General features: G+C 39.2%; 52 protein-coding genes, 1 pseudogene and 1 other annotated feature. Of the genes and pseudogenes, 11 read left to right on the top strand and 42 right to left on the bottom strand.

Annotation, left to right across the window (positions count from 1 at the left end; all coding sequences use genetic code 11):
- Positions 1 to 168 precede the first annotated feature (168 nt).
- The 4 genes from M5A78_RS17745 to M5A78_RS17730 all read right to left on the bottom strand — a co-directional run bounded on the left by M5A78_RS17745 (position 169) and on the right by M5A78_RS17730 (position 5,135).
- Positions 169 to 1,980: an ATP-binding protein gene (locus M5A78_RS17745; protein WP_248736615.1), complete on the bottom strand. Its 1,812-nt coding sequence runs from the start codon at positions 1,978 to 1,980 to the stop codon at positions 169 to 171.
- Positions 1,919 to 3,088 (bottom strand): beta-ketoacyl synthase N-terminal-like domain-containing protein, encoded by a 1,170-nt coding sequence (locus M5A78_RS17740; RefSeq protein WP_248736614.1) that lies wholly within the window; start codon positions 3,086 to 3,088, stop codon positions 1,919 to 1,921. Before M5A78_RS17740 ends, M5A78_RS17745 begins: the two co-directional genes overlap by 62 nt.
- A 253-nt stretch (positions 3,089 to 3,341) precedes the next feature.
- Positions 3,342 to 4,139 (bottom strand): SDR family NAD(P)-dependent oxidoreductase, encoded by a 798-nt coding sequence (locus M5A78_RS17735; protein ID WP_248736613.1) that lies wholly within the window; start codon positions 4,137 to 4,139, stop codon positions 3,342 to 3,344.
- 33 nt (positions 4,140 to 4,172) lie between these two features.
- A complete protein-coding gene (locus tag M5A78_RS17730) occupies positions 4,173 to 5,135 on the bottom strand; it encodes an MBL fold metallo-hydrolase (RefSeq protein ID WP_248736612.1) in 963 nt (320 codons plus the stop codon).
- A gap of 211 nt (positions 5,136 to 5,346) precedes the next feature.
- Positions 5,347 to 5,571, top strand: a binding site (T-box leader).
- A 100-nt stretch (positions 5,572 to 5,671) separates the two neighbouring features.
- Here M5A78_RS17730 and proC point away from each other — a divergent pair.
- The 3 genes from proC (at position 5,672) to namA (ending at position 8,810) form a co-directional block, all read left to right on the top strand.
- The gene (gene proC, locus M5A78_RS17725) at positions 5,672 to 6,517 is read left to right on the top strand and encodes a pyrroline-5-carboxylate reductase (RefSeq protein WP_248736611.1); all 846 of its coding nucleotides are present in this window, start codon (positions 5,672 to 5,674) and stop codon (positions 6,515 to 6,517) included.
- 59 nt (positions 6,518 to 6,576) lie between these two features.
- Complete coding sequence (locus M5A78_RS17720) at positions 6,577 to 7,716, top strand: glycosyltransferase (RefSeq protein WP_248736610.1); 1,140 nt, start codon at positions 6,577 to 6,579, stop codon at positions 7,714 to 7,716.
- 74 nt (positions 7,717 to 7,790) lie between these two features.
- The gene (gene namA, locus M5A78_RS17715; RefSeq protein WP_248736609.1) at positions 7,791 to 8,810 is read left to right on the top strand and encodes an NADPH dehydrogenase NamA; all 1,020 of its coding nucleotides are present in this window, start codon (positions 7,791 to 7,793) and stop codon (positions 8,808 to 8,810) included.
- A 180-nt stretch (positions 8,811 to 8,990) separates the two neighbouring features.
- Here the strand turns inward: namA and rnz are convergent, their stop codons facing one another.
- Complete coding sequence (gene rnz, locus M5A78_RS17710) at positions 8,991 to 9,914, bottom strand: ribonuclease Z (protein ID WP_248736608.1); 924 nt, start codon at positions 9,912 to 9,914, stop codon at positions 8,991 to 8,993.
- 335 nt (positions 9,915 to 10,249) lie between these two features.
- Between rnz and zwf the strand changes: the two genes are divergently transcribed.
- Positions 10,250 to 11,716 (top strand): glucose-6-phosphate dehydrogenase, encoded by a 1,467-nt coding sequence (gene zwf / locus M5A78_RS17705; RefSeq protein WP_406603721.1) that lies wholly within the window; start codon positions 10,250 to 10,252, stop codon positions 11,714 to 11,716.
- Positions 11,717 to 11,762: 46 nt separating this feature from the next.
- On the opposite strand, the gene M5A78_RS17700 is transcribed toward zwf, so the two are convergent.
- The 4 genes from M5A78_RS17700 to mce form a co-directional block, all read right to left on the bottom strand.
- Entirely contained in the window at positions 11,763 to 13,040 is a 1,278-nt protein-coding gene (locus M5A78_RS17700; protein ID WP_248736606.1) for a DNA polymerase IV, read from the bottom strand.
- A gap of 139 nt (positions 13,041 to 13,179) precedes the next feature.
- A complete protein-coding gene (locus M5A78_RS17695; protein WP_248736605.1) occupies positions 13,180 to 14,301 on the bottom strand; it encodes a tripeptidase T in 1,122 nt (373 codons plus the stop codon).
- Positions 14,302 to 14,434: 133 nt separating this feature from the next.
- On the bottom strand, positions 14,435 to 15,985 hold the full coding sequence (locus tag M5A78_RS17690; RefSeq protein ID WP_248736604.1) for an acyl-CoA carboxylase subunit beta: 1,551 nt from the start codon (positions 15,983 to 15,985) through the stop codon (positions 14,435 to 14,437).
- Positions 15,986 to 16,399: a methylmalonyl-CoA epimerase gene (gene mce, locus M5A78_RS17685; protein WP_248736603.1), complete on the bottom strand. Its 414-nt coding sequence runs from the start codon at positions 16,397 to 16,399 to the stop codon at positions 15,986 to 15,988.
- A gap of 160 nt (positions 16,400 to 16,559) precedes the next feature.
- On the opposite strand from mce, the gene prli42 reads away from it, so the two are divergent.
- Entirely contained in the window at positions 16,560 to 16,658 is a 99-nt protein-coding gene (prli42, locus tag M5A78_RS17680; RefSeq protein WP_223591515.1) for a stressosome-associated protein Prli42, read from the top strand.
- 43 nt (positions 16,659 to 16,701) lie between these two features.
- Here prli42 and M5A78_RS17675 read toward each other — a convergent pair whose 3' ends face one another.
- The 17 genes from M5A78_RS17675 to M5A78_RS17595 all read right to left on the bottom strand — a co-directional run bounded on the left by M5A78_RS17675 (position 16,702) and on the right by M5A78_RS17595 (position 37,109).
- Positions 16,702 to 17,214 carry a L,D-transpeptidase gene (locus M5A78_RS17675; protein WP_248736602.1) on the bottom strand — a complete coding sequence of 171 codons (513 nt, stop codon included), beginning with the start codon at positions 17,212 to 17,214 and terminating at the stop codon, positions 16,702 to 16,704.
- Between the two features lie 23 nt (positions 17,215 to 17,237).
- Entirely contained in the window at positions 17,238 to 18,227 is a 990-nt protein-coding gene (locus M5A78_RS17670) for an aromatic acid exporter family protein (protein ID WP_248736601.1), read from the bottom strand.
- Between the two features lie 59 nt (positions 18,228 to 18,286).
- On the bottom strand, positions 18,287 to 19,009 hold the full coding sequence (locus M5A78_RS17665; RefSeq protein ID WP_248736600.1) for an amino acid ABC transporter ATP-binding protein: 723 nt from the start codon (positions 19,007 to 19,009) through the stop codon (positions 18,287 to 18,289).
- Entirely contained in the window at positions 19,002 to 19,661 is a 660-nt protein-coding gene (locus tag M5A78_RS17660) for an amino acid ABC transporter permease (protein WP_248736599.1), read from the bottom strand. Before M5A78_RS17660 ends, M5A78_RS17665 begins: the two co-directional genes overlap by 8 nt.
- 86 nt (positions 19,662 to 19,747) lie before the next feature.
- Positions 19,748 to 20,530 carry a transporter substrate-binding domain-containing protein gene (locus M5A78_RS17655; protein ID WP_248736598.1) on the bottom strand — a complete coding sequence of 261 codons (783 nt, stop codon included), beginning with the start codon at positions 20,528 to 20,530 and terminating at the stop codon, positions 19,748 to 19,750.
- Positions 20,531 to 20,782: 252 nt separating this feature from the next.
- Positions 20,783 to 21,220 (bottom strand): BrxA/BrxB family bacilliredoxin, encoded by a 438-nt coding sequence (locus M5A78_RS17650; protein ID WP_248736597.1) that lies wholly within the window; start codon positions 21,218 to 21,220, stop codon positions 20,783 to 20,785.
- A 112-nt stretch (positions 21,221 to 21,332) separates the two neighbouring features.
- Positions 21,333 to 22,457 (bottom strand): methylmalonyl Co-A mutase-associated GTPase MeaB, encoded by a 1,125-nt coding sequence (gene meaB, locus M5A78_RS17645; protein WP_248736596.1) that lies wholly within the window; start codon positions 22,455 to 22,457, stop codon positions 21,333 to 21,335.
- Positions 22,457 to 24,655, bottom strand: coding sequence for a methylmalonyl-CoA mutase (gene scpA, locus M5A78_RS17640; RefSeq protein WP_264760469.1), 2,199 nt, complete (start codon positions 24,653 to 24,655; stop codon positions 22,457 to 22,459). The genes meaB and scpA overlap by 1 nt, the downstream gene beginning before the upstream one ends.
- Positions 24,636 to 26,528 carry a methylmalonyl-CoA mutase subunit beta gene (locus M5A78_RS17635; RefSeq protein WP_248736595.1) on the bottom strand — a complete coding sequence of 631 codons (1,893 nt, stop codon included), beginning with the start codon at positions 26,526 to 26,528 and terminating at the stop codon, positions 24,636 to 24,638. The genes scpA and M5A78_RS17635 overlap by 20 nt, the downstream gene beginning before the upstream one ends.
- A gap of 136 nt (positions 26,529 to 26,664) precedes the next feature.
- Positions 26,665 to 27,966, bottom strand: coding sequence for a dihydrolipoamide acetyltransferase family protein (locus tag M5A78_RS17630; RefSeq protein WP_248736594.1), 1,302 nt, complete (start codon positions 27,964 to 27,966; stop codon positions 26,665 to 26,667).
- 139 nt (positions 27,967 to 28,105) lie between these two features.
- The gene (locus M5A78_RS17625) at positions 28,106 to 29,089 is read right to left on the bottom strand and encodes an alpha-ketoacid dehydrogenase subunit beta (protein ID WP_248736593.1); all 984 of its coding nucleotides are present in this window, start codon (positions 29,087 to 29,089) and stop codon (positions 28,106 to 28,108) included.
- A gap of 12 nt (positions 29,090 to 29,101) precedes the next feature.
- A complete protein-coding gene (locus tag M5A78_RS17620) occupies positions 29,102 to 30,103 on the bottom strand; it encodes a thiamine pyrophosphate-dependent dehydrogenase E1 component subunit alpha (protein WP_248736592.1) in 1,002 nt (333 codons plus the stop codon).
- Positions 30,104 to 30,142: 39 nt separating this feature from the next.
- Positions 30,143 to 31,564, bottom strand: coding sequence for a dihydrolipoyl dehydrogenase (lpdA, locus tag M5A78_RS17615; RefSeq protein WP_248736591.1), 1,422 nt, complete (start codon positions 31,562 to 31,564; stop codon positions 30,143 to 30,145).
- A gap of 22 nt (positions 31,565 to 31,586) precedes the next feature.
- On the bottom strand, positions 31,587 to 32,705 hold the full coding sequence (gene buk / locus M5A78_RS17610) for a butyrate kinase (protein WP_406603720.1): 1,119 nt from the start codon (positions 32,703 to 32,705) through the stop codon (positions 31,587 to 31,589).
- A 157-nt stretch (positions 32,706 to 32,862) separates the two neighbouring features.
- A complete protein-coding gene (gene bcd, locus M5A78_RS17605) occupies positions 32,863 to 33,966 on the bottom strand; it encodes a branched-chain amino acid dehydrogenase (protein ID WP_248736589.1) in 1,104 nt (367 codons plus the stop codon).
- A gap of 29 nt (positions 33,967 to 33,995) precedes the next feature.
- Entirely contained in the window at positions 33,996 to 34,901 is a 906-nt protein-coding gene (yqiS, locus tag M5A78_RS17600; RefSeq protein WP_248736588.1) for a phosphate butyryltransferase, read from the bottom strand.
- Positions 34,902 to 35,033: 132 nt separating this feature from the next.
- Positions 35,034 to 37,109, bottom strand: a complete 2,076-nt coding sequence (locus tag M5A78_RS17595) for a sigma-54 interaction domain-containing protein (protein ID WP_248736587.1) — start codon at positions 37,107 to 37,109, stop codon at positions 35,034 to 35,036.
- Between the two features lie 186 nt (positions 37,110 to 37,295).
- On the opposite strand from M5A78_RS17595, the gene M5A78_RS17590 reads away from it, so the two are divergent.
- On the top strand, positions 37,296 to 37,529 hold the full coding sequence (locus M5A78_RS17590; RefSeq protein ID WP_248736586.1) for a DUF2627 domain-containing protein: 234 nt from the start codon (positions 37,296 to 37,298) through the stop codon (positions 37,527 to 37,529).
- A 10-nt stretch (positions 37,530 to 37,539) separates the two neighbouring features.
- On the opposite strand, the gene M5A78_RS17585 is transcribed toward M5A78_RS17590, so the two are convergent.
- Positions 37,540 to 38,268 carry a glycerophosphodiester phosphodiesterase gene (locus tag M5A78_RS17585; RefSeq protein ID WP_248736585.1) on the bottom strand — a complete coding sequence of 243 codons (729 nt, stop codon included), beginning with the start codon at positions 38,266 to 38,268 and terminating at the stop codon, positions 37,540 to 37,542.
- A gap of 35 nt (positions 38,269 to 38,303) precedes the next feature.
- Between M5A78_RS17585 and M5A78_RS24820 the strand changes: the two genes are divergently transcribed.
- Entirely contained in the window at positions 38,304 to 38,531 is a 228-nt protein-coding gene (locus M5A78_RS24820; RefSeq protein ID WP_319942315.1) for a YycC family protein, read from the top strand.
- Here M5A78_RS24820 and spo0A read toward each other — a convergent pair.
- Positions 38,482 to 39,273: a sporulation transcription factor Spo0A gene (gene spo0A, locus M5A78_RS17575; protein ID WP_248736584.1), complete on the bottom strand. Its 792-nt coding sequence runs from the start codon at positions 39,271 to 39,273 to the stop codon at positions 38,482 to 38,484. The genes M5A78_RS24820 and spo0A overlap by 50 nt on opposite strands.
- A gap of 291 nt (positions 39,274 to 39,564) precedes the next feature.
- Positions 39,565 to 40,863, bottom strand: coding sequence for a SpoIVB peptidase (gene spoIVB / locus M5A78_RS17570; RefSeq protein WP_406603719.1), 1,299 nt, complete (start codon positions 40,861 to 40,863; stop codon positions 39,565 to 39,567).
- 547 nt (positions 40,864 to 41,410) lie between these two features.
- On the opposite strand from spoIVB, the gene M5A78_RS17565 reads away from it, so the two are divergent.
- From M5A78_RS17565 to M5A78_RS17550, 4 genes are all read left to right on the top strand, one after another.
- Positions 41,411 to 41,650 (top strand): hypothetical protein, encoded by a 240-nt coding sequence (locus tag M5A78_RS17565; RefSeq protein ID WP_248736582.1) that lies wholly within the window; start codon positions 41,411 to 41,413, stop codon positions 41,648 to 41,650.
- Positions 41,651 to 41,975: 325 nt separating this feature from the next.
- Positions 41,976 to 42,827, top strand: coding sequence for a CPBP family intramembrane glutamic endopeptidase (locus M5A78_RS17560; RefSeq protein ID WP_248736581.1), 852 nt, complete (start codon positions 41,976 to 41,978; stop codon positions 42,825 to 42,827).
- Positions 42,828 to 43,153: 326 nt separating this feature from the next.
- Positions 43,154 to 43,318: a hypothetical protein gene (locus M5A78_RS17555; protein ID WP_248736651.1), complete on the top strand. Its 165-nt coding sequence runs from the start codon at positions 43,154 to 43,156 to the stop codon at positions 43,316 to 43,318.
- A 759-nt stretch (positions 43,319 to 44,077) separates the two neighbouring features.
- Positions 44,078 to 44,539, top strand: coding sequence for a hypothetical protein (locus M5A78_RS17550; RefSeq protein WP_248736580.1), 462 nt, complete (start codon positions 44,078 to 44,080; stop codon positions 44,537 to 44,539).
- A 347-nt stretch (positions 44,540 to 44,886) separates the two neighbouring features.
- Here M5A78_RS17550 and M5A78_RS24995 read toward each other — a convergent pair.
- From M5A78_RS24995 to accB, 13 genes and pseudogenes are all read right to left on the bottom strand, one after another.
- Positions 44,887 to 45,099, bottom strand: a pseudogene (locus tag M5A78_RS24995) (zinc ribbon domain-containing protein); the annotation flags it as partial.
- A gap of 393 nt (positions 45,100 to 45,492) precedes the next feature.
- Positions 45,493 to 47,181, bottom strand: coding sequence for a DNA repair protein RecN (gene recN, locus M5A78_RS17545; protein WP_248736579.1), 1,689 nt, complete (start codon positions 47,179 to 47,181; stop codon positions 45,493 to 45,495).
- Between the two features lie 16 nt (positions 47,182 to 47,197).
- Positions 47,198 to 47,647, bottom strand: coding sequence for a transcriptional regulator AhrC/ArgR (gene ahrC / locus M5A78_RS17540; RefSeq protein ID WP_248736578.1), 450 nt, complete (start codon positions 47,645 to 47,647; stop codon positions 47,198 to 47,200).
- A gap of 154 nt (positions 47,648 to 47,801) precedes the next feature.
- The gene (locus tag M5A78_RS17535) at positions 47,802 to 48,632 is read right to left on the bottom strand and encodes a TlyA family RNA methyltransferase (protein WP_248736577.1); all 831 of its coding nucleotides are present in this window, start codon (positions 48,630 to 48,632) and stop codon (positions 47,802 to 47,804) included.
- 3 nt (positions 48,633 to 48,635) lie between these two features.
- Positions 48,636 to 50,531 carry a 1-deoxy-D-xylulose-5-phosphate synthase gene (gene dxs, locus M5A78_RS17530; protein WP_248736649.1) on the bottom strand — a complete coding sequence of 632 codons (1,896 nt, stop codon included), beginning with the start codon at positions 50,529 to 50,531 and terminating at the stop codon, positions 48,636 to 48,638.
- Between the two features lie 197 nt (positions 50,532 to 50,728).
- On the bottom strand, positions 50,729 to 51,622 hold the full coding sequence (locus M5A78_RS17525) for a polyprenyl synthetase family protein (RefSeq protein WP_248736576.1): 894 nt from the start codon (positions 51,620 to 51,622) through the stop codon (positions 50,729 to 50,731).
- A gap of 3 nt (positions 51,623 to 51,625) precedes the next feature.
- Positions 51,626 to 51,859: an exodeoxyribonuclease VII small subunit gene (locus M5A78_RS17520; protein WP_264760468.1), complete on the bottom strand. Its 234-nt coding sequence runs from the start codon at positions 51,857 to 51,859 to the stop codon at positions 51,626 to 51,628.
- Positions 51,849 to 53,207, bottom strand: coding sequence for an exodeoxyribonuclease VII large subunit (xseA, locus tag M5A78_RS17515; RefSeq protein ID WP_248736575.1), 1,359 nt, complete (start codon positions 53,205 to 53,207; stop codon positions 51,849 to 51,851). Before xseA ends, M5A78_RS17520 begins: the two co-directional genes overlap by 11 nt.
- Positions 53,208 to 53,342: 135 nt before the next feature.
- The gene (gene folD / locus M5A78_RS17510; protein ID WP_248736574.1) at positions 53,343 to 54,200 is read right to left on the bottom strand and encodes a bifunctional methylenetetrahydrofolate dehydrogenase/methenyltetrahydrofolate cyclohydrolase FolD; all 858 of its coding nucleotides are present in this window, start codon (positions 54,198 to 54,200) and stop codon (positions 53,343 to 53,345) included.
- A 37-nt stretch (positions 54,201 to 54,237) separates the two neighbouring features.
- Positions 54,238 to 54,636, bottom strand: coding sequence for a transcription antitermination factor NusB (nusB, locus tag M5A78_RS17505; RefSeq protein WP_248736573.1), 399 nt, complete (start codon positions 54,634 to 54,636; stop codon positions 54,238 to 54,240).
- 381 nt (positions 54,637 to 55,017) lie between these two features.
- Positions 55,018 to 55,425 (bottom strand): Asp23/Gls24 family envelope stress response protein, encoded by a 408-nt coding sequence (locus tag M5A78_RS17500; RefSeq protein ID WP_248736572.1) that lies wholly within the window; start codon positions 55,423 to 55,425, stop codon positions 55,018 to 55,020.
- Between the two features lie 19 nt (positions 55,426 to 55,444).
- A complete protein-coding gene (accC, locus tag M5A78_RS17495) occupies positions 55,445 to 56,800 on the bottom strand; it encodes an acetyl-CoA carboxylase biotin carboxylase subunit (protein WP_248736571.1) in 1,356 nt (451 codons plus the stop codon).
- An 18-nt stretch (positions 56,801 to 56,818) separates the two neighbouring features.
- On the bottom strand, positions 56,819 to 57,325 hold the full coding sequence (gene accB, locus M5A78_RS17490) for an acetyl-CoA carboxylase biotin carboxyl carrier protein (RefSeq protein ID WP_248736570.1): 507 nt from the start codon (positions 57,323 to 57,325) through the stop codon (positions 56,819 to 56,821).
- Positions 57,326 to 57,671 lie beyond the last annotated feature (346 nt).

The following is a 57,671-nucleotide window of genomic DNA, read 5'->3' as shown; positions in this document are numbered from 1 at the left end:
AGACGTAGTTGAATTTATGCGAAATAGGAAATGAACTAACCACAAGTGTTTTGTGTAAATTTATCCTTTCCTATTAGCCAAAAAACCGCACTAATGAAAAATTCACTGTGCGGCTGTATTATGGACCCAGAAATCTTAATAAATTGTAAGTAACCGCAATATTCAAAACTATTTCGGCAAAATAATATCAACGATCGTTCCGATTCCTTCTTTGCTTCGAATGACAATGTTCCCATTATTTTCTCTTAGGATTTTAAAACATACCGTAAGACCTAAACCTGTCCCCCGTTCTTTTGTCGTATAAAAAGGTTCACCTAACTTTTGTAACTTAAACTTCGCAATGCCGTCGCCGTTATCAATCACTCGAATTCTCATTCTGTTTTCTTGAATTTCTTCCGATTTAATTCTAATCCTCCCGTTCTTTGACACAGCCTCTAAAGAATTTTTGAGAATATTAATTAATACTTGCTTTACCTGCTTTTCTTCTATGGCGGAAGTTTTTAAAATTCCTTTTGTTTGAATCTCGATAGACGCTTGGATAAGCAGTGCTGTAGAATCCAGTAAAATTTTCACATCGTGAATCACTTTATCGATATTTACTATTTTACTTGTTTGGCCTGAAGCCTGAGGCTTAGCGATAAATAGCAATTCTCCAACCACATCATTAATCCGGTCAATTTCATCTGAAATTATGGACAAATAATACTTCTCATTGGAATCGAAAACGCTTTGATCCAATAGTTTAATGAAACCTTTGATCGACGTAAGAGGATTTCTTATTTCGTGGGCAATTCCCGCTGCCATTTCACCGAGTACTCTTAAATTCTCGGACTTCACCAGCATCTCTTCTTCTTTTTTCCTTTTCGTGATATCGGTGCCAAGACAAAGAGTATGGTCATGATTACCTTTGAAATAAATGGGTAAAAATTGCCACTCAACGATTCGCATTCCCCCATTGCAGTGGATAACTGTTTCATTAGAGTCCTTCTCTTCCTCAATAAAAAGAACTTCCTGATTGAATTTGTTTTCTTTTACACCGATCATCTCGTCTGAACTCTTATTACAAAGTTCGGCAAGGGCTGCATTTATGATAACGAGCTGATCATTACTGTCTTTAACATAAATAAAATTAGGATTGATATTTAAGATAATTTCTAAAAATCTTCTTTCCTCTTTTAATTCCTGATTCATTTTTTCGATCGTTGCATTTTGAAGAACAAAGTAGGCTGCGAATAGAATGATCGCCGCACAAATCGTATTTAAGATCGAAAAGAATAACGGTAAGACCAAAAATCCACTTAAAATCCCGTTAACAAAGATAAATAACGAAGCAAAAACGAGTGATCGTAAAAATTCCTTTATTTTCCCATCTGAGATTTTTTGGCAAATAAACAGCAGTAAGAATGAATGAACAAAGACGAGAATAATATTTAAATCAAATGTAATGTTTAAAGTACTGTAGATTGGAATATAGTGGGCTGGAAATGATGGATACTCATGAATCAAATTTAACTCGGAAACTCCGTAGGAAGTAAAGTTCACAGCGTAAACAACCGAACTAAACAACAGGACGAAATAGAATATCCACTTATTAAATAATAGTTTATGATGCTTCTTAATGTTTTTGTTAGCAAGTCCGGTTTTGAATATGCAAAAAGCTATATAGTATAACAAAGGCATGATCATAATAGGACCAAAGCGGAAAAGTCTGAAAAGAAAATCAATGGTCGGTTTTGATAAATAATCCTGCGCATATAAAAACGCTATATCAATCTGCCAAATGGATAAGAAAAATAAAAAATAAGCTATCGACTTAGCTAAAGCAATTTTGTTTCCCCAAAAAATGATGATCCCACAGAAAAGCGGGATTAATGATATTGAAAACAATAGGATAAATTCCAATGGATAAACAGCCCTTCTACATTTTTGAAAGTAATAAACACGAGTTGTTGCCGCCATACCCGTGGGAGGTGATAGCAACCTTATTAACCTCTCCATAAATTATTTCGGTCACAATGGGCACATCCGAATATTGTTCAGGATTGGATTTAATTGTTGCAGGAATAAAATTATTTTCTAAGCTGATTAAGCTGGCAATCGCCTGAATAGCTCCGGTTGCACCTAGAAAATGTCCAGTCATTCCTTTGATGGAAGTAATGGGAACAGAGTTTCCAAACATCGTTTTGTGTACGAGAGCCTCAATCCGGTCATTTTCCTTTATGCCGAGAGCCTGGCTGTTCACATAGGTGGGAATCTGTCCATTTAAACATTGCTTTATTGCTTCAAGCATCTTGGATCCAGATGAGTCAGAGTGGTAGATAGAGATGCCATCCTGGTTCATATAGGCCCCCTCTACCCAACCTTTAATGTTCACATTTCTGCTTTTTGCAGATTGTTCACTTTCGAGTACAAGAATGCCAGCTCCTTCAGATAAGACAAAACCTTTGTCATCTGAAAAAGGTCCGCCTGCCACGGATTCATCTAACTCCCTCGCCGTGAGCCGGAGTTTAGAAAAACCATGCACCACAACATCCGTTAACGTACTTTCTACTCCACCGACAATACAAATATCGAGTGAACCCGCTTCAATTAATGTTTTACCTAAGTTAATCGCGTCAGTACTTGCTGTACAGCTATTGCTTAAAGTTAATGACATCCCATTCAACTCGAAAAAGGAACTCACAGATGTAGACAGGCTGTTTGTGTTCATTTTTCCTATTCCAAAGGGAGAAATTTGATTGGATTGATTGAGTCTCAGGCTGAACTTTTCCACTTCAGCAATATTTCCTCCCGAGGTACCAATAATAACGCCAACTTTTTTATCCTTGATATTGTTTGTAAGAGTAGCCATCTCGATTGCTTCGTAGGAAGCTGAAATAGCCAACTGTGAGGTCCTTGGATATCTTTTCAACACTCTTGGTTCAAGTACTGATAAGTCTTCATCAATAACCCCGCACACCAATTGCAAGCCATTCATAAATTGCACTTTTTTTGAAATAACTTTTCCACTTTCCAAAACAAATTTAAAATCTGTAGCAGATTGAATTTTCGGAGCTTTAATGCCATAACCAGTTATCAATACCTTCAATTTTAAGCTGCCCCTTTAAAGTTTATTAATCTACCAAAATTATAACTCATTTCATAGATTTTGGAATTGATAATTTTTTTTTCCAAAAGCGACTAGTCATTCATCGGAATAATAGTAAGGGCCTTTCCGTATTTCGGAGAGGCCCTTTTTTGAATATTTCAGATGGTTAAAGCAAAGTAAAAAAATTAAAGAATTATTTTAAAGACAGCAAAATTTTAAAAGTTCTTACGAAGTATAAGATTATAAAAATCCCCTATTTTCGGTTAAGCACCTTCTTACCAATTCGCTCAAACAATCGTGGAAAGAGAACATACACCGCGCTTCCCATGTTCATCCAACGCGGTAGATTGATTTCCCTTGTTTTCGTCAGCATGCTATCAACGATCTTCCGAGCGACATATTCAGGCTGGAGTATGAACCGCTGTACATTTTTTACATAAGTACCTTTTTCATCGGCAATATTAAAAAAGTTGGTGGCAATTGGACCTGGATTTACCGATGTAACCATGACATTATAATCGGCAAGCTCCATCCTCAGTGAATTCGTATAGCCAAGTACGGCGTGCTTCGTCGCTGAATAGACACTCGATTTTGGGGTAGCAATTTTACCAGCCTGGGAAGCTATATTAATAATATGGCCAAAACGACGTGCACGCATCTTTGGCAAGACCATGCTTGTGCATGCCATTAGCCCAACCACATTTACGTCAAACATCCCTTTGATCTCATCCATGGTTGCTTCATGGGCTTCACGGAATACCCCAAAGCCGGCATTATTTACAAGGATATCTATTTGATCAACTTTCTCAAAAATTTGTTCAAAAACTGCTTGCACTTTTTCTGTATCAGACACATCAAGCTGGAAAACATCCACTTTCACTTGATGCTTTTGCTGCAGTTCGGACTGCAGCTGCTGCAGCTTATCAATACTCCGCGCCAGCAAGACGAGACTCGCCCCGCTTGCCGCACATAGCTTGGCGATTTCCGCACCGATTCCTCCGGATGCACCGGTAATGACAATATTTTTCCCTTTTAATTGCTCCCTTACCATTTTAACACCTCATCTGAGTTGGCCCCGTTCGTCTTAAGACTTCGCTTGATATAGCATGGGCTGACTATCCTTACTAATAATTTCCCCGATGGATGATAAATAGTCAAGCTGGGCCACTGTTTCTGACATCGTTAACATCGGTTCGCGTTGATAGACAGACGGAAATAGGCGTTTGCAGATTTCAAAAACGGTGAGTTGCTCTTCTTTCAGCCAGTTGTTGACCGTCATCGCCCGCTCATGCTGTCGCGAAAGTCTTTTTTCAATCAGATCTGCTAACCTGTAAACCTCTTTGCCATGCCCCGTATAGACACATTGAATCGGGTAAGACAATAGCTTCTTCATTGAAGCATTATGTTGCAACTGTGGCTTTGGTCTTTCTTTTCCACCAGGCACAGGAGGCTCGAGCAATGGATTCGGTGAGATATGTGCTAAGATCAGATCACCGCCAATCAATATTCCATCCTGTTCCCGAAAAAGAGCAATTTGACTTTGGGCATGACCAGGTGTTTCAATAACCTGCCACTCACTAAGCCCAAGAGGGATCATCCCTTCAACGAGATGTCCAGTCAGTGAACGATTACAGGAATACTTCAATGTTTTTCTTAACTTAGAAAGCAAGGGAAAATATTCCTTAGGCAGCCCAAACTCGTGAAAAAGAACTCCAAAAAAATCCTCTTGTTCTTGAAAAAAGGCTTCAGTTGGATGGATCCATCTTTCATTCAGCGGATGACCATAAATCTCTAATGAATCAGGGAAAAAGTCGAGCATCCCCACGTGGTCAGGATGATGATGAGTAAGAACCACTTGCTCAATATCCTTAGGGCTTAAATGTAAATCAGCCATTTGCTCTGTAAGTGAATTCCATGACTCTTCCGTTTTCACCCCTGTGTCAACAAGCGTTAACCGCTCTCCTTGAACCAAATAAACATTTACATCCCCGACCGGAAAAGGAGTTGGTAAGGTAATCTTGGCTATTCCGTCTTTCCATTCTGTCATTCAAAAAACTCCTAACCTTATTGTTGGATAAAGAAATCATGTGAACATTTTTTGACAATTACTATATAAAATAAAGTGTAGCGATTTTTTCACCCATTGTCATTATTTCTGCATAGTTTATTTTTAAAAAACAAAAAATTCTGTAAATATTCCTCTTGACAGACTGGCTGTTCATCTTGCATAATCACAATTAAAATTTGATTTGATTTGATTGAAAGCGATGAATAAGGCCAGTAAATGAGAAATGGCGATAGAGAGTGAAGTTCAAAAGGCTGAGAGACTTCACCGCCCTCTTAATCATTGAACCTACCTTAGGAGCATTTAGGAAAACCTAACGCACATCCGGCGTTATCGGAGTCGAGTGAGCCTTGGTAATTTTTTAAAAATCAAGGTAAATGAAGGTGGTACCGCGGAATCTAAACCTTTCGTCCTTTATGGATGAAGGGTCTTTTTGTTTTTTTAAGAAAAGCGGAGGCGCGAAGTACACTAGCCACTGGGTGCTGGAACTAGACATTAGAAAAAAAGGAGGAACATTTATGAAAAAAATGGTGATTGTTGGCGCAGGGTCAATGGCTGAAGCATTTATTTCTGGAATTCTAGAAAACGATGTAATTGATAGAAAAAATATCTGGGTGACAAACAATTCAAATGAAAAAAGACTGGTTAATCTTAGCGAACGATATGGTGTCCAAAGTACGTATGATTTAAATGCTCTTTTCGACGGCGCGGACCTTGTAATGTTGGCGATGAAGCCAAAGGATGCAGCAACTGCCATTCAATCAATTCGAGCATACTTATCTGAGCGAATGCTGGTGGTTTCTGTTTTAGCTGGTGTATCCATGAGCACGATTGAAGCTTTAGCAAGAATACCGCTTGCGATTGTAAGGTCAATGCCAAACACGTCAGCCGCTGTTGGCAAATCAGCAACTGCTGTTGCGGTAAATAATCGTGTTACCGATCAGCAAATAGAAACAACAAAAATCCTCTTTGGAACAGTTGGCTTAACTTCTTTTGTTGAAGAAGAGCAGTTGGATGCCGTAACAGGGCTATCCGGAAGCGGACCTGCCTATATCTATTATCTTATCGAAGCGATGGAAAAAAGTGCCGTTGAGGTCGGCCTTGATCAGCAAATGGCCAGTGAATTAATTGTGCAAACACTACTGGGAGCAGCAGAGATGGTGAAAAAATCCAGCAAATCAGCAACAGAGCTGCGTAAAGAAGTAACTAGCCCTGGAGGAACAACAGAGGCAGGAATACGGATTCTAGAGGAAAACGGAGTTCAGCAAGCGTTTATTTCTTGTATTAAAGCAGCAACTGCCCAATCTAAAAAAATGGGTGCTGCATTAAGTTCACAGCTTGAGACATCCAATTTACCGTATTAAATTGGAATTTTCCCGTATGTTCCATTAAACTAGGATTAAAAAACTGGGAAGTGTGAACCATGCTAACCGTTTTATACACATTAGGCATTCTTGTTTGGATTGTATTTATCTTTGATGCACTGTTTGGATTAAAAAATATAGATTCCCTTGAAAAAGAAGAAGGTCTTAAAAATGGATCATTGTTATCAGTGATTGTTGCCGCACGAAATGAAGAAAAGCAAATTAAGATGAGTATTCTGAGTCAACTGAAACAAACATATGAAAATGTCGAATGGATTCTGGTAAATGACCGCTCCAATGATGAAACCGGAAAAATTATCGACGAATTAGCAACCATTGACTCAAGAATAAAAGTGCTCCATATAGCTGATTTGCCTGAAGGGTGGCTTGGAAAAAATCATGCACTGTATAAAGGGACACTTCAAGCTTCAGGAAAGTGGCTATTGTTTACGGATGCCGATGTTAAATATGAAAAGGAAGCATTTGCTAAAGCACTGCATTATTTTGAGAGGTACCAGCTCGATCATTTAACCGCAGCCCCCAACTTAAATGCAAATCGTTTTTGGCTAAAATCGTTTGTCGCTTTTTTTCTTTTCGGATTTTCCTATTTTAAGCGTCCGTGGTTAGCGAATAATCCTAAGTCAAAAACAGGAACTGGTATTGGAGCATTCAACCTTGTTTCAAAAGCCTCCTATGAAGCGTTTGGAACACATGAAAGGATTAAAATGAGGCCAGATGATGATTTGCAACTGGGAATGAAAATGAAAAAAGCTGGTTATCGGCAAAGAATTGTTACCGCACTTCAGCTTATTGAGGTCGAATGGTATGGAAGTTTGAAAGAGGCCTTGGTCGGGCTTGAAAAAAACACATTTGCTGGATTAAATTATCGAATCAGCATGGTGTTTTTTTCAGTCTTTGGTGTATTTGTCACCCATGTTCTTCCGTTTTTAACCGTTTTTTCAGCAGATAAAATGGTTGCCCTCCTAAGCTTAGGGAATATTATCGCAAGCGGAATATTGTATGTAATGATTATTAGGAGAATGACCGTTTTTTCACCTGCCTTGTTTCTTGTTTTTCCGATTACGGCTTTACTGTTTATTTATTCCATAATGCGGGCTAGCTATCTTACTTTTAGACGTGAAGGAATTGTTTGGCGAGGTACAACCTACCGCTTAAGTGAGCTTAGGGAGAAGGAATAAAAGCTAGATTTCACATTATTTTTACTCCATTTGCTATACTATTAGTGGGTAATTAATGATAGGAGGGTTTTCAAATGCCAGCAAAATTATTTTCACCCTTTACGATAAAGGGTGTCACCTTAAAAAACAGAATTGTCATGTCCCCAATGTGCGTGTATTCCAGCCATAACGAAGACGGGCATGTGCAAAACTGGCATCGCACCCACTACACAAGTAGAGCAGTTGGCCAGGTTGGCCTCATCATCGTCGAAGCAACGGCGGTAACACCTCAGGGGAGGATTTCGCCGCAAGATTTAGGCATTTGGAGCGATGACCATGTTGACGGTTTCCAAGAGCTTGTCGCACTGGGAAAAGAGCACGGAGCCAAAATGGGAATTCAACTTGCCCATGCCGGCCGAAAAGCAGTGTTAGAAGGTGAAATTTTGGCTCCTTCCGCATTACCTTTCAATGAAAAAATGAAAACACCTAAGGAAATGACAAAAACGGATATTGCCGATACGGTGGAGGCATTTAAAACAGGAGCAGAACGTGCCGCCAAAGCTGGTTTCGATGTGATTGAGATTCACGGTGCGCACGGTTATTTGATTAACGAATTCCTCTCCCCACTTTCAAATAAAAGAAGTGATGAATATGGAGGGTCCACTGATAACCGCTACCGCCTCCTCCGTGAAGTGATTGATGCCGTTAAAACGGTTTGGAACGGTCCGTTAATTGTAAGGGTCTCTGCTCATGATTATCATGAAGAAGGATTAACTGCCGAAGATTACATAACTTTTGCTGAGTGGATGAAGGAGCAAGGTGTCGATTTAATTGATGTAAGCTCAGGAGCAGTTGTTCCAGCACCTATTCATGTCTATCCAGGCTATCAGGTACCCTATTCTGAGACGATTAAGAAAGGTGCTGACATTTCAACTGGTGCAGTCGGCTTAATCACTTCAGGGATCCAGGCTGAGGAAATTTTACAAAATGATCGAGCGGATTTAGTATTCCTAGCTCGTGAATTACTGCGTGACCCCTACTGGCCGAGAACAGCCGCAAAAGAATTGGGCATTAGCATAGAAGCACCAAAACAATACGAACGCGGCTGGGTATAAGAAAAGCACGAACACTCTAGTCGCTAGGGCTCTTGCCCTGGACAATTCTAAAATTCCGATATAAATCCTAATAGTATAAAACGTAAAAAAGCACTTACCAGAAAACTGAACTGCACCCTCATTGTTAGAATTTGTCTAACAATGAGGGTGCAGTTCAAAATTGGTGAGTGCTTTTTTATTTCACTTGAGTGGTATGTTTATTTCTTTAAAATCCTCAGCAATGTCCGTATTCGGAAATATTTCCTTTGCTTCATCTACTAATTCTCGCCAGGCATTTCGATCGTAACGCGAGCTTATATGAGTCAGATACAGCTGTTTACAATCCGCCTGCTTCGCAATATCGGCAGCCTGATGGGTCGTTGAATGAAAATAATCGTAGGCCAACTTCTCCTCCCCTTTGGAGAAGGTTGCTTCATGAATCAAAAGGTCAGCATTCTTGGCTAACAAAATCGACCTTTCGCAGTACCTTGTATCCCCAAGAATCGCCACAACTCTTCCCTTTTGCTCAGGTCCAACAAACTTACTCGGCTCGATCACCCGGCCATCTTCAAGTGTGACAACCTCACCATTTTTTATTTTTCTAAAAATCGGGCCCGGTTGAACACCTGCTTCCATCAGCTTATCAGCAAGCAAGGTACCAGGCCTGTCCTTTTCTACAATCCGATAGCCAAAAGAAGGAATTCCATGATCAAGCAACCGAGCCTCCACCGTAAACTGGTCATCCTCAAAAATAACGCCCTCATCGATTTCGGTAACCTTCAACGGATATTTTAAATAAGTCTGGCTTACGGAAAGACTAACATGAAGATATTCTTTAATCCCTTTCGGACCATAAACCGTTATCTCTGATTCCCCACCTTGAAATGAACGACTAGATAACAAACCAGGCAGTCCGTAAATATGATCACCATGAAGATGGGTAATAAAAATTTTTTCTATCCGCCGTGGTTTTATCGAAGTATGTAAAATTTGATGTTGCGTGGCTTCACCGGCATCAAACAGCCAAACAGCCCCCCGCTCCTCAAGTAATTTGAATGCAATTGACGTAACATTGCGCAGCTTTGCCGGCATGCCTGCACCCGTTCCTAAGAAAAATATGTCCACAAACAAAACTCCTCTCTTCACCGTTCCTTAATCATCTATGGATAAATATAGCACAAACTCCTCTCAATTTCTCTCTGCCCTTTTCCACTATTGTGTGGAAATGGGGTGGAGAGCCACAAAAACGAATCCGTATATCCAATTGTAGTGTAAAAAACTCGTTTTTTACACGATTTAGGTGAACCTCATGTTTGTTTTTATTTGTTACATGCAAATCAATACTTTTGTGAAATCTAAAAGAAACAGATAAACTATTATTTGTATCGAAAAATACATAAGCAAAAATATGCATACGAAGAGAGGTTTCAAACGTGGAGCAAAACATGACTTCATTAATTATGATATTTGGAGCTACCGGCGATTTGGCTAAACGGAAGCTGTTCCCTTCCCTTTATCGATTATTTTCGAAGAATAAATTAGATAAATTTGCCGTGATTGGTGTTGCAAGAAGGCCCCTTTCTAATGATGAGTTTCAACAGTCTGTAAAAGACTCTGTTTTATCTGCCTTAGGGAATAAGGATAATTTGGATGAATTTGTCTCCCATTTTTACTATCAATCACATGATGTGGCGGATTCAAACTCTTATGTTTCATTAAAAAAATTTGCCGATGAAATTGATACGAATTATAAACTTGAAGGCAACCGCATCTTTTATCTTGCCATGGCACCAGAATTTTTCGGTCCAATTGCCCTCCATCTTAAATCAGACGGATTGACAGATGTAACAGGATATAAACGGCTTGTCATTGAAAAACCATTCGGACATGATTTAGCATCTGCTAAAGAGTTAAATAAACAAATTAGAACGGCATTTTCCGAGGAAGAGGTTTATCGAATCGACCACTATTTAGGAAAAGAAATGGTTCGGAATATCGAAGTGATTCGTTTTGCCAATGCCATTTTTGAACCACTTTGGAATAACCGCTACATCTCTAATATTCAAATTACCTCGAGTGAAACTCTCGGTGTTGAAGAACGGGGGCGATATTATGAGTCAAGTGGCGCCTTAAGGGATATGCTGCAAAACCATATGATGCAAATGGTCGCATTGCTTGCGATGGAACCACCCATCAAACTAACAACCGATGAAATTCGTTCTGAAAAAGTAAGAGTATTTCGGGCACTTCGAACAGTTGATGGGGAAGAAGTGAATCAATTTTTTGTTCGTGGTCAGTATGGTGAGGGAACAATAGAGGATGAACAGGTTCCAAAGTATCGTGATGAACCAATGGTCGACAAAGAGTCCAATACTGAAACCTTCGTGGCGGGGAAAATAATGATTGATAATTTCCGTTGGGCCGGTGTTCCTTTTTATATTCGAACTGGTAAAAGAATGACAACGAAATCAACCAAAATTGTGATTCAATTTAAAGATATTCCGATGAATTTATATTATCAAACGGAAAAAATGCTGAATCCCAACCTCCTTGTGATTCATATTCAGCCGGAAGAGGGCATTACCCTTCATCTGAACGCTAAGAAGGCGGGCGGTCATCTGGATGCACAAACGGTAAAACTAAGCTTTGCCAATACAGGAATTCATGCGATGAACACTCCTGAAGGCTATGAGAAGCTTCTTTTCGATTGCATGCGGGGCGATGCCACTAATTTCACACATTGGGACGAAGTCGCCTATTCCTGGGCGTTTGTTGATAAAATTTCAGAGGTATGGGAAAAAACAAAAGAAAGCTTCCCGAATTATCAATCCGGGACAATGGGTCCAAAAGAAACAGATGAACTTTTAGAAAAAGACGGCTACTTCTGGTGGCCTGTAACAGATTTAGAAGTGGATATTTGTAAATAAGTATATAACAATAGCTCCACTTTGTTTTACAGCAAAGCGGAGCTATTTACTCATCTTCTTTATTTTTTTCGGGAAAGTTTCGTAGAAAATCCTTATTAAAGCTAGTTCCGGTCCCAACATTATGAGCGGAATCAATTTTATGTGAACCGGCGTTTTCAATGATATTTTTCCCATACTTTTCACGAAGGTTGGAAAGAGTTTTAAGCAGGGGTTCTTTTTTGGCATCCTTTTCATAGGAGAACAAATCTAACTGTTTATAAGCATGATCATGGTCAACTAATTCATTACCGGTAATCCCTAACAAGCGAACGGAGTCTCCATTCCAGGATTTTAAAAACATCTGCTTGACTATTGTTGCCATGTCGTCTTTATGATTTAGTGGGTTGGAAAGTTTTTTACTTCTAGTAATTGTCTTTCGATCTTTATAACGTATCGTTATTCCTAGAGAAGAGGCTAGGACATTTTTCCGCTTCAGCCTTATCGAAACCGTTTCCGCCAACGATTCGAGCACTTGGAAGAGCTCTTGTTGATTGCTAACATCCTTCGGCAAGGTTGTGGAATTGCCAATACTTTTAAATTCCTCAATCGATTCTGGATCGACTGCCCGTTGATCGATTCCATTTGCCCTCTCTCTAATTCGAATTCCATTGATTCCAAGAAGCGTTTTAAGCTGAACTTCATTGCCTTTAGCTATATCACCTATCGTGTAAATTCCAATCGTTGTCAGCTTTTCAGCTGTCTTTTTGCCAATCCCATGCATTTCGTTCGTGTTCAATGGCCAAAGCACTATTGGGATATCACGCTTACGAAGGACGGTTATACCCATTGGTTTCTTCATATCTGACGCCATTTTCGCTAAAAATTTATTCGGGGCGATACCAATACTGCAGGGTAAATCCAGCTGTTCAAGAACTCTTTTTTGAATACTTCCGGCGATTTCAATTGGACTGCCAAACTCAAAGCTTTCAGTTATATCCATGTAGCCCTCGTCAATCGAAACTGGTTCAACAAGCTCAGTATATTTTCTTAAGATTTCAAACATACCAATTGATGCGGCACGGTAACGATCAAAATTGGGCCTCTTTACAATCAACTGTGGACAAAGTTTTTTTGCTTCCCATAGGGGCATCGTTGTTTTTACGCCAAATTTCCTTGCTTCGTAGCTGCAGGTAACAATAATTCCTCTACGCTCCTCCACGTTTCCCGCAATCGCTAAAGGTTTTCCCTTAAGTGTAGGATCATAGGCCATTTCAACCGATGCATAAAAGCTATTCATATCAACATGCAAAATGACTCGTCCATTTTTCGGATACATTTCCTTCACAGCGGACACCCCCATAAAACATTTGTCCTTTAAGTATAACAAAACATCAGATATCCGATGCACATTAATAACTTTAGCTTTTATTAAACAAGGACACCAAAAAGGAGAACCTTAAGTCAGGTTCTCCTTCCTATCATCGTTATTGATTTGTGACTTCATCGATAATCGCTAATGTCATTTCTGCTAACTTATACAACTCTTCTATCGGCATGCGTTCGTTTGTTGTATGAATTTCTTCATAACCAACAGCAAGGTTCACCGTTGGAATGTTGAAACCAGCAAATACGTTAGCGTCACTGCCGCCCCCACTATGCTGTAGTTCACAGCTACGACCGATTTTTGCAGCAGCCTTGCGAGCAATTTCAACCACGAGGTCCCCTTCGCCGAATTTAAAACCAGGATACATGATTTCGACGTCGACTTCGGCTCTACCTCCCATTTCGGCAGCAACCGTTTCAAACGCATCTTTCATTTTGCTGACCTGAGCCTGCATTTTTTCAGGGATCAGAGAACGTGCTTCTGCTAAAATATCGACGCGGTCGCAAACAATATTGGTTGCCTGCCCCCCTTCAAAACGGCCAATATTGGCAGTCGTTTCATGATCGATTCTTCCTAACGGCATTCTCGCAATTGATTTTGCTGCAATCGTAATCGCGGAAACCCCTTTTTCAGGTGCCACACCAGCATGAGCTGTTTTTCCGTAAATAACCGTTTTTACTTTTGCTTGGGTAGGAGCAGCGACGATAACATTTCCAACCAAACCATCGCTATCAAGCGCATAGCCATATTTCGCTTTCATCAATGAAGAATCAAGCGCTTTTGCACCAACTAAGCCGGACTCTTCTCCGACAGTGATTACAAATTGAATCAAACCATGCGGAAGATTTTGTTCTTTTAAAATACGAATGGTTTCAAGCATAACAGAAATACCTGTTTTATCATCAGCACCTAAGATTGTTGTGCCATCGGTAACGATATAGCCGTCTTTAATCGATGGTTTCACACCTTTGGCTGGAGTAACGGTATCCATATGACAGGTAAAATAAATCGGGTCAACACCCTCTTTAGTTGCTGCAAGTGAGCAAACTAAGTTCCCGGCACCATGTCCCGTTACAGCAGTAGTATCGTCTTCAAAAACTTCGAGACCTAAATCGGTAAATTTTTGCTTTAATACCTTTGCAATTTCAGTCTCAAATTTTGTTTCTGAGTCAATTTGCACAAGTTCTAAAAATTCATTCAAAAGACGTTCTTGATTGACCATTTTATTGACCCTCCATGTTTATGTACTCACTATTGTCCAGCTTCAGCTCCTAAGCAAGGAACTTTCACTTTTCTTATTTCAGTATACCTCTTTCTTATTCCAATCATCAAATGAAAGAGCAGGCAAACCCAGATTAAAGTGGTATATTTCCATGTTTTTTATATGGCCGCGACTCTTTTTTATTCTTTAACATTTCCAAGGCTTGAATAATTTTTATTCTTGTTTCCCGAGGGTCGATAACATCATCGACCATTCCTCTGCTGGCAGCCACATATGGATTTGCAAACTTCTCCCGATATTCATCAATTTTTTGTTGTCTTGTTAACTCAGGGTCTTCGCTATTATTTATTTCCTTAGCAAAAATAATATTGGCTGCTCCTTGAGGACCCATAACGGCAATTTCCGCATTTGGCCAAGCAAATACTAAGTCGGCACCAATAGACTTACTGTTTAACGCAACATAGGCACCACCATAGGCCTTTCTTAAAATAACCGTCAGCTTCGGCACTGTTGCTTCAGAATAAGCGAATAAAATCTTCGCTCCGTGGCGGATAATTCCCCCATGCTCCTGCTTAACTCCTGGGAAAAAGCCTGTTACATCTTCAAATGTGAGGATAGGGATATTAAATGAATCGCAGGTGCGGATAAATCGAGCTGCTTTATCTGATGAATCAATATCTAAGCCACCCGCCATTACCTTTGGCTGATTGCAGACTAGACCTACCGTCTCTCCCTTGATACGTGCAAATCCAATAACGATATTTTTTGCAAAATTCTTTTGAATTTCCATAAACGAATCCGCATCTGTGACTTGTTCAATGACTTTACGGACATCATATGGGCGAACGGCATCAAATGGAATCACATCCGTTAAATCCGGTCGGTAATCATTTTCATCCTCTATTTCAAGCCTCGGCGGCTTTTCTTCATTATTTTGTGGAAGGTAACTCAGCAACTTGCGGACATTTTGCAAAACCTCCGCTTCTGATTCCGATTGAAAATGGGCGTTTCCACTAATGGAGTTATGGACATTTGCCCCACCAAGGTCTTCTGCAGAAATTTTCTCACCTGTTACCGTTTCAATCACTTTTGGACCTGTTATAAACATCTGACTTGTTTTTTCGACCATAAACACAAAATCGGTAATCGCAGGTGAATAAACAGCCCCGCCGGCACACGGCCCCATAATCACTGAGATTTGTGGAATCACACCAGAATAAATGGCATTCCGGTAAAAAATATGCCCGTATCCATCAAGAGAAACAACACCTTCTTGAATCCGAGCTCCACCAGAATCATTAAGGCCGACAAAAGGTGTACCATTTTTAGCAGCCAAATCCATAACATTGGCAATTTTTTTCGCATGCATTTCCCCTAATGCACCACCAAAAACCGTAAAGTCCTGTGAAAACAAATAAATGGAACGGCCGTTTACTTTTCCAAAACCGGTCACGACTCCGTCTCCTGGTCCTTTTTGCTCATCAAGTCCAAAATCATTGGTTCGGTGCTCAATGAACGGATTTAGCTCGACAAACGTTCCTTTGTCTACTAAAAGTTCAATTCTTTCTCTAGCAGTTAATTTCCCCTTTTCGTGCTGTTTCTCAATTCGCGCATCGCCGCCGCCGAGCTCAACCTCTCTGCGCTTATCATACAAATCATTGATCTTTTCATAAATGTCTATCATTTACCCCTTCATCCCTTTCTTCTCGCATAGTTCGTATAAAACACCTGATGCCGATTTTGGATGCATGAAGGCAATATGGGCTCCTCCTGCCCCAAGCCGTGACTGTTCATCAATCATACGGATGCCTTTTTCCTTCATTTCAGTAATTCTTTCTTCAATTGAATCCACACCAAGGGCCACATGGTGAATACCTTCACCTCGTTTTTCGATAAATTTGGCAATCGTACTTTCCTCCGATGTCGGCTCAAGAAGTTCTATTTTTGTTTGACCTGCTTGCAAAAAGGCAACCTTGACCTTTTGGCTGTCAACCACTTCTATAGCTAACAATGGAAGATTCAATACATCCGTGTAAAAAGGAAGTGTATTTTCAAGAGATTTCACGGCAATTCCAATATGGTCGACTTTCTTAATCATGTTTACCCCTCTGTTCTAATATTAAAATTAATTCGACAATTATTGTATTCGGTAAAAAGTTCATAAATCCTTCCCAAAATTGCTAAGTAGTTCCGTTGTCCATTTGAGCTTTTCCCTGTACAATATATATAAATTACTTGATAAAAGGGAGGTACTCCTTATGTCTAAAAAGAAAAATCGTAAAATCGTTGTTTATTTAATGCTTTTTGCTATGCTTGCCTCAACCCTCCTAATAGGAATTGGACAATTCATTCGATAAACATAAAAAAGGGACTGTTCGAAATTGAACAGTCCCTTTTCCTTTATTCAATTGCTCCTTTTTCATGTGCCAACTTCTCAAATGATTTTTTTGAAGAGATGACTAATATTTTTGTTCCTAATGGAATTAATGGAAATAGCGAGGAAACAACCTCATTCTGGGCACGGATACAGCCCTGTGAGACATATTTTCCAATTGAAGCAGGCTGATTCGTTCCATGAATACCGTAGATTCTGCCGTCAGTTCCCATAGCATCAAAGCCAATCCATCTAGCCCCGAGTGGATTCTTTGGGTCTCCACCTGGAATATTTGCTCTTCGAAAATAAGGATTCTTTGCCTTTACGGTAATCGTAAAAAGACCTTCCGGCGTTAATTCCTGTGTTATACCGGTACCTACGCTTACAACCGTTTGGACTTTATTTTCACTAATAAGAGCCATTTCATTGCTACTTTTGTTGACAATAACAAACGGGTCACCAGGAACAGGATTCGGCCCAAGCGGCCAAAGGGGGGAGAGGAAAAAAGTCATCAGGATCGGCGATAAGATTTTTATCAAAACATCCACCTGCCTTTTTTTTCCTAGTTTCCCTCAAATTGCTTCCTTTCATTCACTTTCATTTTTTTCGTTTTTAAGGAACTTTTTATGATAAGATAGTCATTCATTTCATTTACTAATTGCAGTAGTGCTGCCCGAGTTTCGAATTCTTCTCTTGTTTTTGGCAACTCCATTTCTTCAAATTCCTTTTTCATTTCACTTAATTTATCAATATAAATATACGCTGTATTTCCAGGATGTATATTCTCAGAAAGTTCCTCAAGAAAGTCAGCGACCATTTTCCCTTGCTTTACCGTATTGGTAATGGAGGTCACAATTGGTAAAACCCGCTCGATAATTTCAAATTGTTTTTCTCTCATTTTAAAATAATGAAAATAAATATTCTCTTCCCTTAAAAAATGATTTTCGACATCTATTAATGCCAACATTTTTGCCTCATCGAGCAAACGGGCACTTTCGGTAATCTCTTTCCCGTCCCAATTGCTATCACCAGTTCTTAAGTAACGAACTAGCTCAGCAAAAATGATCTTGAAATTCCCCTCGATTTTTCTCTGATAGTCCTTTAGTTTGTAATCAACGCTCGGCATATAAAGATTAATGAGAAGAGCTACACCAATTCCCACTGTAATAACCCCAAGCTCATTTGAAAAGTTTGCCCATGATATTTTGTGGGCCATATAGATGTGCAAAATGATAACGCTGCTTGTCACAACACCGTCTTTTGCCTTAAGCATAACAAGCGTCGGAATAAAGAATAGCAGCATCAACCCAATCACAATTGGATGGTAGGCGATTCCCTCAAAAAAAATGGCAGAAAAGGGCATAGCTAAAACGCAGGCTAAAAATCGATCCCATGCCGTACGAAGCGATCTCCTTTTTGTCACCTGAATACATAAAATTGTTAAAATACCTGCCGAAGCAAAGTTGTCAAGCCCGAGCTGCTGCGCGATAAAGATGGAAGCAGCTGTGCCTGCGGCGGTTTTGATTGTCCGGTATCCAATCGAAAATTTCATAAAATTTCTCCCTAAAAAGTAAAAAGATGATCAGCAAGACCATCTTTAGCATATCCTTATTATAGCATTTTTTGCAAGAAATCCTGTGCCCTTTGGCTTTTTGGATTAGTAAAAAATTCCTTTGGCGAGGCATCCTCCACTAACACTCCACCATCGAGAAATAGCACCCGGTCAGCTACTTCACGGGCAAAGCCCATTTCATGTGTGACAATCGCCATGGTCATCCCTGTATGGGCGAGTGATTTCATAACCTCTAGTACTTCTTTTACCATTTCCGGGTCGAGTGCCGATGTTGGTTCATCGAAAAGCATAACCTCTGGCTCCATTGCTAATGCACGAGCAATCGCTACCCTTTGCTTTTGTCCCCCAGATAATCTTGTTGGAAATTCGTTTGCCTTTTCCGATAAGCCTACTTGCTCTAATAGACCAAAGGCGATTTTTTCCGCTTTGTCCTTTGATAACCCTTTTACCTTCATTGGAGCATAAGTAAGATTTTGCAAAACATTTTTATGAGGAAATAAGTGAAAGTGCTGGAAGACCATGCCTACCTTTTGCCTTACCTTCATAATGTTTGTCTTTTTATCTGTGACATCTTGGTCTCCTATCCAAACACCCCCTTTGGTTGGGTTTTCGAGTAAGTTCAGACAGCGCAGGAAGGTCGATTTTCCTGAGCCTGAAGGGCCGATAATTGCTACGACTTCTCCTGCTTGTATGGTCGTCGAGATACCCTTTAACACTTCAAGCTTGCCATAATTTTTATACAGATTCTCTACCTTAATCACTGCGTCTCATTCTCCCTTCAAGCGCTTTTCCTAAGAAGGTCAAGGTCATTACCATTAGATAATAGATTAAACCGGCAATTAATAATGGTTCAAAAAACGAGTAATTTTCTGCTCCTACTTGATAGGACCGGCGCATAATATCCATAACCCCGATCGTTGTGACAATCGCAGATTCTTTTGTTAGGGTGATAAATTCATTCATTAGTGCTGGTAGGATATTTTTAAGGGCCTGAGGTAGAATGATGTCCCACATCATTTTCCCGTAGGGAACACCTAACGCTATTGCCGCTTCCTGCTGGCCTTTATCAACAGCTAGAATTCCAGCACGGATGATTTCTGAAATATAGGCACCTGAATTTAGTGCAAACGATAAAACGGCTGCTGTATATGGTTCAATTTGATAACCAATTACCTGCGGCGAACCAAAATAAATTAACATTAACTGCAAAACTAGTGGTGTACCACGGAAAATGGAGGTATAGGCATCAGCCAACCAGCCAAGAATTTTAATAGAACTAATCTTTAATAAGGATAAGATAATACCAAGAATAAACCCGATTATCCCTGCTAAAATAACTATTTTTAACGTGACCAAAATTCCTTTTAAAATATATGGCATGGATGGTATGAATTGCGTAAAATCTAAGTTCATTCAATACCCGTCCTTTCTGTTTTTTAAAAAATACTTAAGACGCCTAGAAGTTTAATTTCTTCCAAACGCCTCAAGATTATGAAAAATTATTTCTCTCCGCCGAACCATTTAACAACCAATTTTTGGAGCTCACCGTTTTCTTTCATTTTCTTTAACTCCTTGTTGAACTTGGCCGTTAATTCACTATTTTTCGGGAAGGCAATCGCTGAACCCGCTTCATTTGGATCATCACTAATCGTAAAGCCTTTAAAATCTTTTTCTTTCTCAAAGTAGCCCTTTGCGACTGTATCTTCAATGATGGCAGCATCAAAACGTCCAGATTTCATCTCTTGAATAAGGTCTGGAATACGATTCCGATTTTCAATTTTTATCGGAATTTGTTTATTGATTTCTTGAGCTTTACCTTCTTGTATCGAACCAAGTTGTACCCCGACTGTCTTTCCTTTCAAGTCCTCAAGCTTCTCAATGCCGCTATCCTTTTTCGAAATAATCAAATGATGTGCTGTATAATAAATATCACTAAAATCAACGTTTTTCTTTCTTTTTTCAGTAGGTGTCATTCCGGCAAGTACAAGATCAGCTTGTCCGGATTTAAGCGATTGTACTAACCCTCCAAAATCCATATCCTTAACATTTACTGTATATCCTAGCTTACCTGCAATTGCTTTTGCTAAATCGACATCAAAACCAATAATGTCATCACTTTTCTTTGTTTCTACATATTCAAATGGCGGATAGTCAGCAGAAGTAGCCATTACCAATACCTTCTTATCCCCGCTTTTCTTGTTGGCATTATCACTAGTACCACAGGCTGCAAGTAAACCTACAGACATCACCATCGTCAAGATTAAAATAACTGCCTTTTTCATTTGTTTTCCCCCTATAATTTATCTGAAAATTACAACTTCGAATATCCATCAAAGTTAGAGTGACTAATTCAAGATTTTCAAGATAGATAGTTTGTTTTATTAATAATTATTCAATGTATTGAATTTTAACACAAACTAATAATTATGCAAATATATTTTTAAAAATTCGTTTATGTTTTTTTAAAGTATTTTTTTCCAAACAAAAAAGGACCAAGCTCCCTTTAGGAGATTGACCCTTTTCTTGCTTCGGTATTAAAATTCTTCACAATATTCATCAAATTGCTTTTGCAATCTTGAAACCACTGTCGCAGGATCGAAGCCTTCGATTTGATGTCTTTCGACCATTGAGCAAATCTTACCATCCTTTATTAGTGCAAAGGAAGGAGAGGATGGCGGATAGCCGGTGAAATAGTTTCTTGCAGTTTCAGTTGCTTCCTTATCCTGCCCGGCAAAAACGGTAACAAGATGGTCAGGACGTTTATCATAATGAACAGCAAATGCTGCCGCAGGACGTGCAACACCACCAGCACAGCCACAAACAGAATTAATCATTACTAACGTTGTTCCTTTTTGTGTAAGGGCCTCATCCACATCCGCAGATGTTTTAAGTTCTTTATACCCAGCAGACACGATTTCTTGACGTGCCTGATTAACCACATCATTCATGAAAAGGTTAAAATCCATGCTCATAAAAAATCACTCCTTCATGTTACGTATATAACTACATCATAACAGTTAAAATGTGTTTTTTTCAAATGAAATCATTTTTAACCTATGAAAAAAACTGCCAGAAACGGCAGCTTCAATCTTTTGGGGATAAAAAGGTATTAAATAAAGTTGCAACTGCTACAGCAACAGTCGTTTCCCCGGCAATCACTTCATTTTCCAGCTTGGGCAGCGTACTTTTTACACCGCTATGATGATAAAAATAAAATTGAAGTTGGTCGGTTATCATGGAATAAAGCCATTCCCGTGCTTGGATTTTCCTTCTATTATCAAACACTCCTGAAGTTTTCCCCGTTTGTTCGAAGGATTGTATTACCCTCCAGATTTCACTGATACCCTCCTGAGTCCTAGATGAACATGTATAGGCCTTTGTTGCCCATCCTTTTGTAGCAGGCTGCAAGAAGTGGAGGATGCGGTTATATTCATTTCTTGTCTGTGCAGCTTTAGGTTTGTTTTCTCCATCTGCTTTATGAACGAGTATCGCATCTGCTAGTTCCATGATTCCTTTTTTCATTCCCTGCAGTTCATCCCCTGCTCCTGTCAGCACGAGCAGCATGAAAAAATCGACCATCTCTCGAATAATGACTTCACTTTGGCCAACTCCAACCGTTTCGATTAAAATCACATCAAAGCCAGCCGCTTCACAAATCAGCATCGATTCCCTTGTTTTTCGATGAACCCCTCCAAGCTTCCCAGCAGTAGGTGAGGGGCGGATGAAAGCTCTTGGGTTTCTCGCCAATTGCTCCATTCTCGTTTTGTCCCCCAGAATACTGCCGCCGCTTATACTTGAGCTTGGGTCAATTGCCAGGACTGCTACCCGATGCCCATGGTCACACAAATAGCTCCCGAAGGCCTCAATAAAAGTGCTTTTGCCTGCACCTGGGACACCAGTAATGCCAATACGAATGGCATTACCAGAATGAGCCAATAGTTTTTGAAGGAGCGCCTGTGCTTTTTTGAAATGCTGCTCGGCGTTACTTTCCACTAGGGTGATGGCTCTTGCAAGTAGACTCCTATCACCTTTAAGAACCCCTTCATAAAGTTCTTCAACAGTTGGTTCGCTGTTTCTACGTTTTTGAAAGTGGATGTTTTTTTGAATTGAAACTGCTTGGCCTTCTTGCATCTGTCCTTTTCTAACTATACTTGAACAATTTCCAGGGTTATTCAGATCGCTCCACTCCGGTTTTTGATCCGCAGCCATTATTGCGACACTTCCTCATACCCAAGTTGTTTATAAATCTCCTTGATTACCCTTTGAGCTGCAACCGGAATAATGGTACCAGGTCCAAAGATGGCGGCTGCACCGTGATTATATAAGAATTGATAATCCTGGGCAGGAATGACTCCGCCAGCGACAACCAGAATATCTTCACGACCAAGCTTTTTCAATTCGGCCACAAGCTGAGGCAATAATGTTTTATGACCGGCAGCAAGCGAACTCATTCCAATCACATGGACATCATTTTCAACCGCCTGCAAAGCTGTTTCTTCCGGAGTCTGGAACAATGGACCAATATCCACATCAAAACCAAGGTCTGCAAATGCGGTGGCTATTACTTTCGCACCGCGGTCATGACCGTCCTGGCCCATTTTCGCCACTAAAATTCTTGGTCTTCTTCCTTCGTTTTCCAGGAATTCATCGGACATTTTTTGAACTTCAGTGATTTCCTCTTCATTGTTAAAAGCAGTACTATAAATACCGCTTATCGAGCGGATAATTGCTTTATGTCTGCCAGCGACCATTTCAATAGCATCAGAAATTTCACCTAATGTCGCTCTTGCACGCGCTGCCTGAACCGCAAGCTCTAATAGATTTTGTTCACCTGTTGCTGCAGCATTTGTTAAGAGCGTTAAGGCTTCCTCCACTTTATGGTCATTACGACCTGCCTTTAAGGAATTTAATTTCTCATGTTGCTTTAAGCGGACCGCTGTATTATCAATGTCCAAAATATCTATCGCTTCTTCTTTCTCTAAACGGTAACGATTAACACCAATGATTGTTTCTTTTCCGGAATCAATTTGGGCTTGTCTCCTTGCTGCCGCTTCTTCAATTCTCATTTTCGGGAGGCCTGTTTCAATCGCTTTCGCCATTCCCCCGAGACCTTCGACCTCTTCGATATGTGTCCAAGCTCTTTTTACCAATTCATCAGTCAGCTTTTCAACATAATAAGAGCCAGCCCAGGGATCAATTACATTTGTTATCCCTGTTTCTTCTTGTAAAAACAACTGTGTATTACGGGCGATTCGAGCGGAGAAATCGGTTGGCAAGGCAATCGCTTCATCTAAGGCGTTAGTATGAAGCGATTGCGTATGACCCATTGCCGCCGCATGCGCTTCAATCAGTGTCCTAGTAACATTGTTAAATGGATCCTGCTCCGTCAAACTCCAGCCAGATGTTTGCGAATGGGTACGTAATACCAACGATTTTTCGTTTATTGGATGGAAGGATTTCATCATTTTTGCCCAAATCAATCGGGCTGCCCGCATTTTGGCCACTTCCATAAAGTAATTCATCCCAATTGCCCAGAAAAACGATAACCTCGGAGCAAATGAATCGATTTCGATTCCCGCTTTAAGGCCTGTCCTTACGTATTCCAGACCGTCAGCTAATGTGTAAGCCAATTCTAAATCTGCCGGTGCCCCGGCCTCTTGCATATGGTAGCCAGATATACTGATACTATTAAACTTTGGCATGTATTTGGAGGTATATTCAAAGATATCAGCAATTATTTTCATCGACATTTCTGGCGGATAAATATAGGTATTACGAACCATGTATTCCTTTAAAATGTCATTTTGGATTGTTCCGGATAGCTTTTCCTGACTGACTCCCTGTTCTTCGGCCGTTACAATAAAAAAGGCTAGAATCGGAAGCACCGCCCCATTCATTGTCATCGACACAGACATTTGATCTAGTGGAATTCCGTCAAAAAGAGTTTTCATGTCGAGAACGGAATCAATCGCTACACCCGCTTTCCCGACATCCCCAACCACGCGCGGATGATCAGAATCATAGCCGCGATGGGTGGCTAAATCAAAGGCAACCGACAATCCCTTTTGCCCCATGGCGAGATTGCGGCGATAAAAGGCATTACTTTCCTCAGCCGTTGAAAAACCTGCGTATTGTCTGACAGTCCATGGACGATTGACATACATCGTCGGATAAGGCCCTCTTGTATATGGCGGGAGCCCTGGAAGATCATCAAGATGCTCTAATTCTTCCCGGTCTTCTTTTGTATAAAGCGGTTTTAAGAAGATTTGTTCATTTGTTTCAAAAAGTAAATCGTCAATAGAGCCATCTATTTCTTTTTCTGCCTTTTTCCGCCACTCCTCTTTTGTCATGGATTGATGCTTATCAAACAATGAAATATTTTGAAAGTCAGGCTTTTGTTTCTTCAACCGAGCTCACCTCCAAATCATTAAGGATTTCTGCAAGAATTTCATAGCAGTTGCTTTTTATATGGATAAATTGCTTAATCCCTTCATCCTTCCACTGGGTCTGTTTTTCCTTTTCAGGGAGTCCCGCAAAGTAAAAAATCCGTTCAGGATATTCAGCTATTAAAATAGTTAGGATTTCATGACCCACCATTTCATACTGGTCATTTGTTCCGCAAAAGCAAAAGTATTTAAAAGGTTGTTCTGAAACAAATTGTCTAGCATTCTCTACTGTTAAGATAGGCATACTTTCTTGTGTTTTAATTCCACCTGCCGCAAGAAAACCTTTCATAAAATCAAGCCTTGCTTTATGTTGTTTTAGCTCACCAAGACAAATCATCCCAACTAATGGCAGGTGCCCTGCTGTTTTTTTCGCCAATTGGTTGGCCTTAATTCGCAATTCTTCAAATGGTTCTGCCAATCTCCGTTGTGGGATTGCCTCTATTTTTATTAATGAAGTGTCCACACCAACAAAATATGGTTTTTTCTTCAATCGTTTCTTTTCAGGGACCATTTCATTCAAGTTAGCATAGACATTTGTTCCAACAATACTATGATTTCTAGTTTGAATATCTTTGTTCTTTTTTTCATATACAGCAGCTATGTCCCGTTGCAGCCAATTAGATTTTAATACTTCAAGAATACCGCTATTAGCTTCGATTTGCTGAAAGTATCTCCAAGCCTTTTCGGCCAGCTGGTTAGTTAATTCTTCCACATACCAAGAACCACCTGCAGGATCAATAACTTTTTTCAGGTGTGCTTCTTCTTTTAAAAGTAGTTGTGTATTTCTAGCAATTCTTTCAGAAAAAAGGGTAGAGCCAGTAAGGTTATCAAATGAATTCACATGTAAATATTGCACGCCCCCAATTACAGCAGCAAATGCTTCATTTCCAGCACGAAGAAGGTTTACATAGGGGTCATTAACGGTCTTTGTAAAGGAAGAAGTTTCAGCAGCTATATGCATTCCACACGCATCACCTTTTACACCATATGCATCAGTAATACGCCTCCAAAGTACCCGTGCGGCCCGGAGTTTCGCAATCTCCATGAAAAAGTTGCCTCCAATGGCAAATTGAAAGATCATTTTCTCAAGGATTTCTTCCAATTCCATTCCGGTTCCCTGTATCTTTTCGAGATAATAAACCCCTACGGCCATGGCGATTCCGAGCTCTTGAACAGCATTCGCCCCACCATTATGATAGGGAACAGTGTCAATTAAAATCGTCTGTAAGTTTGAAAATTTTTCATTTGACTGTTGAATGTTCTTTACCCATTCATTGAAAAATTCCTCGGAAATAAACTCTTCTTCTACAAATTGGGCAATTGGATCAGAGCCTATGTATCCGCTGATTTTGTCAGCAGATCCTTCTCTATCGGCTATTTTTTTCAATAGATCCAGAAACCCAGACTGGAAATCTTTTGCGTTAATGGCAAACGGATATTGAGAAAATAATTTTGCTATTACATTTGAAAAGCTTTTATTTGTTTCAAACAAATTCTTCGAAACCTCAAATGAGATAGCAGATTGCCCTTTTTCAAATGCATGAAGAAAATTCTCTTCCAATTCTTCCGCTGTTTGATAGGTAAGATGCTGGGCTATCTTCCATTCATTTGTAATATATCCAAGTGGGTATATACCTCTTCTAAAATCTGAACCACCTGGATATACTGAAACTGGCTGCTCGTCATGTAGGGAATAAAGCGGTTTCAAAATAATATTTTCATATGTAATACTATCTAATGCTTCAATCGTTTTCCCTTTTAGTGATGTCTCTGCTATTGTTTTCCATTCGGTTATTGTTTTTGAAGGAAAAGTTTGATTCTTTATTTTTTCCAAACTCCTCAGCCCCCTTCCGCGTGCATAATTAAAATAAAATTCAATCAATTCTACTTAGTACTATTTTATGGTACAAAGGCAATTCAAGCAATAAAAACAAACAACCGCCCCCATTCTCGGTAGCGGTTGTTTTAGATTAATAAATGGAAGTTGTTGATTTCGAAATATTTTCAAGGATCTCTTTCACACGTTGTAAGAAACGGCCACAAACAAGTCCGTCTAATACTCTGTGATCAAGTGACATACATAAATTGACCATATCACGAACTGCAATCATACCATTATTCATGACAACTGGACGCTTGACAATCGACTCCACCTGTAGAATAGCCGCTTGTGGGTAATTTATGATTCCCATTGATTGAACAGAGCCAAAGGAACCCGTATTGTTTACAGTAAAGGTTCCTCCCTGCATATCTTCTGACTTCAGCTTTCCAGTTCTCACTTTCACAGCAAGTTCAGAGATTTCACGGGCAATACCCTTAATTGTTTTTTCATCCGCATTTTTGATAACAGGGACGTAAAGTGCATCATCTGTCGCAACCGCAATCGAAATATTGATGTCTTTCTTTTGGATGATCTTTTCACCAGCCCACATCGAATTGATTTGCGGGAATTCTTTTAATGCCTGTGCCACTGCCTTCACAAAGAAAGCAAAGAATGTTAAATTAAAGCCTTCTTTTTTCTTGAATTCACCTTTTAAGGAATTACGATAGTCAACAAGATTAGTTGCGTCCACTTCAATCATGGTCCATGCATGCGGTGCTTCATGCTTGCTGCGCAGCATATTAGCCGCAATTGCTTTACGAATGCCAGTTACCGGAATTTCAATGTCTCCAGCTGCCACTGGGATATTCACTGCTGGTGCAGCTGGCGCCTTTGTAGGAACTGGCTGGACCAATTCTTGTTTTGCAACCTGCTCAACTGCAGGCTGTTTTTCTGCTTCCACTGTTTGTCCTGCAACTGGAATATTTCCAGACTCAATTAATTTAAGTAGATCTTTTCTGGTAATCCGTCCACCGGCACCGGTGCCTAACACCTGAGTTAAATCAATGCCATGTTCTTGAGAAATTTTAAGAACGGCAGGTGAATAACGGGCTTTGTTTCCTTGATCTGCTTGGGAAACAGCTGCTGCAGCATTATTAGGAACTTCTGGCTGTTTTTCACCTGCTGCTGGGGTTTCCTCAACTTTGCCGCCTTCCATCTCAATCGTACAAATAATTTCGCCGACTGCTAATGTGTCACCTTCACCCGCAATTAGTTCTTTTATCACACCAGTAAAAGAGGATGGGACTTCTGCATTTACTTTATCTGTCATTACCTCTGCAAGCGGATCGTACTTATTTACTTTATCACCTACAGATACTAACCACTTACTAATTGTACCTTCGGTTACGCTTTCCCCTAACTGAGGCATTTTAATTTGTTCAAGAGTCAATGTTCATACCTCCTATTGTCCAGCTCCAGCGCCTAGCCCCTCGAGTCGCTTTGGTCCTGCCAATGAAGTCAAAGTACGACTTCACTGGCATGCCCTCCAGCGCTTGTCGGGGCTGCCCAAGGCGCCTCCGCTTTTCGTTTTAGTATTCAGCAAGCTCGCGCATTGCTTTTTCCACTTTATCAGGATTTACCATGAAGAATTTTTCCATCGTTGGTGCATACGGCATTGCCGGTACATCCGGTCCAGCTAGACGCATAATAGGAGCATCTAATTCAAATAAACAATTTTCAGCAATAATCGCTGACACTTCACCCATTATACTGCCTTCTTTTGTAGCCTCAGTAACAAGAAGGACTTTACCAGTTTTCGATGCCGCTTCAATGATTGCTTCTTTATCAAGTGGATAAACGGTTCGCAAATCGAGAATATGTGCTGAGATTCCATCACTGGCTAATTTCTCCGCCGCTTGAAGGGCAAAATGTACACATAAGCCATAGGTAATAACAGTAATGTCTTCACCTTCCCGCTTCACATCAGCTTTTCCGATTGGCAAGGTATAATCATCCGTTGGAACTTCCCCTTTAATTAACCGATAGGCCCGTTTATGCTCAAAAAATAGAACTGGGTCATTATCACGAATAGCTGCTTTTAATAAGCCCTTCGCATCATAAGGAGTCGATGGCATCACAATTTTCAAACCAGGTTGATTGGCAAATACCGCTTCAACTGATTGAGAATGATAAAGGGCACCATGTACTCCGCCTCCGTACGGGGCACGAATAACCATTGGGCAGCTCCAGTCGTTATTCGAACGATAGCGAATTTTTGCTGCTTCCGAGATAATTTGGTTGACTGCCGGCATAATAAAATCGGCAAATTGCATTTCAGCAATCGGTCGCATGCCATACATCGCTGCACCAATTCCGACTCCTGCAATCGCTGATTCCGCAAGCGGTGTATCAATGACGCGTTCTTCACCAAATTGCTCATATAAACCTTGTGTAGCCTTAAATACGCCGCCTTTTACCCCTACATCTTCTCCCAGTACAAAAACCTTTGGATCCCTTTCCATTTCCTCACGAATGGCCATAGTTATTGAATCAATATATGAAATGATCGCCATGTTACTTCCCCCTTACTCTTCCGTGTCCGCATAAACATATTTCAATGCTTCTTCTGGTGGTGCATAAGGAGCATTTTCAGCATAATCAGTCGCTTCATTCACCTGTTTCATTACACGGTCATTGATTTCCTTTTCCAACTCATCATTCATCACACCTGTTTCCTTCAAATAGGCTCCAAACGTAATGATTGGATCTTGTGTTTTTGCCTTTGCCACCTCATCTGGTGCACGGTAAGAACGATCGTCGTCATCAGATGAGTGCGGTGTCAGGCGGTAGGAAACTGTTTCAACCAATGTTGGACCTTCACCTCGGCGCCCACGATCAGCAGCGTCTTTAACTGCTTTATATACTTCCAATGGATCATTCCCATCAACAGTAATTCCAGGCATGCCATACCCGATGGCACGGTCAGAAACCTTTTCACATGCTAATTGTTTTTCAATTGGAACAGAAATTGCGTATTTATTATTTTCACACATGAAAATGACCGGGAGTTTATGGACACCGGCAAAGTTAGCACCCTCATGGAAATCACCTTGGTTGGACGATCCTTCCCCAAAGGTTACAAACGTAACAAGGTCTTTTCTTTCCATTTTTCCAGCGAGGGCAACACCTACCGCATGCGGCACCTGAGTTGTTACTGGCGATGAACCTGTGACAATCCGATTTTTCTTTTGACCAAAGTGACCTGGCATTTGTCTTCCACCAGAGTTTGGATCCTCCGCTTTAGCAAACCCAGAAAGCATGAGTTCCCTAGGAGTCATACCAAACGTTAACACGACACCCATATCACGATAATATGGAAGTACGTAATCCTTTTCACGATCAAGGGCAAAGGAAGCTCCTACTTGTGCCGCTTCCTGCCCTTGACATGAAATTACAAAGGGAATTTTCCCAGCACGGTTCAATAACCACATCCGCTCATCAATCCGGCGGGCCAAAAGCATCGTTTCATACATTTCCAATACTTTTCCGTCGCTTAAACCTAAAGCTTCATGACGATTTTCTACCATTTATTTCTTACCTCCCAATTGTTCGTTTGAAAAAATAACTTATGAATGGATCGCTTTCCCATCTACTGCAAGTGCCGCTTCCCCGATTGCCTCTGAAAGAGTTGGGTGTGGATGAATAGTATGAGCGATTTCCCATGGTGTTGCATCTAATACCATCGCAAGCCCTGCCTCGGTAATCATATCGGTAACGTGCGGACCAATCATATGCACCCCTAGAATATCATTGGTCTTCTCATCAGCGATAATTTTAACAAATCCATCTGATTCTCCAAACACAAGTGCCTTTCCGATTGCCCGGAAAGAAAACTTCCCTGTTTTTACTTTATGCCCTTTTTCTTTTGCCTGGTCTTCTGTTATTCCGACGCTTGAAACCTCTGGATTACTATAAATACATCTTGATACTAGATTATAATCAAATGGTGAAGGATCCTTCCCAGCAATATGTTCTACGGCTACGATTCCTTCATGCGAAGCAACATGGGCGAGCTGTAAGCCACCAATCACATCGCCAATTGCGTAAATATGTGATTCCTTCGTTTGGAAGAATTTATTAGTTACAATAAAGCCTTTTTCTACTTGTATCTCTGTATTATCAATGCCAATACCTTCCGTGTTCGCCTGACGTCCAACCGAAACAAGCAGCTTTTCAGCTTTAAATTCCTTTACCGTACCTTTTACCTCTGCCGAAATGGAAACTCCATTATCCCTAACAATCGTATCTGAAAGGACTTTCGCACTTGTAACAAGTTTAATACCTTTTTTCTTCATCAACCGCTGCATTTCTTTGGAGATTTCTTTATCTTCCGTCGGAATGATACGGTCAGCATATTCAATAACTGTGACTTCCACCCCGAAATCAGAAAGCATCGATGCCCATTCAATGCCAATTACACCGCCGCCTACAATAATAATTGAACTTGGCAATGCTTCAAGTTGCAGAGCTTCATCAGATGACATCACGTATTCCCCATCAATTTCTAATCCTGGAAGTGTCCTTGGTCTCGAACCTGTAGCCACAATCACATTTTTCGGAATCAACATCTCATTTTCTTCGCCATTATTCATTTCAACTGAAATTGTCCCAGGCATTGGTGAAAAAATCGACGGGCCGAGGATGCGTCCTAACCCTTCATAAACATCAATTTTCCCTTGCTTCATTAAATGCTGAACACCTTTATGTAGTTGGTCAATGATTTTATTCTTTCTTGCTTGCACCATACTGAAATCCACTGAAACATCACTTGTGATGACTCCGAAGTCCTCACTATGTTTCGTTGTAGCAAAAACTTCTGCACTTCTTAATAGTGCCTTACTTGGGATGCAGCCTTTATGTAGGCAAGTACCACCAAGTTTTCCTTTTTCTACAATTGCCGTTTTTAAGCCAAGCTGAGAGGCGCGAATGGCAGCCACATAGCCGCCTGTTCCACCGCCAAGAATGACTAAATCGTATTCTTGTGCCATTTATCTTTCCTCCCCTTTATCCTTAAATTATCGCTGTTGTAAAATGTCCGGGATACATCTTTACATCTTCTTCATTACGTAAAACGCGAAGTGCACCTTCAGCAAGTGCTTGAAGTTCATTTTCACCAGGTTGAACAATTACATCAGCGATCCAATTAATTCTATCGGTAATAGATCTCACAAATCCTTTTCCGTAAGCAAGACCACCCGTTAATATTATCGCATCTACCTTACCTGATAATACAGCACTGGCAGCTCCAATTTCTTTGGCAACTTGATAGGCCATAGCATCATAGATAAGCTTCGCCTCAACGTCGCCAGCTTCAATTCTTTTCTCGACTTTTACTGCATCATTAGTTCCAAGGTATCCTACAAGCCCTCCTTGACCAACAAGGCGCTTCATGATTTCTTCCCGGTAATGTTCCCCTGAATAACAAAGTGCGATTAAATCCCCAGCTGGCACAGTTCCTGAACGTTCTGGACTAAAAGGTCCATCACCATGTAGACCGTTGTTCACATCAATAACCTTTCCATCTTTATGGACGCCCACTGTAATCCCACCGCCCATATGGGTAACAATTAGATTCAACTCATGATATTTTTTTCCTAATTCCTTAGCCACTCTTCTAGCAACTGCTTTTTGGTTTAAGGCATGAAAGATACTTTTTCTTTCAATTAAGGAGAAGCCAGAAATTCTTGCAATAGGGTCTAGTTCATCGACAACGACTGGATCGACAATAAACGATGGAATATTAAGGCCTGAGGCAATTTCATAGGCAATAATACCACCAAGATTCGATGCATGCTGTCCTGAAAAACCGGATCGTAAATCCTTCAGCATCAAGTCATTAACTGCGTATGTGCCCCCTTGGATTGGACGAAGTAATCCTCCCCGCCCACAAACTGCAGATAATTTAGAAATATTGATTCCTTCCTTATCCAGTGTTTCCAAAATGGTCTTTTTTCTAAAATCATATTGATCATTAATATTTGTAAAAGTATTAATGATCTCCGCCTCATGACGGATGTTCTTTTCAAAAATGGAAATTTCATTATCGAAGACTCCAATCTTGGTGGATGTTGAGCCTGGGTTGATGATGAGAATTCGATATTCTTTATCTGACAACGTAGTGACCCCCATTTAACAAAAACATCATTTAAAGGCAAACGCGCTGAATTTGCCATTCAGCGCTCTGCCTTTACTATTTTTTAAAACATCAAAATTTTCATCGTAGAATTTCGAATCCTGCCTAGCTCCAATCCATCCGACGCTAAACGAGCGCTTGCGCTTTTTTCACTTACCTTGAAATTCGATGACTTAGAATGTGATGGCCATTTTGCAAGAATTGGCTTCTAGAATTACGGATTCTTGCAATTCTCTCTTCTGCCATCCGGTCAGCTGCAACGTATGTTGGAATGCCATCACGTTTTGAAATTTCGATTACTGTTTCAATCGTTGTATAAAGCTGTTCAACCTTTTTCATAGCCCGTTCTTGGTTGTATCCATAGAGTTCATCAGCAACATTGATGACACCACCAGCATTAATAACATAATCTGGTGCATAAACAATACCCATTTCATGGATGATATCCCCGTGACGGGTATCTTTTAATTGATTGTTAGCCGAACCCGCAATAACCTTTGCTTTTAGTTGAGGAATGGTTTCATCATTGATAGTTGCTCCAAGAGCACATGGGGCATAAATATCACATTCAACACCATAAATTTCATCTGGGTCTACTGCAAGTGCACCAAATGCTTCTACTGCACGATTAACTGCCTCTTTATTAATATCGGTTACAATCAGTTGTGCACCCTCTTCATGTAAATATTGGCAAAGAGTATATGCTACATTTCCAACTCCCTGAACAGCCACCACTCTTCCTTCTAGCGAATCAGACCCAAAAGCCTCTTTCGCAGCAGCCTTCATTCCACGATAAACACCAAATGCTGTTACCGGTGAGGGATTGCCTGATGAACCGAATGCTGGAGAGATTCCTGTAACGAAATCTGTCTCTTCGTGAATTAAATCCATATCAGCAACAGTTGTACCCACATCTTCTGCTGTAATATATCGGCCATTTAGCCCTTGGACATAACGGCCAAATGCACGGAACATTGCTTCATTCTTATCTTTTCGAGGGTCACCAATAATAACGGTTTTACCGCCCCCAAGATTTAAGCCTGCTGCTGCATTTTTATAAGTCATCCCTTTGGCTAGACGAAGGGCATCTTCAATTGCTGCTTCTTCTGATGCATATGTCCACATGCGGGTTCCGCCTAAAGCAGGTCCAAGTGTTGTATCATGAATCGCGATAATCGCTTTCAAACCTGATTGTTGATCCTGGCAGAATACTACTTGCTCATAATCATATTTTTCTAAGTACTTGAAGATTTCCATTGTTTTATTCCTCCTCGAATGATGAATATCTATTTTTTAATACAGCATAACGCTAACGCAAGTGAATAAAGCTTACTTTCCGCTGAATCGGCCCTAGATGTTAACACAATGGGTGCTTTAGCACCAGCAACAACGGCACCAACCCTTGCTTTCGCAAAGTAAATTAATGATTTATACAATACATTTCCAACTTCGATAGTAGGTACCAATAAAATATCGGCTTTACCAGCTACTTCACTCTGTATTCCTTTATGTTCTGCAGCGATTGCTGAAACAGCATTATCTAAGCCAAGCGGCCCATCAACGATGCAGCCAGATATTTGTCCCCGTTTATTCATCATCGTCAATGCAGCAGCATCCATGGTTGCCGACATCACTGGATTAACTACTTCAACTGCGGCAATGGGAGCTACTTTCGGAGTCTCGATTCCAATCGACTTGGCCATTGAAACAGCATTTTTTATTATTTGTGCTTTTTGTTCCAAGTCAGGTGCAATATTCAATGCAGCGTCTGTTACAATCGTAAGTTGGTCATAGCCAGGAATTTCAAAAAAAGCGACGTGCGATAAAACATTCCCTGTTCTTAGTCCATATTCCTTATTTAAGACAGCCTTTAAAAAAATATTGGTTGGAATATTACCTTTCATTAGTACATTGGCTTCTTTGTTAAAAACAGCCTTAACAGCTAACTCTGCTGCGTTGGCAGTTGAATCGGCCTGAACAATTTTTACATGATTACTGTTCATCCGTTCATCCATTTTCCTTTCAATGAGTGAAGAAATTTTATCTTTATCACCGAACAGGATGAAATGAGCAAGATTTCGATTTAATGCATCAATAACAGCTTCTATGACTTCAGAATCTTCTGCTGCAGCAACTGCAACAGTATTTATGCCTTCATGGGTTGCTTTGTCAATTAGTGAATCTAGCAACAAGTTATCATCAACCCCTTCTCCAATTACTGCTACTCCCAATTATTAATGTGCAAGATTTGTGCCAAAACACATTTGTTTGAAAACGCTTTATTGCACCAATTATACCGTGCAATATTTTTCATATCATGAAATTTATTGCATGCTATTTTTTTCAAGATTGTATTTTTCGAGCTTATAATATAAATTCCTTACAGATAACCCAAGCGTTTTGGCCGTTAATGTCTTATTACCATTTAAGCGGAAAAGTGTTTGCTGAATGATTTTTGCCTCATATCCTTCCATCATCTCCGATAAAGAATGGGCTAATGTAAAGGATTCACTCGTATTGGTAAGGGATAGCTCACTACCACTTTTTTTATTTTTTAACTCAGGTAAATGATGAACATCGATTAATGTCTCATAAAAGTTCATAAAAATAATCGCTCGGCCAAGAATATTTTCTAATTCCCTAACGTTCCCCTGCCAATCATACCCCATTAACTGAAGTAAGGCTGCTTGGGTAACTCCTTCCACGTTACGTCCATAGTCGCGATTAATTTTTTGAATAAGTCGTTCACATAATAACGGAATCTCTTCTTTTCGATTTCGAAGTGGCGGAATATGAATGGGCATGCGATTTAAACGATAATATAAGTCTTCCCTAAAGGATCCTTTGGCGATACCCTTTTCTAAATTAACATTGGTGGCAGCAATGACTCTGACATTGATGATGACAGGCTTTGTGGCACCCACACGAATGATTTCATTCTCTTGTAATACCCTTAACAGTTTCGCCTGAGTATTCGCAGAAAGCTCGCCAATCTCGTCGAGAAAGATGCTGCCATTATTCGCTTCTTCAAAAAAACCTCGTTTCCCTCCTCGGATTGCCCCGGAAAAAGCCCCTTCTTCGTAACCAAATAGTTCACTTTCTAGCAATGATTCAGAGATAGCGGCACAATTAACCCGAATAAATTTGTTATATTTCCGATCACTTGCATTATGTATGGCATGGGCAAACAACTCTTTTCCCGTTCCGGACTCACCGCGAAGAAGGACGGTTGCAGGTGTTTTCGCTCCAAGTTTTGCCTGCTCAATGGCAAGCATCATTTCATCGGATTGACCAACGATATCCTCAAAGGTATATTTGGCCTCCAGCGTACGAATGATTTGCCTGGCCCGGCTCAATTCCCTGCTAAGTGATTTCATTTCCGACATATCATGAATAACACCGACGCTCCCCTTCAATTTCCCTTTAACAATAATCGGTGCAACATTCACAATTACTTCCTTTTTATTTGGCCCCACCCTCATCGGGACACCACGGACAGCTCTTCGGGTTTGTATTACCTTCATATGCATACTCTCACCTTCAGATATATCCGCAGTAGCAGGCTGGCCAATTACTTGCTCTTGTGTGAGGCCGGTAATACGGGTATAAGCTGGATTGATGAGGATTCCCCGGCCATCCTCATCCACAACAGAAATAGCATCATCACTCGAATGGATAATCGCTTGAAGCATAGTTTGGATTTCTTTTAAATCCGTAATTTCCTCCGCTAGATTCACAACCTCTGTAATATCTTTAAAAACAGCAAAAGCCCCGATTATTGTTCCGTTTTCTTCAATGATGGGGATACGGGTTGTGATGATTTTCCGATCATTCCCCAACAACATTTCTTGGTTCGCTTCAATTCTTCTTGTTTTAAGAATTAGCGGTAGCCTGGTTGTTGGAATGACTTCAACTATAGATTTTCCGATTGCCTCATCTTTTTTTACTCCCATTATTTCTTCAGCTCGTTTGTTAAACAAGATGACGGTTCCATGATTATCAATCACCATCATCCCATCATTAGCAGCATTAAAAATTAGTTCCTGCTGATAGGATTCATTTTGGTGCTTCACAACCAATTCTTCTTTTTCTTCCAAAAGCTTTGAAAGCAGAAAGGCAACACTTCCCGGAATCAACACTGTTTTCTTCTTTTTAGCATTTCGTATTTCTTGAAAAACAGCATCATTACCCGTTACTTCAATAATGATATCGATATTTTCAGTTAGAAAAGGCTGCCAATGGGTCCCTGTTTTAATCCCCTCTTGTTGGGCCAATAAAATGCCTGGTGCATCCAAATTGCGATCAATCACCAGATGGACTTTTAACACCTCTGATTCTTTTAAAATTTTTAAGATTGCGGTACCACCCTTGCCGGCTCCAACAATCATTACGTTTTGCATGTTCTCCGGCCCCTTTAATAAAGAAATTTTTTTCATCCCATCCCAGGGAAAATATGCAATTTATTTCATTATCTATTTTATAACCAAACTCCCGCCTTGACAAATTTCTTCTATGTAATAGTATTTTCATGAGATATAATCTAGATATACCTTTACTTAAAAATATAAATTGGAAGGATATATTTAATGAAGCGTATTATTGCTCTTATCATTTTGTTGATCCCAGGGATTTTAGCCGCTTTAGGAATAAAATTAATGCGTGATATGACCTTTGGCATTCTTCAAGCACCATTCCCTTATTTATGGCTTCAATTTCTAATTGGATTGGTTTTTTTTATTGGTGGTCTCGGTTTTGTCGCTGGGTTTATATTTCACCGTGATCGAAAAAGAAACAATGTTCAAGCTAGATTCAAAAAATAAAAAAGAGGCCTTATGGTCTCTTTTCATATTGTTTCCGTATTTTAAATGCCTTAACTGGATCGTCTGTAATGATGGCCGTGCAATTTAGGTTAAAAAGGCGATGCATATCTGCATCTTTATTAACCGTATAGGGCCGGACAGCAATTCCATTTTCCATCGTATTTATGATGATATTATCAGACATAGCAGAATGTTTAGGGTGAATCCCTTTTGCTTTAATGGATTGGGAATAAATCCATGGCATATAGATTCCTTCAATGAAAAGTGGTGCTGTTTCAATTTCCGGTGCAAGCCGATAGCAGTAAACGATACTATAGTGATTAAAAGAGGAGATAATAATCCGGTCCGATAAACCATATTTTCGAACCAGTTGAATGACCTTTTCTTCCATTCCTTCATAGGTGATCAAACCATTTTTTAGTTCAATATTACATTGTAATTTATTTGTTTTCAGCCATTCAAGAACCTCGGATAAGGATGGAATCGACTCTTTCTTAACACCCTTGTTATTCGCATTAAGTTTTCTGATATCCTTATATAAAAAATCTTTAATAAACCCTTTACCACTCGTTGTTCGGTCAACCTTTTCATCATGGATGACAACAATTTCACCATCCTTTGTTAATTGAACATCAAGCTCAATCCCGTCTGCTCTTGCCTTTTCTGCCTCAACAAAGGCTCCCATTGTATTTTCAGCAAAAGAGGCAGAGTATCCGCGGTGCGCAAAAATTTGTGTCATGTTTTCACTTCCTAACTTTAAAATGAAGGGATTACTTGAAATCTTTACCATTATCACTAGAAACAACAATAAAGGTTTCCGAGAAATTAAATGTACCGATAGAACAGCTTATGCAAAGCCATTTGCAAATTCTCATTCAAAAACTAATAGAATGGGAAAAGAAAAAGCCTTCATTCACGATGATGAAGGCTTTCAAAATATTTACTGGCCCATTCAGGAAGCCTTATGTTCTAACCGTAATTTATCGGCGACCATGGCGATGAATTCCGAATTTGTCGGTTTTGCTTTTGTCATGCTGACAGTGTATCCAAACAGACTGGAAATCGAATCGATATTTCCACGGCTCCAAGCCACTTCGATGGCATGACGAATAGCTCGCTCAACTCGGCTTGCGGTTGTATTATACTTTTTTGCAATATCAGGATATAACACTTTCGTGATAGAGCCTAATAGTTCAATGTCGTTATATACCATGGAAATGGCTTCACGTAAATATAAATACCCTTTAATATGTGCTGGAACCCCAATCTCATGAATAATACTTGTAATGCTGGCATCCAAATTTTTGGGCTTATGTTCTGATTGAGAGCGATAGCTTGAGGATGGAGCCTTACGTGTGAACGAATTGGAATTCCCACTGACTTGCCGAATATGGTTACCGAGATTTTCCATATCAAAGGGTTTTAAAATAAAATAAGATGCTCCAAGGTCGACAGCCTTTTTAGTCACATCTTCCTGCCCAAACGCTGTCAGCATAATGACATTTGGAATAGCCCCTTTCTTTACCTCCCGCAGCCGCTCAAGTACTGCCAAACCATCTAGATGCGGCATGATAATATCTAAAACAAGTACATCAGGGTCTGTTGTAGATAACATATCTAAACACTCTTGACCATTATGAGCAATCCCAACCACTTCCATATCCTCTTGGGATGATATATAATCCTCTAATAAACCAACCAATTCCCTATTGTCGTCAACGATACAAACTTTTATTTTCTTCACTTCCGGTTCCTCCTCAATTCAACTCAACTCTATTTCATCATAAACCGCTATTCAATTCTTAATTCTATTCTAATTTACAAATTCGACAATGCAACAAAAATTCCTCTCATTTTTTTAATATTTCTTAAAATAGTGATAATATCTTATCTTTTCTTTGTTTTTCTTTCTTTTTCGACTAATTTCGCATTATATCCACTTTGGCCTTATTGTTTTCCAAGCATTTATAAAAAAAAAAGCAAAATAGGATAATCCACCTATTTTGCTCAAAAAAGCGTTCAAGATCATCCTTTTTTAACTTGCTTTGTTTTTTGGTGTTTCGTATATGTTAATTCCAGCTTCGTTTAGCATCCATTCAATATGCACCCCATAACCTGAGGTTGGATCATTGACAAAGACATGTGTGACGGCTCCGACAAGCTTTCCATCTTGAATAATCGGACTTCCACTCATCCCTTGAACAATTCCTCCTGTTTTTGCAAGGAGCTTAGGATCGGTTACTTTTATGACCATTCCTTTTGTAGCTGGAAACTTTTGCGGGATTGTGCTTACAATTTCAATATTAAATTCTTCGACGCGATCATCATTAACCACGGTTAAAATCTTTGCAGGTCCTTCTTTTACCTGATGGGATAACGCTATTGGCAGAGCTTTATCCATCACTCCATTTTTAAATTCTTTATTTAATTCTCCAAAAATCCCAAACGGACTATTCTTTTGGATATTCCCAACAATCTCACGGTCAGAAGAAAAGCGTGCAAGCTTTTCACCAGGGTCACCATTACTTCCCTTTTCAATTGAAGTTACTGTAGAACGGACTATTTGGCCATCTTCGACCACAATTGGTTTTTTTGTATCCATATCAGAAATAACATGACCAAGTGCACCATATTTTTTAGATTGAGGGTGGACAAAGGTCATTGTTCCAATTCCTGCAGCTGAATCTCGAATATATAAACCAAGCTTATAGGTATTTTCCCCTTTATCTTTTAATGGAGTAAGTTTGGTCGTGATTTTTCCGCTTTCACGGCTAATGACCATATCAAGAGCTTTACCATTTTGTCCTGCTGTTTGCACAAACGGTGCTACATCAGTCATTTTCTCTATTTTATTACCATTAATTTCGGTAATCATATCTCCGATTTTAATTCCTGCCATTTCACCAGGAGATTTTTTTCCATTCGTTGTATTGATTAAATGGTGCCCCACTACCAAAACACCAACCGTATTTAATTTTACACCGATGGATTGTCCACCTGGGATAACTCGAAAATCTTTTAAGACATGTACATCGACCTTTTTAATTGGGATCCCCGCATATTCTAGAAGCATTTCATTTTTGCCTTTTTCAGATGCTTTAACCGAAACCGAATGCTCTTCTTGATCCAATGTGTTTTTCGAATTATGAGAAACAAAAGCGGCTGATACCGGGCCAGCCTTTTTGAAAGTGTAATCCTGTCCTTCAAAAACAGTAATTGTCTTTGGTATATTAATGTACTGCTGGAACGGCTGAAAAAAGATAAGGCTAATTAATGAAACAAGGAGAATTCCACCAATAATCTTTCTAATTATTTCTAACTTCAAATTTTTCACTCTCCTCGCTTCTTTTCACAACATTGAAATGACTAATGGCTACATCTTTAATTTTGCCTCCTTGACAATCATTTATAACTTGGTTCTACATAAAAAAGCTACCCATAATGGATAGGAATAGCAATTTGAACGGGTATAAAGGTTTTATGTAAATTCTGATACATCAAGGGTTGAGCATGACGGCAATAGGTTCTATTTAGGTCATTTATGGAGGTTGTTGACAAATTTGGTCAACTTTCCATCAACAAATCATTTTTTCTTAGTATAAATTATTTACATTTAATAAATGCTTAATCATGAATACATTATTATTTTTTCTATTATATAGAAGGGAAATTTGGCGAACAGGGAATTCTTCCTATTTTTTGAAATAACTTTAAAATCAAATCAATTGAGGAGATTTGGGTAATGATAAAGGAAGAATATATAGGAGAAGATTTAACGAAAGTGATTTACCTTTTTAAGGAAAATATTCACAAATATGTAACAAGGTTTTTTTAAAATTTTGTCTAATACACCATGTATCAACCAATAAGGCGTGTGATACGTGATGTTACTTTTTAAAGCTGGAAAGTTTATTAAAGTAAGAGTGTTTGTTTACGGAGATCATTACTTGAGCACAGCAAGCACAAGGGGTTGTTCGGTGTGGAACTGCTTAGGGACCACCAGGAAAAAAGCTAAAGAAATGGCATTGCTTAGGTTAGATCAGGCCTTAAACGAAGTTAAAAAAGAAATGGATCGAGTCATTGAAAGAGAGGACTATTCCGTTTACCATGAAAAAAAATAAATTAATGAGCCCCCTCTCGAGCGAGAAGGGGCTTTATTCATACCTAATAACATAATAATAAAGGGATTAGCCAATAATAGTCGAATATTTGCAGTGCATCCAATTATTTTTATGTGAATGTCAAAATAAGATTGTGAAGGAATCTGCTTAAAGTAACGGTTCGTTGAAATTTTGGTTTTGAACCCTGCTGTTTATCGATGTCATATTAATTTTGGAAACCATCGAATGAAAAGAGCCGATGTGTTAATGGAGTGGTGAAGAATGCCTATTTGAGATTGTGAAAAAGAGCACTTAATCAAATGAGGCAGGAAAGGTGGGATTTGATGTGGGCAAACTAGTAAGTAAAATTATAGTACCTATTAATAACTTAAAAGAAACATCTTGGTTAACCATTCTATTGTTCTCTATACTGTATTGTGTATATGTAACACTTATTAATCTTGTTGTATTTAAATCTAACATTATACAACCAATTTCTGAATTAACATTAGGACTGGTGAACCAAACCCTTATAGTTAATGTTGTTAGTTTAATACTATTTGTCTTTATTTTGATTATAAAGTATGGAAGGCTAACTTTCTTTGATATAGGCTTAAAGGGAAATAGATTACTTAGTGCAGTAACTGCAGTAAGCATTATTTGGATTGCCATGCAATTAATCAATATTGTTATTGGGATAATTATATTAGGGAAGCCAATTATATATGAAGGTTGGAATCAATATGGAGCATCAAAAATGTTTGGTAGTTTTATTGGTCAATTGTTTGGAAATAGTTTGTTTGAAGAAATAGTTTTCAGAGGTTTTTTGTTAGTGCAAATTTGTAAAAAGCTAAAAAGCAAAAAAGGACAGCTCTTAAGTGGAATATGTGTATCACAGTTTCTATTTGCACTAATACATATTCCAAATAGAATATTGGGTGGAATGAACATTTTCGAAATAGTAACCTCTCTTATCATACTATTTATGATAGGTATTTTCTTTGCAATCGTTTACTTGTTAACAGACAACCTATTTTTTGTGATAGGTATACATACCATCTGGAATACACCATTACTTGTTTTTAATGGGCTTCCTAGTATTTTGGTTATTTTTGTCGCTACAATTTTCCTTTTACTCATTTGGGGAAGTACTTTTGGAAGTCTCAGCTTAAAGGCTACCAACCAGTCAATTAGATGATGTGATTTAGCAGAGGATATTTCACCCCCATAATAATAAAACAATGCGCCATCAATTGCCAGATTGTTGAACAGCTTCTTAGAAATTGTGATTGCTTTCACTTAATGCAAATAACAATAATGAATTTCACTTATCCAACGGATGCAAGAGCTTCACTAAGAGTTGCTGTGGTAGCTCTTTTCTTATTCCACTCCCTCAGTTTAAGAAGGAAAAATTTTCAATTAACGCGGCAGTAGTTGAAGAAAAATTCATTATATTTTCATTTTATAGGAGGGTTTAGTATTTAATAAATGGGAAAATTAAGGAAAAATAGTTAGGGGACTTTTATGATTAGTATTATGGGTTATGGGTCTTTGCTAATTACAATTGGGACACCTTTGGCAGTGGTTTTTCTTTTATTATGGACTTATAAGATAAAAAGAAATAGTGACATTCAAGTTGAGCAAAACCATAAGATTATCCAATTGTTAGAAAAAGGAAAAGTCGAATAAAATGAAGTAAACGCTTATTGCTAACGGATGCTTTACTTCAATTAAGAGTAAAGCCCTTTTCTTCTTCAACTAAAGATGCATGTTACCAGCCATTGCGCACTGTTAATTATTGTTGGAGCTTCTTTGATGGGAGGTTAGTAATAATTTTTAGGATGCAGTAAGAAAAAAATGGAGTTTTTACTATACATTTTCCTCGGGTGACAACTTAACTCGAGGTTTTTATTTAACACTTCTAACATTGTGTTTCCAAAAGATTATTAAATCCAAATACAAAACATATCACAGTAAAGAAAAGTATAAAAACTAAGGAATTACTTACTATGATTTGGTTATTACTTTCTTTACCAGGAATGATTATTATTGTTTTAACTATCATTTATTTTGTACGTGAATTTAAATCAATAAAAAATAAACACTCAGCACTTTTTATTGATTTTTGAATTATTTTTTTCAACAGGTGATGGGGCAACTGCAAAATTATAGGGGAAATAAATATTTCAAATTCTAAGTTATAATGTGTCGAATAACACTCGAATTGGGCTCTTTTCTTTTGTTTCTATACCTTTTAAAAACTATTTCTTCGTAATGTTCATTAATATTCCACCAAATACAAAATTGGTCTATTCCTTCCCATAGCTCTCCAAAGATTAGGGGATGTAAAACAATATTGAAGGAAATTTTATTGGATATTTAATCGCCAAAAGAGCATTTTAATAAGGGGCCGTTTTTTGGTCTACTTATAAAAATTGGAGGTATATTATGAACAATCAAATGAAAAAAGAGATTGAATCTGAAATTAAAAAAACAGTGAATGTTGAAATTGCTCAAGAAATAACTGACTTAAAAACTCAACTTAGTACTCTGCAAAGTTCATTTAGTAATGTACAAGGACAGCAACAGTCTGGTCAACAAATGGGACAACAGTCTGGTCAACAGATGGGACAACAGTCTGGTCAACAGATGGGACAACAGTCTGGTCAACAAAATCAATTAATGCAACAAATAAAACAATTTGCTGGTCAGGCACAAAATCAATTACAACAAAATGATCAACAATTACAGCAATCAATTCAACAAGCTATTCAATCATTAAATCAATGTCTCCAATACGCTCAAACTACCCAAACACTCAACCAAATAAATCAAGTTTTGGGTCAGATGCAACAAGAAATGGGACAACAGTCTGGTCAACAAATAGGACAACAAAATCTATTTCAATAATTGATCGTAAGTTAATAATTCCAAAGGGAATTCAGTTTCTTAAAACTGGATTCTCTATATCTGGATTTCTGATTAATCGTTGTGATATAACTATCGCTCATTTCTTAGTTATTAATGGAATTACTTGAACCTCCCACGACTAAAGTCGCAGGATTCTAATGTCCGTTCGGACACTAAAAACCTTTAATGACTTCCAAACCCATGGGATTCCTGCTTCATCGAGAACCGCATTCCGATAAGGATCGTCTTACACTCTCTACATTGTCTAATAGCTCGACAAACAGTATCTTTGATACTGACAGGCACACCTTTCCGCCGTTCCGGCGGTAAAAGATAAATAGTAAAAATTATGCTACAAGAGAAGGGGTTCCCAGTAGGCGACTGCCTTCTTCTTTGATATTTTTGGCTGAATTAATATCTCTATCATGAAGGGTTCCAAATTTTAGGCAAACCCAAAATCGGTCTGAAAGAGACAAAAGTGTGTTTTTCTCATGACATCCATTACATTGCTTCGAAGAAGCAAAAAATCGGTCCACAAGAACCGCCTTTTTATTGTCCCAAGCTGCTTTATAGCCCTAACTCACGACTAAAGTCACGAGTGTACGAGCGCCAATCATCAAATTTAATCGAAGATTGAGTTAGATTAGCTTGATTGGTTAGTCTAATCAGCACATTTCTTATAATCTAGAAAATTGAATTTAATGGCTGTACAAAAAAGAGAAGGACATTCAAATTAGAGAATTACAACTGATGTTTATACCTATGTATCAAAAAGGCAAGTCATAATGCAGCATGAAAATTCGATAAATTTGACCCAAGAGGGAAATTCGTCAACAATTCGTCAACATGCTATCCCAGGATTAAAGCAGCCCTTAACCACTGATATACCAATGGTTCTAAGGGCTACTTATTTTAGTCCTTCTTCGGCAAAGCTACCCAGATTGGGAAGTTTTTCAATTTATTTTGTTTTTTTCAGCTAATTGTAATAATTCCTGGGCATGTTGCTTAGTTAAATCGGTTATTTCTACACCGGAAATCATTCGCCCAATTTCTTTAATTTTTTCCTCTACATTCATTGGGGTGACTGAGGTTGTCGTTCTTCCCCCTTTAATGATCTTTGAAATAAATAAATGGGTATCTGCCATAGCTGCCACCTGAGGTAAATGCGAAATGCATAAAACCTGGGAATCAATAGCTACTTTATATATTTTTTCAGCAATTGACTGGGCAACCCTTCCACTGACACCTGTATCCACCTCATCAAAAATAATCGATGTAACGCCTTGATGTTTGGAGAATATACTTTTTAAAGCAAGCATAATCCGTGATAATTCTCCTCCGGAGGCAACTTTTGATAAAGGTTTTAAGGGTTCTCCCGGATTCGTTGAAATATAAAATTCTACATAATCGACACCGTTTTTTGAAAAATGTTGATTATCGGATTTGACACGAATTTCAAAAACGGTCTTGGCCATATACAATTCTTTCAATTCTTTATGTATTAATCGTGTCAGCTTATCTGCCCATTTGTGGCGTAGTTCAGTTAATTGCTTAGCTTCAAGAATTAAGTCTTTTCGAATGGCCGTTAGTTCTTTTTCCAATTCACTAATATGTGTTTCTTTATTTTGTAACGTTTCTATTTCTTCTTCGATTTTAGCTGCATATTCTAATATTTCGTTAATTGTTTTACCATATTTTCGTTTGAGCTGATTCATTTCATTTAAGCGGTCTTCTATTTCATTTAATCTTTTCGGATCATATTCTAAGACATCTAATTCATTTCTTAAAGAACTTGCAGCATCCTCTAATTGATAAAAGCTATTCGACACTGATTCGAAAATTTCTTTATATGTAGAATCAAGTACAGCTGCATCTTCTAGGTATCCCATAACCATTCCAATCCAATCGAGGCCTTTTTGTTCTCCGTGTAAGGCAGTGTAACTTGATTGAATCGCTTCAAACACTCTTTCAAAATTTCCTAGTTTTCTTCTTTCCTCGGATAGTTCTTCATCTTCATGGAGCTTTAAATTTGCATTTTGAATTTCATCTAATTGAAATTGAATTAAATCAAGGCGGTGGGCTGTTTGCTGGTCATTTTCACTTAATGTTTTAAGTTTTTGTAATGTGTGATCGTAACGGCGATATACTTCCAGATATTCGCCTTGTGAAGCCAAAATTTCCTCAGCACCAAATTGATCAAGTAAGGGTAAATGTTTTGTCTCATCCATTAATTCTTGATGTTCATGCTGGCCATGAATATCAACAAGGGTTGCGCCAATCTCCCTTAGAGTTGAAATCGTAACAAGTTTTCCGTTTATACGGCAAACACTTTTTCCAGTTCGAGATATGTCACGCCGTAAAACAACCATTCCTTCTTCAATTTCTATCCCAAATTCCAATGCTTTCATGATAATTGGATGGTTTGGGTCATCGAGTTGAAATAGCCCTTCAATTTCTGCCTTCTCTTCTCCATGGCGGACAAATTCTGCCGATCCCCTTCCTCCGACTAGTAAATGAATCGCGTCAATGATAATTGATTTTCCTGCTCCTGTTTCCCCCGTTAATACAGTCAATCCCTTTTCAAAGGAGATGGATAGAGCTTCAATAATCGCGAAATTTTTTATTGACAGTTCTGCTAACAAAGGAACACTCCCCCAATTACAGCATATCTAGGAATCGATTGGTTACGACCTCTGTGTCTTCCGGTTTTCGACAAATAATTAACATCGTATCATCACCACATATCGTTCCTAATATTTCTTCCCAATCAAGATTATCGATCAGTGCACCAATGGCCATAGCATTACCAGGCAAGCACTTCATAACCAACAAATGCCCTGCTGAATCAATCCTTACAAATGCATCGACTAATGATCGTTTAAGTTTTTGTAACGGATTAAACCTTTGGTCTGCTGGCAGGCTGTATTTATACCGACCATCGATTAATGGTACCTTAACCAAGTGTAATTCTTTTATATCCCGTGATACCGTAGCCTGGGTCACATTATAGCCTGCGTTCTTAAGCTCATCGACAAGCTCATCTTGTGTCTCAATATCATTGCTGGCAATAATTTCTCTTATTTTTATATGACGTTGACCTTTATTCACTTTTTCACCCCATAATCATTGAAAACCTTAAAGTATTTTGAACTAATATGTCGTATCTACCCATATGTTAGCCCATTTCTACCGCCTTGTACATTTTTTCTTTAATAAAAATACATTTAAATGCAATAAAAGGATAGGCTCAGGCCTACCCCTTCTAGTCTTGCTTTGTATGGAACTCATTATGTGATTCCTTGACAATATCAGGAGGACTGAATTGAAGCTGATTGACTCCTATTTCCCGTTCACCTTCCCATTTAAGGTGAAGTAAAAATTCAATGTTCCCATCACCACCAGTGATTGGAGAATACGAGAGGTCTGTTACAATAAATCCTTGTTGAACGGAAAAGTTAATGATTTTATCGATTACCTGTAAATGTACTTTTTCATCCCGTACGATGCCCTTTTTACCGACCTGGTCACGACCAGCCTCAAACTGCGGCTTCACAAGGGCGATAATATCACTTCCTGTTACAAGAAGTGTTTTTAACACCGGTAATATTAAGGTTAAAGATATAAACGAAACGTCTATTGTGGCAAAATTCGGCATTTCTCCGGTTAAATTAGCAGGCGTCACATAGCGAAAATTGGTCCTTTCCATTACCATGACCCGTTCATCTTGCCTTAGTTTCCAAGCAAGCTGATTATAGCCAACATCGAGAGCATAGGACATTTTCGCGCCATTTTGTAAGGCACAATCGGTAAATCCGCCAGTTGAAGCCCCAATATCTAATAACACCTTATCAAGGACACTGACATCAAAAACTTTTAATGCCTTCTCAAGCTTTAATCCACCGCGGCTGACATACGGTAGCATTTTCCCTTTTATGCTTAACGGGATATCAATCTTGACCTTTTCTCCCGGTTTATCCAATCGTTCTTCCTTTGTATAAACTAGTCCTGCCATGATAGCTCGTTTAGCCTTTTCCCTTGTTTCAATTAATCCCCGTTCTACAAGTAAAACATCTAATCGTTCTTTATTTTTCATTTTTTAAGCCCTTTGTTGTTTTTTCCTTGCCAGTGTTGAAATTCGTTTGATTATTCCTTCAGTCGTTAACCCAATCTCTTCAAGAAGTGAGCCAACATCTCCATGTTCAATAAACTGATCAGGGATGCCAAGTCTGTCAATTTGAGCATGGTAATATCCTTGGGAATGAGCATATTCAAGAATTGCACTACCAAACCCACCCTGTAACACAGCTTCTTCAATCGTGAGGAGAGGAATATTTTTATCTAGCAGACCAGTTAGCATTTTTTCATCCAAAGGCTTGATAAACCGAGCATTCACAACCTTTACGGAAATTCCTTGCTTTTCCAGTAGCATTGCTGCATCCATCGCCATCGGAATTGTCGTACCAAAGGTTAAAATCGCCGCGTCATCGCCCTCTTTTATTACCTCCCATGTACCGATTGGAATGGTGTGAAATTCCGTATCCATTGGTACACCGACTCCATTACCACGAGGAAATCTCATCGCAATTGGACCATCATCATAATTTACGGCCGTATATACCATATGCTGCCCTTCATTTTCATCCTTAGGCATCATTATGACGATATTAGGAACATGCCTTAAAAAGGCAATATCGAATACACCCTGATGTGTCTCACCATCTGCACCAACTAAACCGGCCCGGTCGATTCCAATAAAAACATTTAAATTCTGCCGGCAAATATCATGAACAACCTGATCATAGGCCCGTTGTAAAAAAGTTGAATAAATCGCTAAAAAAGGCTTCATATTCTGTGTCGCTAATCCTGCCGCAACTGTCGCCGCATGCTGTTCAGCAATCCCGACATCATACATTCGCTCAGGAAACTCACTGGCAAAACCCTCAAGCTTCGATCCAACAGGCATCGCGGGAGTAATCGCCACTATTCTTTCATCGCTGCGTGCAAGTTTGCGAACGGTTTCGCTGACTAAGCTACTCCATGCAGGTGGCTGCTTTTTATTGGGTTTTACAAAATCACCAGTGTCCATCTTATAAGGACCTGTTCCATGCCATGTCCCAGTTTTATCACTTTCTGCCGGTTGATAGCCTTTACCCTTCTTCGTAATAACATGAAGGAGAACTGGACCCTCTGTTTTTTTAGCATAGCTTAAGCTCTCAAATAAATTGTCAAAATTATGGCCATCAATCGGGCCTAAATAAGTGAACCCAAGTTCCTCAAAAAACATACCGGAAACAAATAAATATTTCAAGCTGTCCTTTACACGTTCCGCAGTGGCCGCAAGTTTACCGCCAACAGCAGGCACCTTTTTCAATAACATTTCGAGTTCATCTTTCACCCATTGATATTTTCCAGCTGTCCGCAATTGGCCGAGAATATTATGTAACGCACCAACATTTGGAGCAATCGACATTTCATTATCATTTAAAATCACAATCATGTCTTTTTTCTCATGCCCAATATGATTTAGTGCTTCTAATGCCATCCCGCCCGTTAATGCACCATCTCCAATAACCGGTACAACAAAGGATTTTTCCTTTTTTAAATCCCGAGCAATAGCCATTCCCATTGCAGCAGATAGCGAGGTAGAACTGTGCCCCGTCTCCCAAACATCATGCTCGCTTTCAATTCGTTTTGGAAAACCACACAAGCCTTTGAACTGCCTTAAGGTATCAAATTCACTAGCTCTGCCGGTTAAGATTTTATGAACATAGGATTGATGACCGACATCCCAAATAATTTTATCCTTTGGACTGTCAAAACATTTATGTAAAGCAATGGTTAATTCGACAACTCCTAAATTCGGTCCAATATGGCCTCCGGTTACAGACAGCTTTTCAATCAAGAATTGGCGAATATCTTGACCCAAAGCCTCTAGTTCTTTATTCGACATTCCTTTTAAAAAGGACGGGTCTTTTATTGATAACAGATCCATATATGGACCACTCACTTTCATACTTTTTCTTTCTACTCTAGAACTTCGATAATTGGCTTGCCTTCTCGAGCAAGGCGATTCCGCTTTTCTTTTTGAAAAAATAGCCGCTAACACGATAGTGATAACGGCATTGACAATGTTTTCTACATTGAAAACAATTATAACACACTTATTTCATTGCCTCAAATACCCCTATTTTAGTGGTCTCTTGTAGCAACTAAATCCGTTATTTCCTCAAGGAGGTTTGTATTCAAGCCTGTCTCTCTCAGATATTCGGTTGACAGGTTTATTTGCCTTTGTAAAGCGTCTTTGGCACCTTCTAATGATAACAATTGGGGATACGTACTTTTAAGATTTGCTGTATCACTGCCAACTGGCTTTCCAATTAATTGTTGATTACCAACTAAATCCAGAATATCATCCTGGATTTGAAAAGCAAGTCCAAGGTGATGTGCAAAGGCTGAAAGGTTATCTAATTGGCTTTGACTTGCTCCCGCCAAAATCGCCCCTGCTACCACACTAAACCGTAGCAGCTTACCTGTTTTATGAATATGGATATACTCAAGCTCTTGAAGGGTTAGTGACTTCCCTTCCCCTTCCATATCAGCCACTTGGCCGCCGACCATACCTTCAGTTCCAGCCGCTTTTGCCATTTCAATAATTAACTTAATCAATGCATCAGGTGAAGCAAATTCAGCGGAAATTTTACCAATAACTTCAAAACTATAAGTTAATAAAGCATCACCAGCTAATATGGCAATCGCGTCACCAAATACTTTATGATTGGTAGGCTTTCCTCTCCTTAAATCGTCATTATCCATACTAGGTAAATCATCATGGATTAAGGAATAGGTATGAATCATCTCGATTGCAGCGGCAGCTGGCAGCCCTCTGTGAGGGTCTATTCCGAACGCGTCCAAGGTTGCAAATAATAAAAGTGGGCGAATTCTCTTTCCCCCTGCTTCAAGAGAATAGATCATCGATTCTTTAATAATTGGAGGGGCGTTAAGCTTTTCAACCAGTGTACGAAGCTCCGTATCCAGCAGCTGTTTATATTCTTGTGCAAATGGGTCTAGTAACCTGGGTTTCAAGACTTATTCCTCCTCTTCAACGGAAAAGTTCTCCGAACGACCATCCTCCGTTATGATTTGAGTAAGTTGTTCTTCTACACTTTTCAATTTTTCATGACAAAGCTTTGATAACTCCATACCTTCTTTATAAAATGTAATCGCTTCTTCTAAGGGGACATCTCCCTCTTCAAGCTTATCGACAATTTGTTCCAGCTTTGTCATAGCCTCTTCAAAGGATAATTTTTTTTCATTCGTCACTTTTTCCGCTCTCCTTTATATTCTCCACATTACAGTAAAGGCTTCCATCTGATAATTTAATCTGAACCTGCTCATTTACTTTTACTTGTTTCACAGTTTTTACAAGGTGATTATCCTCTGTATAAGCCAAACTATAGCCCCGTTCCATTATTTTCAACGGGCTTAATGCCTGTAAGGTTGATAGGACATGATTGAAATCAGTTTGTTTTTTAGTAAAAATTTGAACCATGAAGCGGTTCAATTCTTTTTGTGTACGTTCGAAATGGTTTCTAGCCTCAAGTAATGCTGCTCTTGGGTGGTTCCGCTGCAATCGTTTATAAAGAATTTCATGCTGCCCTTTTTTTATTAACGATAACCGGGACGTGCCACGGACAAGCCGTTCTGTTAATTTATCAACATGCTCGAGCTTTTGTTCATATAGACGATGTGGATAGCGAAAGGCATATGATTTTTGTACCCGGTTTAACCGTTCTTTTTCAAACCGGAATTTTTCTTGCATGACTCTTAGAAGACGAGCCTGTCGCTGTAAAACCCGGTCCATTAATTCCTCAATATGCGGAACTGCGAGTTCAGCAGCACCTGTCGGAGTCGGTGCCCTTAGATCAGCAACAAAATCAGCAATTGTAAAATCTGTTTCATGACCAACGGCTGAAATAATTGGAATCCTGGAGGAAAAAATTGCCCGAGCAACCCTTTCCTCATTGAAGGCCCATAACTCTTCAATCGAACCTCCCCCACGTCCGACGATTAAAACATCAATTTCCCTTATATTGTTTGCTTTTTCAATTGCCTTTGCAATAGAGGGTGCTGCGTTTTCACCTTGGACAAGGGCAGGGATAACAAGAATTGAAGCAATTGGATAACGTCGTTTAATAGTAGTAATCACATCCCGTATGGCTGCACCGGTTGGTGATGTAATTACGCCAATGGTTGTCGGGTACATCGGAATCGCTTTTTTCGTTTCAAGCGCGAATAAACCTTCTAATTCAAGTTTTTGTTTTAATTGTTCATAGGCAAGAAATAACTCTCCAATGCCGTCAGGTTGCATTTCTCTTATATAGATTTGATATTGCCCACTTGGTTCGTAAACGCTAATATCGCCTTTTACAATCACTTTCATACCGTTTTCCGGTGTAAATTTCATGTAACGCGACTGGCCGGCAAACATCACTGCAAGAATGCGGGCCTTTTCATCCTTTAAGGTAAAGTACATATGTCCACTCGAATGTTGTTTGAAATTTGATATTTCTCCTCTTACATGCACATCCCGTAAATGAGGATCGGCATCAAATTTTCTTTTTATGTATTTGGTTAGCGCATTTACAGATAAATATCTTTGTTCCTGCATAGCTGGCTCCTTTTTCAATCTAAAGAATAAAATTGCCCTTATCCATTATCTATTTAGTCCTTCTTTTTGTCCGAAAAATCAACTTAAATAGAAAGGTACCTAAATCAATAAAAGATAAGGACAATTCTTCATCCTCTAGTAACGATTGATTGTTTCAGCTGCTGATTTTAAGGTATTATACATGAGCATCGTTATCGTCATCGGTCCTACTCCCTTGGGTACTGGGGTGATATATCCAGCTTTTTCACTCACCTCATCAAAAGCAACATCACCACAAAGCTTACCTGCTTCATTACGGTTAATGCCTACATCAATGACCACAGCGCCCTCTTTTACATGTTCAGCTTTGATAAAGTTTGGAATACCAACAGCGGCAACAAGAATATCTGCTTGCTTTGTATGTAGCTTTAAATCTTTAGTTTTGGAATGACAATAGGTTACGGTTGCATGCTGATTAAGAAATAATTGTCCCACCGGCTTACCCACAATATTACTTCTTCCTACTACGACGACATTTTTTCCAGCAATAGCTATCCCTGTTTCCTCTAGTAGCACCATAATTCCATAAGGTGTGCATGGTAAGAAAGCATTCTGTCCGGTCATCATCCTGCCGATATTAATCGGATGGAAGCCATCGACATCCTTTAACGGGGAAATCGTTTCTATTACCTTACTTTCATCAATATGTTTTGGAATTGGTAGTTGAACCAAAATACCGTGGATCGTAGAGTCTTCATTTAGTTCTTCAATTTTGGCAAGCAATTCCTCCTCTTGAATATCCTCTGACATTTCAATTAATAAAGAGTTCATCCCCAGTTCTTGACATGCTTTTTCTTTACTTGTTACATATGTCCGAGAAGCGTGGTTATTCCCAACAAGAATGACGGCTAACCCTGGGGTTACTCCCTGACTTTTTAGAGCAGCCACTTTTTCAGCAATTTCTATTCTTTTTTTCGCGGCAATTTCTTTTCCATTAATAATTTGAGCAGTCACTGTCATTTCTCCCCTTTGTTTGAGAGTACACAATCAATTAGTCGTTAAGAAGCTTTTGTTTCACCTTTGAAAGAACACCATTAATAAACTTGCTTGACTGGTCATCTCCGTAAATTTTAGCTATCTCTATGGCTTCATCTAAAATAACGTTTTCCGGAACTTCAGTTCGGAAGAATTTCAATTCATATACAGCAATTCTTAATAAGTTTCGGTCAACCGTTGCTAACCGATCGATTGTCCATTTTTCAAGGTTTTCGATAATCAATTTGTCGATTTCGGCTTTTTGCTCAACAACACCTAAAACGAGTTTTGTGAGATATTCGTCACCTGCCTCCCCTTCCAAAACATGTTCAATTGCGGATGATGGTTCACTGTTACTTACGTCGATTTGGAACAGTGCTTGTAATGCTTTTTCCCTTGCTGTTCTTCTTTTCATTATACCGTTAACTCCTTTAGATATATTAAATAATTTTTGTCTATTTTTTATACAAACAAATATGGCGTTTCACACCGCCATTAACCATGGAACTACACTCATTCAAAGACCAAACCCTACATGATAAAGACGGTGTGAGCAGAGCCAAGTTCACTTATTTCATGGTTAAATCTGGATTTTTCACTACAATTGGATATACTGATTCATTTTTGCGGCGCTCCGCCCCTTTTCCATCCATCCTATAGTATTAAAATAATCAAGATAGCTTACACATAAAAAGATAATAGCACAACTAAAATGGATTCGCACTGAAAGGTTGAATATTTCACTTTGTTTTTTGAAATAGAAAAACCAAAGGATTAGCTCCTTTGGTTTTTCCTTTTACAATTCTGAATCAATTTCTGGTTCAATCTTTTGGGTTTCAAATTGAATTCCAACGACGTGAATATTTACTTCTTCTGCTTCTAAAGCCGTCATATTAAGTAGGGCTTGACGGATATTATCTTGTATTTTCCCTGCAACAGTCGGAATGGAGATGCCAAACTTCATCAAACAATACACATCAACCTTTATCCCTGATTCCGTCAGCTCGACTTTAACGCCTTTACCGTGATTTTTTTTCCCTAACCGTTCAACAACACCTGTAGCAAAATTGCCACGCATACTTGCTACACCTTCTACCTCAGAAGCAGCAATGCCAGCTATTACCTCAATCACTTCAGGGGCAATTTCAATTTTTCCATGCCCATTATTTCCTTGTTCCATTTCCAAAATACTAAACTCGCTCACCTGAGCTCACCTCCAGATATTAGATAGACCTCATCACATCGTACAATTCCAGGAATTTTGTATTAAAACTGCCTTCTACAAATTTTTCATGTTCTAGCAGTTTTAAATGGAACGGGATGGTTGTATGAACGCCCTCAACGACAAATTCACTTAATGCCCGTTTCATTCTTGATATTGCCTCTTCCCTGCTGTTGCCATATGCGATGACTTTCGCAATCATAGAATCGTAGTAAGGTGGAATGGTATAGCCTGGATATGCCGCTGAATCAACCCGAACTCCAAAACCTCCAGGCGGTAAGTACATTTTGATTTTCCCAGCTGATGGAAGAAAATTCTTTTCAGGATTTTCAGCATTGATTCTGCATTCGATTGCCCATCCTGTAAAAGTAACATCCTGCTGATTTACTGATAACTTTTCACCGCTTGCCACTTTAATTTGTTCCTTAATAAGATCAATTCCAGTGACCATTTCTGTTACAGGATGCTCCACCTGAATCCTCGTGTTCATTTCCATAAAATAAAATTGACGATTGCGGTAGTCATATATAAATTCTACCGTGCCGGCACCTGAATAAGCAACTGCTTTTGCAGCTTTTACGGCTGCATTTCCCATTTCTTCACGGATTTCTCCATCTAAGGCAGGTGAAGGCGTTTCTTCAAGCAGTTTTTGCAGTCTGCGCTGGATGGAGCAATCTCTTTCTCCTAAATGGACGGTGTTACCGTATGTGTCAGCAAGAATCTGGATTTCAACATGGCGGAAATCCTCGATATATTTTTCGATATAGACACCGGAATTCCCGAAGGCTGTCAAAGCTTCCTGCTGGGTAATCGTGATTCCTTTTATTAATTCCTGTTCATTCTTGGCAACGCGGATCCCTTTGCCGCCTCCGCCTGCAGTTGCTTTAATTATAACTGGATAGTGAATGGTTTCAACCAGTTCCAATGCCTCATCGATATCATTAATAATTCCCGTTGATCCCGGAACAATTGGTACTCCTGCTTCACGCATTGTTTCCCTGGCGATATCCTTTGTTCCCATTTTTGTGATGGCTTCAGGGCTTGGACCTACAAATGTAATATTGCATTCACGGCAAAGTTCAGCGAAATCGGCGTTCTCTGCCAAAAATCCATAACCCGGGTGAATCGCATCACTGGAAGTTAGTTTTGCTACACTAATAATATTTGTCACGTTTAAATAACTGTCTTTTGATGAAGTGGGCCCAATGCAGTAGGCTTCATCCGCTAGCTGTACATGCAAAGCTTCACGGTCTGCTTCTGAGAAAACGGCAACTGATTCAATCCCCATTTCCCGGCAGGCACGAATAATCCTTACGGCAATTTCTCCTCTGTTTGCAATTAACAGTTTTTTTATCATCCTGTTATCGCTCCTAACTTAAGGCTTTACTAAAAATAAAGGCTGTCCATATTCTACTAATTGTCCATTTTTCACAAGTACTTCAACAATTTCTCCGTTAACTTCTGCTTCAATTTCGTTAAATAATTTCATTGCTTCAACGATACACACAATGGAATCCTTCGATACATTTGACCCTACTTTGACATATTCGTCTGAATCTGGAGTTGGAGATGCATAGAAAGTCCCTACCATTGGCGAAGTAATCTTGTGTAAATTTGTTGTATCTCTTTCGGTTGGAGTTTCAACCTTTGGATCTTCCTGCTTTACCTCCACTGCAGGAGCGGCAGGTGTAACAGCTGCAACCGGAATTGTTTGAACAGCTGCAGGAGCCGTAGTTGGTGTAATTGGCTGCATAGATGCAACAGTTACTGTACCATTCTTCTTCATTTTAATTTTTGAACCATCAATTTCATAAACAAATTCATCAATACTAGACTGGTCAACCAATTTAATCAATTCTCGAATTTCTTGTACTTTTAACATGAGTAACACCCCTCGTACTACTTTAATTAGGACTAACTACTAATACTATACGATAATACCTTGTAAAAGTTCAATAATCTTAATCGTAACAACCATAACAATTTCTACTGCATGCCCTCCTTTATCATCTTAATATTATTATTCTAAAAAGTGAACTTTAACTTCCTGATTCAATACAAAACATTATTTTCTCTTATTTTCACAGAATTAAACCAATAAAAAACTATCATGAGCCTCAACTCCCAACCCTACCATGGAAATAAATTTAGAGAACAAGCCGTAGTCACCTAATAAAGGCGGTGAGAGCAGAGCTAGACTTCACATCTTTCGTCTAGTGAAATGGGTA

This window comes from Neobacillus rhizosphaerae (genome assembly GCF_937468385.1).
Taxonomy (GTDB): Bacteria; Bacillota; Bacilli; order Bacillales; family Cytobacillaceae; genus Neobacillus; species Neobacillus rhizosphaerae.
Note: the sequence above shows the minus strand (reverse complement) of the source record. Positions and strands in the feature narration are given on the sequence as shown.

Coding starts and splice junctions, on each gene's coding strand:
- M5A78_RS17735 (WP_248736613.1), bottom strand. CDS start 4,139: ATGGTAAGGGAGCAATTAAAAGGGAAAAATATTGTCATTACCGGTGCA.
- M5A78_RS17730 (WP_248736612.1), bottom strand. CDS start 5,135: ATGACAGAATGGAAAGACGGAATAGCCAAGATTACCTTACCAACTCCT.
- proC (WP_248736611.1), top strand. CDS start 5,672: ATGAAAAAAATGGTGATTGTTGGCGCAGGGTCAATGGCTGAAGCATTT.
- M5A78_RS17720 (WP_248736610.1), top strand. CDS start 6,577: ATGCTAACCGTTTTATACACATTAGGCATTCTTGTTTGGATTGTATTT.
- namA (WP_248736609.1), top strand. CDS start 7,791: ATGCCAGCAAAATTATTTTCACCCTTTACGATAAAGGGTGTCACCTTA.
- zwf (WP_406603721.1), top strand. CDS start 10,250: ATGATATTTGGAGCTACCGGCGATTTGGCTAAACGGAAGCTGTTCCCT.
- M5A78_RS17695 (WP_248736605.1), bottom strand. CDS start 14,301: ATGGTCAATCAAGAACGTCTTTTGAATGAATTTTTAGAACTTGTGCAA.
- M5A78_RS17690 (WP_248736604.1), bottom strand. CDS start 15,985: ATGATAGACATTTATGAAAAGATCAATGATTTGTATGATAAGCGCAGA.
- mce (WP_248736603.1), bottom strand. CDS start 16,399: ATGATTAAGAAAGTCGACCATATTGGAATTGCCGTGAAATCTCTTGAA.
- prli42 (WP_223591515.1), top strand. CDS start 16,560: ATGTCTAAAAAGAAAAATCGTAAAATCGTTGTTTATTTAATGCTTTTT.
- M5A78_RS17670 (WP_248736601.1), bottom strand. CDS start 18,227: ATGAAATTTTCGATTGGATACCGGACAATCAAAACCGCCGCAGGCACA.
- M5A78_RS17660 (WP_248736599.1), bottom strand. CDS start 19,661: ATGAACTTAGATTTTACGCAATTCATACCATCCATGCCATATATTTTA.
- M5A78_RS17655 (WP_248736598.1), bottom strand. CDS start 20,530: ATGAAAAAGGCAGTTATTTTAATCTTGACGATGGTGATGTCTGTAGGT.
- M5A78_RS17650 (WP_248736597.1), bottom strand. CDS start 21,220: ATGAGCATGGATTTTAACCTTTTCATGAATGATGTGGTTAATCAGGCA.
- meaB (WP_248736596.1), bottom strand. CDS start 22,457: ATGGCTGCGGATCAAAAACCGGAGTGGAGCGATCTGAATAACCCTGGA.
- M5A78_RS17625 (WP_248736593.1), bottom strand. CDS start 29,089: ATGGCGATCATTTCATATATTGATTCAATAACTATGGCCATTCGTGAG.
- M5A78_RS17620 (WP_248736592.1), bottom strand. CDS start 30,103: ATGGTAGAAAATCGTCATGAAGCTTTAGGTTTAAGCGACGGAAAAGTA.
- lpdA (WP_248736591.1), bottom strand. CDS start 31,564: ATGGCACAAGAATACGATTTAGTCATTCTTGGCGGTGGAACAGGCGGC.
- buk (WP_406603720.1), bottom strand. CDS start 32,705: ATGGGGGTCACTACGTTGTCAGATAAAGAATATCGAATTCTCATCATC.
- bcd (WP_248736589.1), bottom strand. CDS start 33,966: ATGGAAATCTTCAAGTACTTAGAAAAATATGATTATGAGCAAGTAGTA.
- M5A78_RS17595 (WP_248736587.1), bottom strand. CDS start 37,109: ATGCAAAACGTAATGATTGTTGGAGCCGGCAAGGGTGGTACCGCAATC.
- M5A78_RS17590 (WP_248736586.1), top strand. CDS start 37,296: ATGAAGCGTATTATTGCTCTTATCATTTTGTTGATCCCAGGGATTTTA.
- M5A78_RS17585 (WP_248736585.1), bottom strand. CDS start 38,268: ATGACACAAATTTTTGCGCACCGCGGATACTCTGCCTCTTTTGCTGAA.
- M5A78_RS17555 (WP_248736651.1), top strand. CDS start 43,154: ATGATTAGTATTATGGGTTATGGGTCTTTGCTAATTACAATTGGGACA.
- M5A78_RS17550 (WP_248736580.1), top strand. CDS start 44,078: ATGAACAATCAAATGAAAAAAGAGATTGAATCTGAAATTAAAAAAACA.
- M5A78_RS17535 (WP_248736577.1), bottom strand. CDS start 48,632: ATGAAAAATAAAGAACGATTAGATGTTTTACTTGTAGAACGGGGATTA.
- dxs (WP_248736649.1), bottom strand. CDS start 50,531: ATGGATCTGTTATCAATAAAAGACCCGTCCTTTTTAAAAGGAATGTCG.
- xseA (WP_248736575.1), bottom strand. CDS start 53,207: ATGCAGGAACAAAGATATTTATCTGTAAATGCGCTAACCAAATACATA.
- nusB (WP_248736573.1), bottom strand. CDS start 54,636: ATGAAAAGAAGAACAGCAAGGGAAAAAGCATTACAAGCACTGTTCCAA.
- accC (WP_248736571.1), bottom strand. CDS start 56,800: ATGATAAAAAAACTGTTAATTGCAAACAGAGGAGAAATTGCCGTAAGG.
- accB (WP_248736570.1), bottom strand. CDS start 57,325: ATGTTAAAAGTACAAGAAATTCGAGAATTGATTAAATTGGTTGACCAG.